Source organism: Enterobacter sp. K510 (assembly GCF_055804875.1).
This window is the reverse complement of sequence record NZ_JBNRLQ010000015.1, coordinates 1-57,671: the sequence shown is the minus strand read 5'-3', so window position 1 is coordinate 57,671 and position 57,671 is coordinate 1. Positions and strand designations below refer to the sequence as shown.

The 57,671-nt window shown below is 56.9% G+C and carries 51 protein-coding genes (1 of these 51 running past the window's edge); 25 read left to right on the top strand and 26 right to left on the bottom strand.

Translation table 11 applies throughout. The features are described from left to right. Both deoR and ybjG read right to left on the bottom strand, forming a co-directional pair. Positions 1 to 569, bottom strand: partial view of a DNA-binding transcriptional repressor DeoR gene (gene deoR / locus ACQUTD_RS20550; protein ID WP_473277334.1) — the 5' portion only. Its footprint begins 199 nt before the window's first position; 569 of the gene's 768 nt are visible here — the first part of the coding sequence; its start codon is at positions 567 to 569; its stop codon lies beyond the left edge, outside the window. Between the two features lie 66 nt (positions 570 to 635). Then, positions 636 to 1,229: an undecaprenyl-diphosphate phosphatase gene (gene ybjG / locus ACQUTD_RS20545; protein ID WP_072567974.1), complete on the bottom strand. Its 594-nt coding sequence runs from the start codon at positions 1,227 to 1,229 to the stop codon at positions 636 to 638. A gap of 304 nt (positions 1,230 to 1,533) precedes the next feature. Between ybjG and ACQUTD_RS20540 the strand changes: the two genes are divergently transcribed. Continuing rightward, positions 1,534 to 2,763: an MdfA family multidrug efflux MFS transporter gene (locus ACQUTD_RS20540; RefSeq protein WP_473277333.1), complete on the top strand. Its 1,230-nt coding sequence runs from the start codon at positions 1,534 to 1,536 to the stop codon at positions 2,761 to 2,763. 87 nt (positions 2,764 to 2,850) lie between these two features. On the opposite strand, the gene ACQUTD_RS20535 is transcribed toward ACQUTD_RS20540, so the two are convergent. From ACQUTD_RS20535 to ACQUTD_RS20520, 4 genes are all read right to left on the bottom strand, one after another. Further along, positions 2,851 to 4,059 (bottom strand): MFS transporter, encoded by a 1,209-nt coding sequence (locus ACQUTD_RS20535; RefSeq protein ID WP_072567976.1) that lies wholly within the window; start codon positions 4,057 to 4,059, stop codon positions 2,851 to 2,853. Between the two features lie 70 nt (positions 4,060 to 4,129). After that, the gene (locus ACQUTD_RS20530) at positions 4,130 to 4,918 is read right to left on the bottom strand and encodes a DUF1264 domain-containing protein (RefSeq protein ID WP_473277332.1); all 789 of its coding nucleotides are present in this window, start codon (positions 4,916 to 4,918) and stop codon (positions 4,130 to 4,132) included. Between the two features lie 103 nt (positions 4,919 to 5,021). Continuing rightward, positions 5,022 to 5,762 carry a DUF6216 family protein gene (locus tag ACQUTD_RS20525; protein WP_473277331.1) on the bottom strand — a complete coding sequence of 247 codons (741 nt, stop codon included), beginning with the start codon at positions 5,760 to 5,762 and terminating at the stop codon, positions 5,022 to 5,024. 243 nt (positions 5,763 to 6,005) lie between these two features. Further along, on the bottom strand, positions 6,006 to 7,691 hold the full coding sequence (locus ACQUTD_RS20520) for an aspartate:alanine antiporter (RefSeq protein ID WP_318363524.1): 1,686 nt from the start codon (positions 7,689 to 7,691) through the stop codon (positions 6,006 to 6,008). A gap of 283 nt (positions 7,692 to 7,974) precedes the next feature. On the opposite strand from ACQUTD_RS20520, the gene ACQUTD_RS20515 reads away from it, so the two are divergent. After that, on the top strand, positions 7,975 to 8,346 hold the full coding sequence (locus ACQUTD_RS20515; RefSeq protein WP_473277330.1) for an inner membrane protein YbjM: 372 nt from the start codon (positions 7,975 to 7,977) through the stop codon (positions 8,344 to 8,346). Between the two features lie 19 nt (positions 8,347 to 8,365). Here the strand turns inward: ACQUTD_RS20515 and ACQUTD_RS20510 are convergent, their stop codons facing one another. Continuing rightward, positions 8,366 to 8,629, bottom strand: a complete 264-nt coding sequence (locus ACQUTD_RS20510; protein WP_072567982.1) for a GrxA family glutaredoxin — start codon at positions 8,627 to 8,629, stop codon at positions 8,366 to 8,368. Between the two features lie 172 nt (positions 8,630 to 8,801). Here ACQUTD_RS20510 and nfsA point away from each other — a divergent pair, with 172 nt between their 5' ends. The 9 genes from nfsA (at position 8,802) to rlmC (ending at position 17,329) form a co-directional block, all read left to right on the top strand. Further along, on the top strand, positions 8,802 to 9,524 hold the full coding sequence (gene nfsA, locus ACQUTD_RS20505) for an oxygen-insensitive NADPH nitroreductase (RefSeq protein WP_473277329.1): 723 nt from the start codon (positions 8,802 to 8,804) through the stop codon (positions 9,522 to 9,524). Between the two features lie 72 nt (positions 9,525 to 9,596). Next, positions 9,597 to 10,499: a 30S ribosomal protein S6--L-glutamate ligase gene (gene rimK, locus ACQUTD_RS20500; protein ID WP_072567984.1), complete on the top strand. Its 903-nt coding sequence runs from the start codon at positions 9,597 to 9,599 to the stop codon at positions 10,497 to 10,499. A gap of 86 nt (positions 10,500 to 10,585) precedes the next feature. Then, positions 10,586 to 11,065 carry a YbjN domain-containing protein gene (locus ACQUTD_RS20495; protein WP_072567985.1) on the top strand — a complete coding sequence of 160 codons (480 nt, stop codon included), beginning with the start codon at positions 10,586 to 10,588 and terminating at the stop codon, positions 11,063 to 11,065. A gap of 347 nt (positions 11,066 to 11,412) precedes the next feature. Then, the gene (potF, locus tag ACQUTD_RS20490; protein WP_072567986.1) at positions 11,413 to 12,525 is read left to right on the top strand and encodes a spermidine/putrescine ABC transporter substrate-binding protein PotF; all 1,113 of its coding nucleotides are present in this window, start codon (positions 11,413 to 11,415) and stop codon (positions 12,523 to 12,525) included. A 149-nt stretch (positions 12,526 to 12,674) separates the two neighbouring features. Further along, positions 12,675 to 13,808, top strand: a complete 1,134-nt coding sequence (gene potG / locus ACQUTD_RS20485) for a putrescine ABC transporter ATP-binding subunit PotG (RefSeq protein ID WP_099458754.1) — start codon at positions 12,675 to 12,677, stop codon at positions 13,806 to 13,808. A gap of 9 nt (positions 13,809 to 13,817) precedes the next feature. Continuing rightward, complete coding sequence (gene potH, locus ACQUTD_RS20480; protein ID WP_072567988.1) at positions 13,818 to 14,771, top strand: putrescine ABC transporter permease PotH; 954 nt, start codon at positions 13,818 to 13,820, stop codon at positions 14,769 to 14,771. Further along, on the top strand, positions 14,768 to 15,613 hold the full coding sequence (gene potI / locus ACQUTD_RS20475) for a putrescine ABC transporter permease PotI (protein WP_072567989.1): 846 nt from the start codon (positions 14,768 to 14,770) through the stop codon (positions 15,611 to 15,613). Before potH ends, potI begins: the two co-directional genes overlap by 4 nt. Positions 15,614 to 15,694: 81 nt before the next feature. Continuing rightward, complete coding sequence (locus ACQUTD_RS20470; protein ID WP_072569426.1) at positions 15,695 to 16,159, top strand: YbjO family protein; 465 nt, start codon at positions 15,695 to 15,697, stop codon at positions 16,157 to 16,159. Between the two features lie 42 nt (positions 16,160 to 16,201). After that, entirely contained in the window at positions 16,202 to 17,329 is a 1,128-nt protein-coding gene (gene rlmC, locus ACQUTD_RS20465) for a 23S rRNA (uracil(747)-C(5))-methyltransferase RlmC (protein ID WP_473277328.1), read from the top strand. An 88-nt stretch (positions 17,330 to 17,417) separates the two neighbouring features. Here the strand turns inward: rlmC and artJ are convergent, their stop codons facing one another. The 6 genes from artJ to ACQUTD_RS20435 all read right to left on the bottom strand — a co-directional run bounded on the left by artJ (position 17,418) and on the right by ACQUTD_RS20435 (position 21,907). Continuing rightward, complete coding sequence (gene artJ / locus ACQUTD_RS20460; RefSeq protein WP_072567991.1) at positions 17,418 to 18,149, bottom strand: arginine ABC transporter substrate-binding protein ArtJ; 732 nt, start codon at positions 18,147 to 18,149, stop codon at positions 17,418 to 17,420. 150 nt (positions 18,150 to 18,299) lie between these two features. Next, on the bottom strand, positions 18,300 to 18,968 hold the full coding sequence (gene artM, locus ACQUTD_RS20455) for an arginine ABC transporter permease ArtM (protein ID WP_318374155.1): 669 nt from the start codon (positions 18,966 to 18,968) through the stop codon (positions 18,300 to 18,302). Next, a complete protein-coding gene (gene artQ, locus ACQUTD_RS20450; protein ID WP_072567993.1) occupies positions 18,968 to 19,684 on the bottom strand; it encodes an arginine ABC transporter permease ArtQ in 717 nt (238 codons plus the stop codon). Before artQ ends, artM begins: the two co-directional genes overlap by 1 nt. A gap of 6 nt (positions 19,685 to 19,690) precedes the next feature. Next, positions 19,691 to 20,422 (bottom strand): arginine ABC transporter substrate-binding protein ArtI, encoded by a 732-nt coding sequence (artI, locus tag ACQUTD_RS20445; RefSeq protein ID WP_318375740.1) that lies wholly within the window; start codon positions 20,420 to 20,422, stop codon positions 19,691 to 19,693. A 19-nt stretch (positions 20,423 to 20,441) separates the two neighbouring features. Continuing rightward, complete coding sequence (gene artP / locus ACQUTD_RS20440) at positions 20,442 to 21,170, bottom strand: arginine ABC transporter ATP-binding protein ArtP (protein WP_072567995.1); 729 nt, start codon at positions 21,168 to 21,170, stop codon at positions 20,442 to 20,444. 221 nt (positions 21,171 to 21,391) lie between these two features. Beyond that, entirely contained in the window at positions 21,392 to 21,907 is a 516-nt protein-coding gene (locus ACQUTD_RS20435) for a lipoprotein (RefSeq protein WP_072567996.1), read from the bottom strand. Between the two features lie 94 nt (positions 21,908 to 22,001). On the opposite strand from ACQUTD_RS20435, the gene ACQUTD_RS20430 reads away from it, so the two are divergent. Beyond that, on the top strand, positions 22,002 to 22,322 hold the full coding sequence (locus tag ACQUTD_RS20430) for a heavy metal-binding domain-containing protein (RefSeq protein WP_072567997.1): 321 nt from the start codon (positions 22,002 to 22,004) through the stop codon (positions 22,320 to 22,322). Continuing rightward, complete coding sequence (locus tag ACQUTD_RS20425; protein WP_473277327.1) at positions 22,322 to 23,152, top strand: N-acetylmuramoyl-L-alanine amidase; 831 nt, start codon at positions 22,322 to 22,324, stop codon at positions 23,150 to 23,152. Before ACQUTD_RS20430 ends, ACQUTD_RS20425 begins: the two co-directional genes overlap by 1 nt. Before the next feature lie 7 nt (positions 23,153 to 23,159). Here ACQUTD_RS20425 and ACQUTD_RS20420 read toward each other — a convergent pair whose 3' ends face one another. From ACQUTD_RS20420 to poxB, 3 genes are all read right to left on the bottom strand, one after another. Then, a complete protein-coding gene (locus ACQUTD_RS20420; protein WP_473277326.1) occupies positions 23,160 to 24,173 on the bottom strand; it encodes an SDR family NAD(P)-dependent oxidoreductase in 1,014 nt (337 codons plus the stop codon). A 146-nt stretch (positions 24,174 to 24,319) separates the two neighbouring features. Then, on the bottom strand, positions 24,320 to 25,321 hold the full coding sequence (ltaE, locus tag ACQUTD_RS20415) for a low-specificity L-threonine aldolase (RefSeq protein ID WP_318363517.1): 1,002 nt from the start codon (positions 25,319 to 25,321) through the stop codon (positions 24,320 to 24,322). A 38-nt stretch (positions 25,322 to 25,359) separates the two neighbouring features. Beyond that, positions 25,360 to 27,078: a ubiquinone-dependent pyruvate dehydrogenase gene (gene poxB / locus ACQUTD_RS20410; RefSeq protein ID WP_473277325.1), complete on the bottom strand. Its 1,719-nt coding sequence runs from the start codon at positions 27,076 to 27,078 to the stop codon at positions 25,360 to 25,362. A 152-nt stretch (positions 27,079 to 27,230) separates the two neighbouring features. Here poxB and ACQUTD_RS20405 point away from each other — a divergent pair, with 152 nt between their 5' ends. Next, positions 27,231 to 27,665, top strand: coding sequence for a DoxX family protein (locus ACQUTD_RS20405; RefSeq protein ID WP_318363515.1), 435 nt, complete (start codon positions 27,231 to 27,233; stop codon positions 27,663 to 27,665). Positions 27,666 to 27,710: 45 nt separating this feature from the next. Here the strand turns inward: ACQUTD_RS20405 and hcr are convergent, their stop codons facing one another. The 3 genes from hcr to ACQUTD_RS20390 all read right to left on the bottom strand — a co-directional run bounded on the left by hcr (position 27,711) and on the right by ACQUTD_RS20390 (position 31,386). Then, positions 27,711 to 28,679, bottom strand: a complete 969-nt coding sequence (gene hcr, locus ACQUTD_RS20400; protein ID WP_072568002.1) for an NADH oxidoreductase — start codon at positions 28,677 to 28,679, stop codon at positions 27,711 to 27,713. Between the two features lie 10 nt (positions 28,680 to 28,689). Next, positions 28,690 to 30,342 (bottom strand): hydroxylamine reductase, encoded by a 1,653-nt coding sequence (gene hcp / locus ACQUTD_RS20395; protein WP_318374162.1) that lies wholly within the window; start codon positions 30,340 to 30,342, stop codon positions 28,690 to 28,692. 144 nt (positions 30,343 to 30,486) lie between these two features. Beyond that, positions 30,487 to 31,386: a LysO family transporter gene (locus ACQUTD_RS20390; RefSeq protein ID WP_072568004.1), complete on the bottom strand. Its 900-nt coding sequence runs from the start codon at positions 31,384 to 31,386 to the stop codon at positions 30,487 to 30,489. 202 nt (positions 31,387 to 31,588) lie between these two features. On the opposite strand from ACQUTD_RS20390, the gene ACQUTD_RS20385 reads away from it, so the two are divergent. Beyond that, positions 31,589 to 33,247 (top strand): DUF2813 domain-containing protein, encoded by a 1,659-nt coding sequence (locus ACQUTD_RS20385; RefSeq protein WP_473277324.1) that lies wholly within the window; start codon positions 31,589 to 31,591, stop codon positions 33,245 to 33,247. Here ACQUTD_RS20385 and ACQUTD_RS20380 read toward each other — a convergent pair. Beyond that, a complete protein-coding gene (locus ACQUTD_RS20380; RefSeq protein ID WP_473277323.1) occupies positions 33,244 to 34,197 on the bottom strand; it encodes a DUF535 family protein in 954 nt (317 codons plus the stop codon). The two genes, ACQUTD_RS20385 and ACQUTD_RS20380, sit on opposite strands and share 4 nt — an antisense overlap. 158 nt (positions 34,198 to 34,355) lie before the next feature. Here ACQUTD_RS20380 and macA point away from each other — a divergent pair, with 158 nt between their 5' ends. After that, positions 34,356 to 35,471 carry a macrolide transporter subunit MacA gene (gene macA, locus ACQUTD_RS20375; RefSeq protein WP_318363509.1) on the top strand — a complete coding sequence of 372 codons (1,116 nt, stop codon included), beginning with the start codon at positions 34,356 to 34,358 and terminating at the stop codon, positions 35,469 to 35,471. After that, positions 35,468 to 37,414 (top strand): macrolide ABC transporter ATP-binding protein/permease MacB, encoded by a 1,947-nt coding sequence (gene macB / locus ACQUTD_RS20370; RefSeq protein ID WP_318374167.1) that lies wholly within the window; start codon positions 35,468 to 35,470, stop codon positions 37,412 to 37,414. Before macA ends, macB begins: the two co-directional genes overlap by 4 nt. Before the next feature lie 65 nt (positions 37,415 to 37,479). Here macB and cspD read toward each other — a convergent pair whose 3' ends face one another. Then, on the bottom strand, positions 37,480 to 37,719 hold the full coding sequence (gene cspD, locus ACQUTD_RS20365; RefSeq protein WP_072568009.1) for a cold shock-like protein CspD: 240 nt from the start codon (positions 37,717 to 37,719) through the stop codon (positions 37,480 to 37,482). 327 nt (positions 37,720 to 38,046) lie between these two features. Here cspD and clpS point away from each other — a divergent pair, with 327 nt between their 5' ends. Together clpS and clpA are read left to right on the top strand one after the other, a co-directional pair. Beyond that, positions 38,047 to 38,367 (top strand): ATP-dependent Clp protease adapter ClpS, encoded by a 321-nt coding sequence (gene clpS, locus ACQUTD_RS20360; RefSeq protein WP_072568010.1) that lies wholly within the window; start codon positions 38,047 to 38,049, stop codon positions 38,365 to 38,367. 29 nt (positions 38,368 to 38,396) lie between these two features. Continuing rightward, a complete protein-coding gene (clpA, locus tag ACQUTD_RS20355) occupies positions 38,397 to 40,673 on the top strand; it encodes an ATP-dependent Clp protease ATP-binding subunit ClpA (protein ID WP_072568011.1) in 2,277 nt (758 codons plus the stop codon). Positions 40,674 to 40,810: 137 nt separating this feature from the next. Here clpA and infA read toward each other — a convergent pair whose 3' ends face one another. The 5 genes from infA to trxB all read right to left on the bottom strand — a co-directional run bounded on the left by infA (position 40,811) and on the right by trxB (position 46,638). Then, a complete protein-coding gene (gene infA / locus ACQUTD_RS20350; RefSeq protein ID WP_002211347.1) occupies positions 40,811 to 41,029 on the bottom strand; it encodes a translation initiation factor IF-1 in 219 nt (72 codons plus the stop codon). Between the two features lie 285 nt (positions 41,030 to 41,314). Continuing rightward, positions 41,315 to 42,019 (bottom strand): leucyl/phenylalanyl-tRNA--protein transferase, encoded by a 705-nt coding sequence (aat, locus tag ACQUTD_RS20345; RefSeq protein ID WP_473277322.1) that lies wholly within the window; start codon positions 42,017 to 42,019, stop codon positions 41,315 to 41,317. A 40-nt stretch (positions 42,020 to 42,059) separates the two neighbouring features. Further along, complete coding sequence (cydC, locus tag ACQUTD_RS20340; protein WP_473277321.1) at positions 42,060 to 43,781, bottom strand: heme ABC transporter ATP-binding protein/permease CydC; 1,722 nt, start codon at positions 43,779 to 43,781, stop codon at positions 42,060 to 42,062. Further along, on the bottom strand, positions 43,782 to 45,548 hold the full coding sequence (gene cydD / locus ACQUTD_RS20335; RefSeq protein WP_473277320.1) for a heme ABC transporter permease/ATP-binding protein CydD: 1,767 nt from the start codon (positions 45,546 to 45,548) through the stop codon (positions 43,782 to 43,784). Positions 45,549 to 45,669: 121 nt separating this feature from the next. Next, positions 45,670 to 46,638 (bottom strand): thioredoxin-disulfide reductase, encoded by a 969-nt coding sequence (gene trxB, locus ACQUTD_RS20330; protein ID WP_199775921.1) that lies wholly within the window; start codon positions 46,636 to 46,638, stop codon positions 45,670 to 45,672. 539 nt (positions 46,639 to 47,177) lie between these two features. Here trxB and lrp point away from each other — a divergent pair. The 6 genes from lrp to dmsA all read left to right on the top strand — a co-directional run. Beyond that, entirely contained in the window at positions 47,178 to 47,672 is a 495-nt protein-coding gene (gene lrp, locus ACQUTD_RS20325) for a leucine-responsive transcriptional regulator Lrp (RefSeq protein ID WP_000228469.1), read from the top strand. Positions 47,673 to 47,792: 120 nt separating this feature from the next. Continuing rightward, positions 47,793 to 51,557 carry a DNA translocase FtsK gene (gene ftsK / locus ACQUTD_RS20320; protein WP_473277319.1) on the top strand — a complete coding sequence of 1,255 codons (3,765 nt, stop codon included), beginning with the start codon at positions 47,793 to 47,795 and terminating at the stop codon, positions 51,555 to 51,557. A gap of 130 nt (positions 51,558 to 51,687) precedes the next feature. Next, positions 51,688 to 52,299: an outer membrane lipoprotein periplasmic chaperone LolA gene (lolA, locus tag ACQUTD_RS20315; RefSeq protein WP_072568017.1), complete on the top strand. Its 612-nt coding sequence runs from the start codon at positions 51,688 to 51,690 to the stop codon at positions 52,297 to 52,299. 8 nt (positions 52,300 to 52,307) lie between these two features. Next, positions 52,308 to 53,651, top strand: a complete 1,344-nt coding sequence (gene rarA, locus ACQUTD_RS20310; protein ID WP_072568018.1) for a replication-associated recombination protein RarA — start codon at positions 52,308 to 52,310, stop codon at positions 53,649 to 53,651. Positions 53,652 to 53,743: 92 nt separating this feature from the next. Then, the gene (gene serS / locus ACQUTD_RS20305; RefSeq protein ID WP_473277318.1) at positions 53,744 to 55,036 is read left to right on the top strand and encodes a serine--tRNA ligase; all 1,293 of its coding nucleotides are present in this window, start codon (positions 53,744 to 53,746) and stop codon (positions 55,034 to 55,036) included. A gap of 199 nt (positions 55,037 to 55,235) precedes the next feature. Beyond that, positions 55,236 to 57,671: dimethylsulfoxide reductase subunit A (gene dmsA / locus ACQUTD_RS20300; protein WP_473277317.1), on the top strand; the 2,436-nt coding region annotated here is incomplete at its 3' end.

Below are 57,671 nucleotides of genomic sequence, written 5' to 3'. Positions count from 1 at the left end.
AACTCTTCCAGATTGAAACAGGTCGCTCCCTGGACCGGGTGCACCCCCGCCGCTGAATAAAATGCCAGATCCGGGCACAGGTTATTCAGCGTCTCGTTAAAGTTCAGCGGTTTAAAAATTGCATTGCTGGCGTGGAACTCGCCGCCGCAGAGGATCGCCCGACACAAGGGCTTTTCCTGCAACGCCATAAAAGTATTCAGCGAGTAGCAAATAGCGGTAAAGGGCAGATCCTGAGGAATGGCGTCAATGATCCAGGGTGTGGTGGTACCGCAGTCAAAAAATACCAGCTGATGCGCCTGCACCAGCTTAGCGGCATATTGCGCGGCCAGACGCTTTTCATCCACCAGACGGGTTTTCTGATCGCTTAACAGATAGTGGCTGGCGGTACGCGGCTCCAGCACGATATAACCGCCCAGCAGGACCACAGGCGCATTGCGGGCGCCGAGATCGCGACGAATGGTCATTTCTGAAACGCCTAATAACGCCGCCGCCTCTTTCAGGTGCAGCTTGTCGGTACGCTTCAGCGCCTGTAACAACAGGCCTAAACGCTCGTCACGTTTCGTTTCCATAAATCCCCTGGCATGATGAAAACCCCGCTCGCTGCGGGGTGCTCAATCTTACCTGTGCCGGCAGGCTTAGTCACGCACCCAGCCTTTGCGGATCGGCAGAGCAAAACAGACGCGGTAAGCCCGTTGCAGGGCGGCGTATAACGACTCGCCGAACGCCTGCCACAGCATCTGCGCCGTCAGACAGCCGCTGATGCCCACCAGCAAACCGCCCAGCATATCCAGCGGCCAGTGCACGCCGAGATAGACGCGCGACCAGGCGATCAGCAGCGCCACGCCCATCATCGCCACGCCGGACCAGATGCGGTGCCAGAACAAAAACGCCAGCGCAAAGGTAAAGGCGACGGTGCCGTGATCGCTCGGATAGGAATCATCCGGCGCGTGATGCAGGAAGTTATAGCCCACGCCCTCGACAAACGGACGATCGTGGGGGAAAACGTGCCCCATTACCCAGGACACCACAAGACTGACGACGATCGCCAGCGCCATTTTAACCACTAACTGCCGCTGGGCAGGCCCCCACAGCCAAAGCACCACGGCCAGCAGCGGCACGATGTGGATCAGATCGCGGGCAATGAGAATGGCAGCCTGGATCAGCCAGGCGGGGGAGTCCGGCGTCGCATTCATCCAGGCGAACAGGGTATAATTCAGATCTTCCAGCATCGTATTGTCACTCTTTTGCCGCAGGCTACCTGTAGTGGCGCGTTGAAAAAGGGATCACCTTAGGATCACCGCCTTCGCCGGTAAACCAGTTTTGTCTTAGTCGTCCGGCGCTTGTGAGCAACCGGAATGAACACTCTGCGATAAGAGCATGACGGAGCCCGCTTAAACCGTGGCAAAATAGCCAACAGGAAAACGGCGGTTAAGACCGTAAAATGTGCGAAACTTTGTGCAGGTCGCAAAATTCGCTGTTACAGGGACGGCGCATTCATTACACTTTGCGCGATTTTTCAGGATAAAAAATTTCATGCCAAACCATGCTTTACCTGGCCGCCGTTTAGGACGCCAGGCGTTGTTGTTTCCGCTCTGTCTGGTCCTGTACGAATTCTCAACTTATATCGCGAACGACATGATCCAGCCGGGCATGCTGGCGGTGGTTGAGCAGTACAACGCCGGCATTGAGTGGGTGCCGACCTCCATGACCGCTTATCTGGCGGGGGGGATGTTTTTACAGTGGCTGCTGGGGCCGCTGTCGGATCGTATTGGCCGCCGCCCGGTGATGTTAACCGGCGTGGTGTGGTTTATCGTCACCTGTCTGGCAACCCTGCTGGCCCAGGACATTGAACAGTTCACTATCCTGCGCTTTTTACAGGGTGTGAGCCTGTGCTTTATCGGTGCCGTGGGCTATGCCGCCATTCAGGAATCCTTTGACGAGGCGACCTGTATCAAGATCACCGCGCTGATGGCGAACGTGGCGCTGATTGCGCCGTTGCTTGGCCCGCTGGTGGGCGCCGCCTGGGTGCATGCCGCGCCCTGGGAGGGGATGTTTGTGCTGTTCGCGGTGCTGGCGGCTATTGCCTTTTTCGGTCTGCATCGCGCCATGCCGGAAACCGCCACGCGGCTGGGGGAGCCGTTATCCCTTAACGCCCTGGGGCGGGATTATAAAGCGGTAATGAAAAATGGCCGCTTCGTGGCGGGCGCGCTGGCGACGGGTTTCGTCAGCCTGCCGCTGCTGGCGTGGATCGCCCAGTCGCCGATCATCATTATCAGCGCCGAAGGCATGTCGAGCTACGAGTACGGCCTGTTGCAGGTGCCGATTTTTGGCGCGCTGATTATTGGTAACCTGGTGCTGGCGCGTCTCACCTCGCGCCGTACCGTGCGCTCGCTGATTATCATGGGCGGCGGGCCGATTGTGGGTGGTCTGCTGCTGGCGGCGGTGGCAACCGTGGCGTCATCCCATGCTTATTTGTGGATGACCGCCGGGCTGAGTATTTATGCCTTTGGTATTGGCCTTGCTAACGCCGGACTGGTGCGCCTGACGCTGTTCGCCAGCGACATGAGTAAAGGCACGGTGTCTGCCGCCATGGGCATGCTACAAATGGCGATTTTCACCGTCGGCATTGAGGTCAGCAAACACGCATTTCTGGCAGGAGGCAACGGTCTGTTCAGCCTGTTTAATCTGGCGAACGGTGTGCTGTGGCTGGCGCTGATGGTGGTGTTCCTGAAGGATAAATCCGTCGGTAACGCGTTGTCATAATCGACAAAACCACAGGCCCGGCAGGTCTGTATGGATGGTCATGAAACCCGTAGGCCCGGCAAGCTTGCGCCGCCGGGCACATCAGAACTAATTCTCGCAGGGCTGATTTTGTGGCTCAGGTTTCGCCACCGCGCGGGCCACCAGCGCGGCAATGATCACCAGCCCCAGCACCACCATCATCGCGCTGCGCAGACCGTAGTGCTCGCCGAGGAAACCAAGCAGCGGCGGTCCCACCAGAAATGCCAGATAGCCGGTGGTGGCGACCACGCTGACGCGCGTCGGCGCATCCGGGCCGGTATCGCTGGCGGCGGAAATGGTCAGCGGAAAGCCGAGCGATGCCCCCAGTCCCCACAAAATCACCGACACCCCCGCCACCCAGGCGCTGTCCACAAAGATGATCAGCGCAATGCCCAGCGCCCCCATCAGCGCACTGGCTCGCACCACCGCGACGCGGCTGTAGCGGTCGATAAACCAGCCGCCGGTAAAGCGTCCCACGGTCATACCCAGCGTAAAGCCGGTGTAAATGAGCGAGCCGGAGGTCGGGCTGAACCCGTGCCCGTCCACCATCAGCAGCGGCAGCCAGTCATTGGCGGAACCCTCCGCAAAGGCCATCGCCAGCACCACCACGCCGATCAGCATCAGCTGGACATCGCGATAAAAAGGCACGCCTTTCCCGCCCTGACCGTTCTCCTCAGCGGAGCCCTTGCCGGTGCCGTCCGGTATGGCGGTGATGGCGATAATAATCGGCATAATGGTGGCCAGCGCCGCCAGCAGAATGTGCAGATTAGCGCTCACGCCGAGCGCCGTCAGCCCCATGCCGACGCCTGCGCCCGCCAGGGTACCGAGGCTGTAGAAGCCGTGCATCATCGGCAGCACGGTTTTATCCAGCGCCTGCTCCACTGCCGCGCCTTCGACGTTAATCGCCACTTCGGCAGAGCCGAGGCTCGCGCCAAATACTGCCAGCCCGCAGGCGAACAGCAGCGGCGAGGCGAACCACAGCGCCACGCTCAGGATAATCATACCGACCACGCTGAAGGACATGGCGGTGCGGATAACGCTGCGGGTGCCGAAGCGCTTAACCAGCCAGCCGGAGGAGAGGACGCCGCTCATCGAGCCGACGGACAAACCGAACAGCACCACGCCCATCCCGGCTGTAGAAACAGACAGGGTGTCGCGTATCGCGGGAGTACGTGTCGCCCATGAAGCCATTAACAGGCCGGGTATAAAGAAAAACATAAATAACGCCCAGGTACGGCGTTGCAGTGCCTTGCGGGGCGAGTGCGTCAGTGCGTTCATGCAAAATCTCCGTTGTGAAGCAAAAGTGTACGGCATTCTGCAAAAGAGGGTAAACCCGCAATGTTAATTATTATTGAACAGTTGCCGGGCGTTTTTCCGCAGGCGCAAAACGGGTTTTACCGTGCGCATGCTCGCCGCCGCCCTGTCCACGCTTAAGCTGTATCACCTCGCCGCGCTGCCAGGCATCGGCGCCGGGCGCGACCGGGTGCGCATCCAGATCGCGGCGCGATTCGCGGATTTCTTTGGTATCCACGTCAAAAAGCCGATCGCGTTCGGCAAGCAGGGCGGGATCAAGCTGGCCGTCAGCGGTAAAGCCCATCATTAGCGCCGGAATGCCCAGCGGCAGGGTTTTGTCGCGATCGGTGTGCCAGGTGTGCCAGGTTTTACCGTAGGTATTAACGATTTTGCCCATCAGCGCTTTTTCCGCAGGCGCAGGCAAGCCAGGGCCAATCAGGCTGCCCGACATCACTTCATGACGGTGGCTGTGCCAGAGTTTTTTCTCTTCAGGCGGAAGGGTATTGAACAGCCGCTCGCTGATAATGTATTCCACGCCCATCAGTTTGGCGTCGCGGGTATTACCGTCGTAAATCACGGCCTGCATCACGTCTTCGTTCAATACGGTGACGTAATGGTGCGCTTCCATCTGCCCATTCTGATCGCCGTTATAAAAATGGAAGCCGTCGAGATAAGTATTGATGGCATCAATCGGCGGCCTGGACTGCATCACGCTGGCACCGGATTCCAGCAGCTGCAATTTACCAGAGGTTTCAGCACCCGGCGCGGTGACTTTTGAGGGTGAACTGCTGCTGCCGCAGCCGGAAAGAATAAGGGCAGTAAGGAGGTACAGGGGGAATTTCATCTCAGCTCCGTAAAAGTGTTAAGGGTCTAATAACCTTAGACGGTAATGGGATTTACGGGAGCAGCGTGATGAAGAACATGACGTCATTAGCGTGTCTTTATCATTACATAAGATAGCTTTCAGCTTTTTTGTGTTGTTCGATAATATGTTGCCGAACTATTTTTCGGTAATACAGTGTCAATATCGCGCTGATCGCCAGCCAAAATAAACCGGTTTCGAATGTGCTTAGCGCGCCATAGAGGACGGTTTTACTCTTCTCAAAATTGGCAATTTCTTGCGAAATGTACCGGGTATGTTCCTTTCTCCTGAACATGTCGCAAATGAATCCCGCCAGATCCCCGGACAGTCTGCTTTTTTGCGCCAGGGTGCCGGCCGGGGTTTTATCACATTGCTCAGTCGTTACGACTAAGGAGTGGCGGGAAAATAGCGATGCCGATTTTGCGCTGTCATGGGTTAAATAAAAAAATTCATTGGTGGGCTTATACACCAGCAATGTCCAGTCCTGCGGTGTTAGCAGGGTTTTAATGTGCATAGCGGAGAGATATGACGCCGAACCCGCGCCAAAGATGATAAGCAGAAAACCAAAGAATAGATCGGTTCGGGTATTTTTCGGGATCGTTTTTAAGGGGAGGCTGACATAAAAAAGCCGAAGCGGCCATGCCGGAATACCTGCCTGCGAAAGAAATTCCGATTTGCCTTTAATGGGAGCCGTAAGAAACTTTCTTATAAGAAGGAATGCAGCGTAAATACCACCAATTAAGCTGAAGATGCCGGTAAGTGTACCCACCGGAGAGGTCATAAATTCGTTAGTGATAATATCTGCGACAGAATCAAAACTCTTCATAGTGCCTCCTTGCCTGGTAATGAAGGTGTCCGGAAGAGGGGGGACGCGCCTGAGGTTCAGGTTACCTTGTCACAAATTTCAGGCAATAAAAAACCCATCAACCTTGAACCAAAGATGGCGGGGTTGATGGGCTCCACAAAATGGGGACATCAAAGAAAAGCAGTGGCAATAGTTATGACTGGCGCTTTGCGGAAAAGTTCTCGCGAAAGCATAAATAATTTGCCACTCCGGTCAGGTTGAGACTTATCCTAGCCCCGGCCAGATAATGATGATCAGCGTACCGGCAAGGGTCAGCAGCACGTTGGCGATGGCGTAGGTCCCGGCGTAGCCCAGCGCGGGGATGTTACTGCGCGCGGTGTCGCTGATGATTTCCATCGCCGGGGCGCAGGTGCGTGCGCCCATAATGGCGCCGAACAGCAGGGCGCGGTTCATGCGCAGCACATAAGCGCCAAACAGGAAACAGATCACCACCGGCACCAGGCTGACCAGCAAACCTGCCGCCAGCATCTGGCCGCCGACAGCGCCAAGCCCGTGACCGATGCCGCTCCCCGCGCTCAGCCCGACGCCAGCCATAAATACCATCAGGCCGAACTCTTTCACCATATTCAGCGCGCCCTGGGGGATGTAACCAAAAGTCGGATGGTTAGCACGCAGGAAGCCGAGCATGATCCCGGCGAACAGCAGACCGGCGGCGTTCCCGATGCCGAAGCTGAAATTGCTGAACTGGAAGGTGATCATGCCGATCATCAGCCCGACGATAAAGAAGGCGCAGAAGGCCAGCAGATCCGTGACCTGGCTGTGAATGGAGATAAAGCCGATACGGTCGGCGATAGTTTTCACCCGTCGCGCGTCGCCGCTCACCTGCAATACATCGCCTTTGTTAAGCAGAATGTTGTCGTCAATGGGCATCTCAATCTGGCTGCGGATCACGCGGTTAAGGAAACAGCCGTGATCGGTCAGCTTTAACTGCGCCAGGCGGCGACCCACAACGTTGTGGTTTTTCACCACGATCTCTTCGGTGACGATGCGCATGTCCAGCAGGTCGCGGTCAAACACCTCTTTACCATTACGGAAGCTCGGATCGAGACGCGCATGGGCATCCGGGTAGCCGACCAGCGCGATCTCATCGCCCATCTGCAATACCGCATCGCCATCCGGCGCGGCCAGGATGCCATTGCGGCGGATGCGCTCGATGTAGCAGCCCGTCTGGCGATAAATGCCCAGCTCGCGCAGGTTTTTACCATCGGCCCAGGCCACCAGCTCCGGCCCCACGCGATAGGCGCGGATCACCGGCAGATAGACTTTGCGGCTGGCGTCGGTATCCAGGCCGCGCTCGCGGGCGATTTGCTGGGCGCTGGTCTGTAAATCCTGATGTTGCAGTTTAGGCAGATAACGCGCGCCGACAATCAGGCTGACCAGGCCAATCAGGTAGGTTAAGGCATAGCCGAGGCTTAAATGATCGAGCGCGGTGGAAAGCTGCCCGCTGTCCATTCCCGAGTGGCGCAGCGTGTCGCCAGCGCCCACCAGCACCGGCGTCGAGGTCATGGATCCGGCGAGCATCCCGGCCGTCAGACCAATATCCCAGCCGAATAATTTACCCAGACCAAGAGCGATAAGCAGCGCGCTGCCGACCATCACCAGCGCCAGCATCAGATAGTTTTTGCCGTCGCGGAAGAAAATTGAAAAAAAGTTGGGTCCTGCTTCCACACCGACACAAAAAATAAACAGCATAAAGCCTAAATTGAGCGCGTCGGTGTTAATCGCAAAATGCTGCTGGCCCAGTAATAAAGAAACGACTAAAACGCCAATGGAATTACCCAGTTGAATGGAGCCGAGGCGCAATTTTCCGAGGCAAAGCCCGAGAGCCAGTACCACGAATAATAACAGTATGTAATTCCCATTTAACAAATCTGCGACGTTTATATTCACGGAGTCTAACTTCTTGTTTACTTGTAAGCTGTTGAAAGAAATAATAAATTGCGCTAATGTTTTGCTTAAGGCCAGACATTAATTAAAACAAATTCACTGACCAAAAATAGCCTGCAAACATAATCAGGCCGTAGTTTAGTCGTATTAAGAAACCACGGCTAGTCAGAATCGTGCATGTAAGTGGGTGGGTAATTTGGCAAGGATTGCTGCAAAGCTTTATCTGACCGGGCGTTCCCGCAGGAACGCACGAGGCGCTTGATAGAGGCAGTGTCAGGAGGATTGTTTGAAATCTAAACGTGGTTGGGCAAGCGCGTTTTGCTGCTTTCTGCTGTTTATTGTGGTGTGTCTGTCACTGGCGCTGAAGATGAAAGGGGCGTTTCGCGCGTCTGGTCATCCGGAGCTGGGCCTGTTGTTTTTTGTTATTCCCGGTGCCGTCGCAAGCTTTGTATCCCGTAAGCGTCAGGTGCTGTTGCCGCTGATGGGGGCGATGCTGGCCGCGCCGCTGTGCTTTGTGCTGATGCGCATGGTTATCGCGCAGGAGCGTGAATTCTGGCAGGAGCTGGCGTGGTTATTCAGTGCGGTTTTCTGGTGCGCGCTGGGGGCGCTGTGCTATCTGTTTGTCAGTAGCATTATGTGTAAAAAGGGGCGGAGTTAACGCCCCTTTTTTATTACTGTTAAGCGAACAGGCCAAGATTGGCTCTGGCGTACGCTTCAAAATCAGTGCAGCCGCCAATGTGTTTCTGATCGAGGAAAATCTGCGGCACGGTTTCTACCGGCTTACCGACGGTTTTTTCCAGATCGGCTTTAGTAATGCCTTCCGCGTGAATATCCACGTAGCGATAGTTAAAATCATCGCGCTCAGCGGTTAACTTCTCTGCCAGTTCTTTAGCGCGTACACAATACGGGCATCCCGGGCGACCAAAAATTACAGCGAACATACACTCTCCTTAATGTTTGAGGCCTGACGGCGAATGAAGCCATCATGACGACTATGGTCAGGCAGGGAAAGCAGGTTTTACCTGTTGGTCTGATACCGTAAGGCTATGTTTCGCCAAAAGCTGTCAGATAATTTCATCTATAATCTCACCCCTTTTTACCCGGAGAGACACAATGACCCCGACTATTGACCTGCTGCTTGCCCATCGTTCCATTCGTCATTTTACCGGTGAGCCCATTACCCAGGCGCAGCGCGATGCCATCATTGCTACTGCACAGGCGGCGTCCAGCTCCAGCTTTTTACAGTGTTCTTCCATTATTCGCGTAACCGATCCGGCGCTGCGTGAAAAGTTTGTCACCCTGACCGGCGGACAGCAGCATGTGGCGCAGGCGGCGGAGTTCTGGGTGTTCTGCGCGGATTTCAATCGCCACCTGCAGATCTGCCCGGACGCGCAGTTAGGCCTGGCGGAACAGCTGCTGCTTGGCGTGGTGGATACCGCGCTGATGGGACAGAACGCCATGACGGCGGCGGAATCCCTGGGTCTTGGCGGCGTTTACATCGGCGGTATCCGTAACAGCATTGTGGAGGTCACGGAATTACTGGCGCTGCCGAAACATGTGCTGCCGCTGTTCGGCCTGTGCCTTGGCTGGCCTGCGGATAACCCGGACGTGAAGCCGCGCCTGCCTGCGGCCATGGTGGTGCATGAGAATCGCTACCAGCCGGTGGATGACGCTTTACTTGCGGCCTATGACGATGAACTGGCGGAGTATTATCTGACCCGCGGCAGCAATAATCGCCGCGATACCTGGAGCGATCATATTCGCCGCACCATCATTAAAGAAAACCGCCCCTTTATTCTCGATTATTTGCATCAGCAGGGCTGGGCAACGCGATAAATCACGTTCATCCTGCGCGCGCCTGCGTGTATTATACGCAGGCTTTTCCAGGTCTTGTCAGAGAGGTGCAGGGTGAAAATTGCCATATTGTCCCGGGATGGAACGCTCTGGTCGTGCAAACGCCTGCGCGAAGCCGCGATTCGCCGCGGTCATCTCGTCGAGATCCTCGATCCGCTGTCCTGTTATATGAATATCAGTCCGGCGGCGTCGTCCATTCATTATAAAGGCCGTCAGCTGCCCTTTTTTGACGCCGTGATCCCGCGCATTGGCTCGGCCATCACCTTTTACGGCACCGCCGCCCTGCGCCAGTTTGAAATCCTTGGCAGCTTTCCGCTGAATGAATCCGTAGCCATCACCCGCGCCCGGGACAAGCTGCGCTCGCTGCAACTGCTGGCGCGCCAGGGCATTGACCTGCCGGTGACCGGTATCGCCCACTCGCCGGATGACACCAGCGATCTGATCGACATGGTGGGCGGCGCGCCGCTGGTGGTGAAGCTGGTGGAAGGGACGCAGGGGATCGGCGTGGTGCTGGCGGAAACGCGGCAGGCGGCGGAAAGCGTCATCGACGCCTTTCGCGGGCTGAACGCGCATATCCTGGTGCAGGAGTATATTGAGGAAGCGAAGGGAACAGATATTCGCTGCCTGGTGGTGGGCGATGAAGTGGTGGCGGCTATTGAACGGCGGGCCAAGCCGGGGGATTTCCGCTCTAACCTGCATCGCGGCGGCGCGGCGACGGTGGCGAACATTACGCTGCGCGAGCGGGAAATTGCCATTCTGGCGGCGAAAACCCTCGGCCTCGACGTGGCGGGCGTGGATATTCTGCGGGCGAACCGTGGGCCGCTGGTAATGGAGGTTAACGCCTCGCCGGGGCTGGAAGGCATTGAAAAAACCACCGGCGTGGATATCGCCGACCGCATGATCGCCTGGATCGAGCGCCAGGCCACGCCGGATTTCTGTCTGAAAACCGGCGGCTGAGCGGTTTATCGACTTCGGCAATGGTATGAATCGGCATTTTTGCGTAAGCTAATGGCCGCATAATTTTTTAAGAGGTAGCACATTCTATGGATTCACTCGTCGTTCCCGGTCTGGACACTTTACGTCAGTGGCTTGACGAGCTGGGCATCAGTTTTTATGAGTGTGATACCTGCCAGGCATTGCATCTGCCGCATATGCAGAATTTCGACGGTATTTACGATGCCAAAGTCGATCTGGTTGACGACATTATTCTCTTCTCGGCGATGGCGGAAGTGAAGCCCTCGGCGCTGCTGCCGCTGGCGTCAGATCTGTCGGCCATTAACGCCAGTTCACTGACGGTGAAAGCCTTCCTGGATATACAGGATGATAATCTGCCAAAGCTGGTGGTTTGCCAGTCTTTATTCGCCGCGCCTGGCATTACTTTTAAACAGTTCTCCTGGTTTATGCGCCAGAGCGAAGAACAGATTTCCATGGTGATCCTTGAGGCCAGCGCGCATCAGATGCTGTTTACCAGCGAAGAAGAGGATCCGAACGCCGACGCCGCGCCGCACAATTTTCTTCACTAAGCGCCCCTGATTTAAACGCAGTCGCTGCCATGGCGGCTGCATAATTCCTCGTTTTATTCTGCTTTTAACTATTCTTTAAAGAATATTTCACCCCACTTAAGGCCGTTTCGGCTTATCACATAGACTGATCTTGCATAAAAAATTAGTAAAAGGCGTTTTTTAATCTGACCTATAGCCTCGAACCCTGGCTACAGTTATTCTTGCGGGGCTTCAATAGCATGCAGCGTCTGCCGGGTAATTCAAATTATCCGTTGCAGCGGTGAGTGACAAACTATGCACGATTCTTGCATAGCGTAAAGGCGACGATTTAGTTCGAATGTTAACGAACTTTCCAGAAGGAATGAGATATGACCACCCTGAATAAAAAATGGCTGTCCGGTCTGGTTGCGGGTGCACTGATGGCGGTCACTGCCGGCACCTTCGCCGCTGAACAAAAAACGCTGCATGTCTATAACTGGTCTGACTATATTGCGCCGGACACGGTAGCGAATTTCGAAAAAGAGACGGGCATTAAAGTCGTCTACGACGTATTCGATTCCAACGAAGTGCTGGAAGGCAAATTAATGGCCGGCAGCACCGGTTTTGACCTGGTGGTGCCGTCCGCCAGCTTCCTTGAGCGTCAGCTGACCGCTGGCGTGTTCCAGCCCCTCGACAAGAGCAAACTGCCGAACTGGAAGAACATGGATCCGGAAGTGCTGAAGCTGGTGGCGAAGCACGATCCGGAAAACAAATATGCGATGCCGTACCTGTGGGCGACCACCGGCATCGGTTTTAACGTCGATAAAGTGAAAGCGGCGCTGGGCAAAGACGTGCCGATCGACAGCTGGGATCTGGTGATGAAGCCGGAGAACCTGGAAAAACTCAAAAGCTGCGGCGTGGCTTTCCTGGATGCCCCGGAAGAGATTTTTGCCACCGTGCTGAACTATCTCGGCAAAGATCCGAACAGCTCGACTGCCTCTGACTACAGCGGGGCGGCCACCGATCTGCTGCTGAAACTGCGTCCGAATATCCGTTACTTCCACTCGTCCCAGTATATTAATGATCTGGCGAATGGCGACATCTGCGTGGCCATCGGCTGGGCAGGGGATGTCTGGCAGGCCGCTAACCGCGCGAAAGAAGCGAAAAACGGCGTGAACGTCTCTTACATCATTCCGAAAGAGGGCGCGCTGGCGTTCTTCGACGTCTTTGCGATGCCGACGGATGCGAAAAACAAAGACGAAGCGTATCAGTTCCTCAACTATCTGATGCGTCCGGATGTGATTGCTCACGTCAGCGATCACGTGTTCTATGCCAACGGCAACAAAGCCTCTACGCCGCTGGTGAGCGCGGAAGTGCGTGACAACCCGGCGATCTATCCGCCAGCAGACGTGTTCGCCAAGCTTTACACCCTGAAAGTGCAGGATCCGAAAATCGACCGCGTCAGAACCCGTGCGTGGACCAAAGTGAAAAGCGGTAAATAACGTCATTTGAAATAGTTGCCCGGTGGCGCTTCGCTTACCGGGCCTACAAATTCGCAGGACCGTAGGCCGGGCAAGCAAAGCGCCGCCCGGCGATACGCACCATGCCGGTGCGTTTGCACTCATATTTGTTCTATGCCGGAGAGCACCCCGTGAATGAGGCTACCCCCCGCCCACAGGCGAAGTCCCGCAAGGCGTTAACGCCGCTGCTGGAGATCCGAAATCTGACCAAATCCTTTGATGGTCAGCACGCTGTCGATGATGTCAGCCTCACTATTTATAAAGGCGAGATTTTTGCTCTGCTGGGCGCGTCCGGCTGCGGTAAATCCACGCTGCTGCGTATGCTGGCCGGTTTTGAGCAGCCCACCACCGGGCAGATTATGCTCGACGGCGTCGATCTCGCCCATGTGCCGCCTTACCTGCGCCCGATCAATATGATGTTCCAGTCCTATGCGCTCTTTCCGCATATGACGGTGGAGCAGAATATCGCCTTTGGCCTGAAGCAGGACAAGCTGCCGAAAGCGGAAATCGCCAGCCGCGTCGCCGAAATGCTCAGCCTGGTGCACATGTCGGAGTTTGCGAAGCGTAAACCGCATCAGCTTTCCGGCGGTCAGCGTCAGCGTGTGGCGCTGGCGCGCAGCCTGGCGAAACGCCCGAAGCTGCTGCTGCTTGATGAGCCGATGGGCGCGCTGGATAAAAAACTGCGCGACCGTATGCAGCTGGAAGTGGTGGATATCTTGGAGCGCGTCGGCGTCACCTGCGTGATGGTCACCCACGACCAGGAAGAAGCCATGACCATGGCCGGACGTATCGCCATCATGAACCGCGGTAAGTTCGTGCAAATCGGCGAGCCGGAAGAGATTTACGAGCATCCGACCACTCGCTACAGCGCCGAATTTATCGGTTCCGTGAATGTCTTCGAAGGGCTGCTGAAAGAACGTCAGGAAGACGGCCTGGTGATCGACTCGCCGGGGCTGGTGCATCCGCTGAAGGTCGATCCCGACGCCTCAGTGGTGGACAACGTGCCGGTCTACGTGGCGCTGCGCCCGGAAAAAATCATGCTCTGCGAAGATCCCCCTGCCGATGGCTACAACTTCGCGTTAGGGGAAGTGGTGCACATTGCCTATCTTGGCGATCTGTCGATTTATCACGTGCGCCTGCACAGCGGGCAGATGATCAGCGCGCAGTTACAGAACGCGCACCGCTACCGCAAAGGCTTACCGACATGGGGCGATGAAGTACGCCTGTGCTGGGATGCCGACAGTTGTGTGGTACTGACGGTTTAAGGAGCGGCGATGAGTATACCTGAAGCACCGGCTCGTGCTGGCAAGCCGGGCGGTTTTACGCTGTGGCTGGCGCGGATGCAGATGAGGCACGGGCGCAAGCTGGTGATTGCCCTGCCATACATCTGGCTGTGCCTGCTGTTTCTGCTGCCGTTTTTGATCGTATTCAAAATCAGCCTTGCGGAAATGGCGCGCGCGATCCCGCCTTATACCGATCTGATGGCATGGGAAGACGGGCAGCTCAGCCTGACGCTGAACATTAATAACTTCCTGCAGCTGACCGACGATCCGCTCTATTTTGAAGCCTATCTGCAGTCGTTACAGGTGGCGGCGGTTTCCACGCTCTGCTGTCTGGCGATTGGTTATCCGCTGGCGTGGGCGGTGGCGCACAGCAAACCCTCGACGCGTAATATCCTGCTGCTGCTGGTGATTTTGCCGTCCTGGACCTCGTTCCTGATCCGCGTTTACGCCTGGATGGGGATCCTGAAAAACAACGGCGTGCTGAATAACTTCCTGCTGTGGCTCGGGGTTATCGATCAGCCGCTGACCATTCTGCACACTAATCTCGCGGTCTATATCGGTATCGTGTATGCCTATCTGCCGTTTATGGTGCTGCCGATTTACACCGCCTTAACGCGCATTGATTACTCGCTGGTGGAAGCCTCGCTCGATCTCGGCGCGCGTCCGCTGAAAACCTTTTTCAGCGTCATTGTGCCGCTGACCAAAGGCGGGATTATCGCCGGATCCATGCTGGTGTTTATTCCGGCGGTGGGCGAGTTTGTCATCCCGGAACTGCTGGGCGGCCCGGACAGCATTATGATTGGCCGCGTACTGTGGCAGGAGTTCTTCAATAACCGCGACTGGCCGGTGGCCTCGGCGGTGGCGATCATCATGCTGTTGCTGCTGATTGTGCCGATCATGTGGTTCCACAAGTATCAGAGTAAAGGCACGGGAGACCACGCATGAACAACTTACCGGTAGTGCGCTCGCCGTGGCGTATTTTGATCCTCGTGCTAAGCTTCACCTTCCTGTACGCGCCTATGCTGATGCTGGTGGTTTACTCGTTCAACAGCTCAAAACTGGTGACGGTATGGGCAGGGTGGTCGACCCGCTGGTACGGCGAGCTGTTCCGTGATGACGCCATGATGAGCGCCGTAGGATTAAGCCTGACGATTGCCGCCTGCGCGGCGACCATGGCGGTGTTCCTCGGCACTATCGCGGCGGTGGTGATGGTGCGTTTCGGGCGTTTTCGCGGCTCGAACGGCTTTGCCTTTATGATCACCGCGCCGCTGGTGATGCCCGATGTCATCACTGGTCTGTCGCTGCTGCTGCTGTTTGTGGCGCTGGCCCATGCCATCGGCTGGCCTGCGGATCGCGGGATGCTGACCATCTGGCTGGCGCACGTCACCTTCTGCACGGCTTATGTGGCGGTGGTGATCTCCGCGCGATTACGGGAGCTGGACAAGTCCATCGAAGAAGCGGCGATGGATCTGGGCGCAACGCCGCTGAAAGTGTTCTTTATCATTACGCTGCCGATGATCATGCCGGCGATTATTTCTGGCTGGCTGCTGGCCTTTACGCTCTCCCTGGACGATCTGGTGATCGCCAGCTTTGTCTCCGGGCCGGGCGCGACCACCTTACCGATGCTGGTGTTCTCCAGCGTGCGTATGGGGGTCAATCCGGAAATCAACGCCCTGGCGTCGATCATCCTTGGCGTGGTGGGAATTGTTGGTTTTATCGCCTGGTATATTATGGCGCGGGCAGAAAAGCAGCGAGTGCGTGACATCCAGCGTGCAAGACGCGGCTGATGGCACTAAAATCTCGTTAAGAACGCAATGCCGCGCCTGTCGCGGCATTTTTTTCGCAGGGAAGATAACGCATTGGATTTAATGAGCAAAAGACCAGGGATGCATGCCCGGCTCAACGTCCCGGCGCTGGTACAGGTGGCGGCTATCGCCATCATCACCACGCGCTGCGTTGACCTGATCATGCTCTTCGACCTGCTGGGCGTGCGCGGCGTGGTGGACTTTGTCCGTCGCAGCGCGCAGACCTGGGATCTGACGCTGATTTTTCTCGGCAGTCTGGTGCTGCTGTTTGTCGAATTTTACTGTGCGTTTTCCATGGGCAAAGGGCGTAACTGGGCGCGCTGGCTCTATCTCTGCTCGCAGATCGTGGCGACCGGCTATCTGTGGGCAGCATCCCTCGGCTATGGCTATCCGGAACTGTTCAGCATTGCCGGCGAATCGAAGCGCGAGATCCTGCACTCGCTGTTTATGCAAAAACTGCCGGATCTGCTGATCCTTTTTCTGCTGTTTGTGCCCTCGCCAAGCCGACGCTTTTTCCATCTGCGTTAACGGTGGTACAATCCCCGCCCCGCAAATTTTAAGGTTTTCATCATGCAGTGCGCACTCTATGACGCCGGGCGTTGCCGATCCTGTCAGTGGATCGAACAGCCCGTCGCCCGACAACTCGACGCCAAAATGGACGACCTCCGCACATTGCTGGAAGGTATGCCCGTAGCCGGGTGGTGCGCACCGGTAAGCGGCCCGGAGCAGGGCTTTCGTAATAAAGCGAAAATGGTGGTCAGCGGCAGCGTGGAAAAACCGCTGCTCGGTATGCTGCACCGTGACGGCACGCCGGAAGATCTTACCGGCTGCCCGCTCTATCCGGCCTCGTTTTACCCGGTCTTTGCGGCGTTAAAGCCTTTTATCGCCCGCGCGGGCCTCACGCCCTACAACGTGGCGCGTAAACGCGGCGAACTCAAATATCTGTTACTCACCGAAAGCCAGCAGGACGGCGGCATGATGCTGCGTTTTGTGCTGCGCTCCGATGCCAAACTGGCCCAGCTGCGCGCAGCACTGCCGGAATTGCAGGCGCAGCTGCCGCAGCTGAAAGTCATCACCGCGAATATTCAGCCGGTGCATATGGCGATCATGGAAGGGGAGCAGGAGATTTATCTCACCAGGCAACAGGCGCTGGCCGAAAACTTTAACGGCGTGCCGCTGTGGATCCGCCCGCAGAGCTTTTTCCAGACCAACCCGCAGGTGGCGGCAAGCCTTTACGCTACGGCCCGGGACTGGGTGCGGGCGCTGCCGGTGACGCATATGTGGGATCTGTTTTGCGGCGTCGGCGGTTTTGGCCTGCACTGCGCCACGCCGGAAATGAAGCTAACGGGTATCGAGATCGCCCCGGAAGCCATTGCCTGCGCCAGGGAGTCAGCCCGGGCGCTGGGGCTGCAAAATTTACAGTTTCAGGCGCTGGATTCGACGCGTTTCGCCACCGCGCAGGGGGAAGTGCCGGAACTGGTGCTGGTCAATCCGCCGCGCCGCGGTATCGGCAACGCGCTCTGTGATTACCTGAGCCGTATGGCCCCGCAATTTATTATCTATTCCAGCTGTAATGCGCAGACGATGGCGAAGGATTTGCGCGAACTGCCGGGTTACCGCATCGAGCGTGTGCAGCTGTTTGATATGTTCCCGCATACCGCGCATTGCGAAGTGTTGACGTTATTGGTGCGTGATTAATGCCGGGTGGCGCTGGCGCTTACCCGGCCTACTTAATGATGTTTTCCCTGGCCCGGCAAGCGACGCGCCGCCGGGCGGAAAGGGCATCTTACTGCGGGAACCACTGGTCGCTGATTTTCTGATAAGTGCCATCGGTTTTAATGGCTTTCAGGGCGGCGTTCAGTTTTTCCAGCAGGGCTTTATTATCCGGGCGCACGGCAATACCGAGGCCGGTGCCGAAATACTGCGGATCGGTCACTTTTGGTGTGGCGGTGCCCAGCTGCGGGTTGGTTTTCAGCCACTCGTTCACCACGGCGGTATCGCCAAACACGCCGTCGATACGACCATTTTTCAGATCGATAATCGCGTTCTGATAGCTGTCATAGGCCACGGTTTTTACTTCCGGATGCTGATCCTGGAGGTATTTCTGGTGCGTGGTGCCGTTTTCCATACCGATGCGTTTACCTTTCAGCTCTTCAAAAGATTTAAACGCGCCTTTTTTGGCAATCACCACCGCTGAGTTGGCGTAGTACGGCTCGGTAAAGGCCACCTGCTTGCTGCGATCCGGGGTAATGTCCATGCCGGAAATCACCGCGTCATATTTTTTAAACTTCAGCGCCGGGATCAGGCTGTCAAAGGCGTGGTTAGTGAAGGTGCACTCTGCCTGCATCTGTTTGCACAGCGCTTTCGCCAGATCGATATCAAAACCGACAATCTGATTGCTGGCATCCAGGGATTCAAACGGCGGATAAGTGGCGGAAACGCCGAAGCTGATTTTGTCGGCGGCGCTGGCACCGGCTGCGAAGGTGGCAAGAATAGCGGCCAGAACTAACTTTTTCATGGTGGAACTCCTGTCTGTCAGTCTTATTGTTTTTACCGTGTCTGCGGCATGGATTAACAATGCCAGTTAATGAATTTATATGCAATATATATGATTAATTATATTTATTGAGATGTAAAAAAGGCGGGTTGCCCCGCCTGTTTTTAGTGCTTAATTACGTCGTTCAAAGGCCAGCGCCCGACGCTCGATAAGACGCATCATCAGCGTCAGTAAGCCGTTCACTATCAGATAGATAAGTCCGGCTGCGCCAAACACCATCACATCATACGTCCGGCCATACAGCAGCTGTCCGTGGCCCATGACTTCCATCAGCGTGATGGTATAGGCCAGCGACGTGCTTTTGAATACTAATACCACTTCGTTAGAGTAGGACGAGAGCGCGCGTTTGAAAGCGTACGGCAGCAGAATCGCCAGAGTATCTTTTTTACTCATCCCCAGGGCTGAGCAGGACTGCCACTGGCCGTCGGGAATGGCGCGGATCGCCCCGTAAAACAGCTGCGTGGTATAGGCGGCGCTGTTCAGCGACAGAGCCAACAGCGCGCACAGCCAGGGTTCAGAGAGCAGATGCCACAGTACCGGATATTCCTGTAACGTCGGGAACTGTCCCGGACCGTAGTAAATCAGGAAGATCTGCACCAGCAACGGCGTACCGGTGAACAGCGTGATGTAACCACGCACAATCCACACCAGCACCGGCGTTTTCAGCGTCAGCACAATGGTAAACAGCAGCGCCAGCACCAGCGCCACCAGAATGGACGCCACGGTGAGCGTCAGGCTGGTGTGCAGCCCTTTCATCAGTTCAGGTAAATACTCAAGCATCAGTCTGCTCTCCGCTCAAAACGTGTCGCGCGCAGGTCAATGCGTTTGAGGATGTACTGACTGAGCAGGGTAATGACCAGGTAAATGGCCGCCGCCACGATATACCAGGTAAAAGGCTCCTGAGTACGGGTGGCGATACTGCGGGTCTGCAACATCAAATCGTTCACGCTGATCAAGGATACCAGCGCCGTGTCTTTCAGCAGCACCAGCCACTGATTGCCCAGCCCCGGCAGCGCATGACGCCACATCTGCGGCATCACCAGACGGAAAAAAATCGCGCTTTTCGACAGGCCCAGCGCCTGGCCGGATTCCCATTGCCCCAGCGGAACGGCTTTCAGCGCCCCGCGCAGCGTCTGGGAGGCGTAGGCCGCGTAGAGCAGCGACAGCGCAATGACGCCGCACAGGAACGGGCTGACATCAAAGTTTTCAATCTGCATTTGCAGCGGAATTTGCACCACGCCCAGATTGAGCGTGAAGCCGTCAGATAACATTAACAGCAGCTGTGAAGAGCCAAAATAGACAAACAGCACCACCAGAATTTCCGGCAGGCCGCGCAAAATAGTGACCAGCGCCGATCCCGCCCATGCGACAGGACGCCATTTGACGGATTCCCATACCGCAAACAGCATCGCCAGCGCGAGGCCAATGATCAGCGCACAAACGGCAAGGCCGACGGTCATCCCGGCGGCGCTTGCTAAAGGGAACATGTCATTCATCAAGGATTACTTCTGGAACCATTTGTTATAGATGTTCTCGTAGGTGCCATCTTTCTTCACTTTATCCAGCGCAGCGTTGAATTTCTGCTGAAGTTCAGTGTTGCCCTGACGAACAGCAATGCCGAGGCCGGTGCCGAAGTAATCTTTATCGGTCACTTTGTCACCCACGGCGGCCAGTTTGTCACTGGCTTTCAGCCACTCGGTCACCACCGCGGTGTCACCGAATACCGCATCAATACGGCCATTCTGCAGATCCAGCTTCGCGTTCTGGTAGCTGTCGTAAGGCACGGTGGTGATTTCCGGGTGCTTATCGGTGATGAATTTCTGGTGCGTGGTACCGTTCTGCACGCCGACTTTTTTGCCTTTCAGCGCGTCAATGCTGGCGAATTTGTCTTTCTGACCAATGAACAGCGCGGAGTTGTCGTAGTAAGCGTTGGTGAACAGCACCTGCTTTTCACGCTCCGGCGTGATGTCCATACCGGCCATCACCGCGTCGAAACGACGGAATTTCAGGCTCGGGATCAGGCTGTCAAAAGCCTGGTTGGTGAAGGTACAGGTCGCATCGATCTCTTTGCACAGCGCGTTGGCCAGATCGACATCAAAGCCGACAATCTTGTTACTGGCATCCGTGGATTCAAACGGAGGGTAGCTTGCTTCGGTGGCGAAACGAATAGTCTGGGCAGCACCGGCGGAGAGGCTGACGCTGGCGAGCAGGGCGGCAATCAGTACTTTTTTCATTGTCATAGTCCCGAAAAGATCAGTGAGATAAGTAGTGTTTAAAAGCATCGGTCTGCGGCGCGGCAAAGCGGCTGGCATCCCCTTGCTCGATAATATGACCATTTTCCATGTACACCACGCGACTGGCGGTCTTGCGCGCCACTTCCACTTCGTGGGTCACGATCACCTGGGTGATATTGGTTTCCGCCAGTTCGCGAATGATACTCACGATCTGCGCGGTGATTTCCGGGTCGAGCGCGGCGGTAGGCTCATCAAACAACAGCACCTGCGGCTCCATCATCAGCGCACGGGCAATGGCCACGCGCTGCTGCTGACCGCCGGAGAGGTGCAGCGGGAAACGATCGCTGTAGGGTTTGAGACGCAAACGCTCAAGCAGCTTTTCAGCGCGCGCCAGCGCCTGATCTTTGCTCAGACCCAGCACGCGGCAGGGGGCTTCGATCAGGTTTTGCAGCACGGTCAGGTGCGGCCATAAATTGTATTGCTGGAACACCATGCCGACGTTCTGCCGCAGACTGCGGATCGCTTTGTCAGACGGGGCCTTTGAGAAATCGAACTGATTGCCGGCAATAGTGAGCGTGCCGGAGCGCGGCATCTCCAGCAGATTGAGTACGCGCAGCAGGGAGCTTTTGCCTGCACCGCTTGGGCCAAGCAGCACCAGCGTTTCGCCCTCAGGGCAATCCAGGTTGATATCGAACAGCGCCTGATGTGCGCCGTAGAAACAGTTAATGCCGTTTAATTGAATACTCATCGAGGCAATCTAATAGCTATTGAGGCCGCAAATAGTAACGTTGACAGAATAGTTATGCAATATTTCTGCGTGAAAAGGTAAATATAAAGCGCATCCAGTAATAAAGTTAGCACAAAACCCTGGACGTGGTGTGATGCAGGTAGAAATGTCGGCATTCACCGCGGAATGCCAGACATTTTACGGGGGTTAACAGATTTAACCCGTTAATGATGCATAATTTATCAGCGATGCTCGACAGACTGACGCAGCGATCCGGCAGGCGCGTGAGCGTTGCCGCCCAGATAACGCACATCATCAACCGCCCAGCACTGACCTTCACGGATCATCAGCACTTCGTCCTGCCACGTCTGGCTGCCCTGGGTGAGGGTGACGCGCAGCGGAATATTGCGGGCATCGGTGTTAGGGATGGTTGAGGCGCTGCTGACGCTGGCGGTTTCCGGCTGGGTGGTGCGGCTGGAGAACGGATCGCTGCGCAGGAAGGCGGTGTTTTTGGTATCACGGCTGGCGTCGGCCAGCAGCTTCGCCAGATCGTCGCTCAGGTACGGACGCAGCGCGGTAGCATCAGTGCTGCGGTTCTGAATACGAAAATCGTAGAACTTTTGTGCCACACTGTCAGGACCGCCTTCGACACAGGGGCCGCTGCGTGTGCCAATATCCTTGAACGCGGGGGTTACCGTTGTACAGGCGCTCAACGCCAGCGCGCAGGGTACAATGACGGATAAAAATGAGTAGCGCATAATGATTTCCTTATTAACCTACTGTCTGTTCAATGATAGCGTATCGGTTTGATTATGCGCGCGTTAGGCACTGAACGTTAAAAGGAGAAGCACCATGCAATTTTCAACCACCCCAACGCTTGAAGGCCAGCCGATTGTAAAATATTGCGGCGTGGTCACCGGGGAGGCGATCCTGGGCGCGAATATCTTCCGCGATTTTTTCGCCGGGATCCGCGATATTGTCGGCGGACGCTCAGGCGCCTATGAAAAAGAGCTGCGTAAAGCGCGGGAAATCGCCTTTCGCGAGCTGGAAGAACAGGCGAAAGCGCTGGGAGCAGACGCGGTAGTCGGTATCGATATCGACTACGAAACCGTCGGTAAGGACAGCAGTATGCTGATGGTGAGCATCAGCGGTACGGCAGTGAAAACCCGCTGATGAAAAGCTGGTTTGGGCTGATTGCGCTGGCGCTGCTGCTGACCGGCTGCGCCAGCGAAAAGGGCGTGGTGGATAAAGCTGGCTATCAGCTGGATACGCGCCACCAGGCGCAGGCGGCCTATCCACGTATTAAGGTGCTGGTGATCCACTACACCGCCGACGATTTTGACGCCTCTCTGGCGACGCTGACCGACAAACATGTCAGTTCGCACTACCTGATCCCGGCGCGGCCGCCGCTGCATCAGGGCAAGCCGCGGATCTGGCAGCTGGTGCCCGAGCAGGATCTGGCCTGGCATGCGGGCGTCAGCTTCTGGCGCGGCGCAACGCGCATTAACGACACCTCCATCGGCATTGAACTGGAAAACCGTGGCTGGCAAAAGTTTGCCGGCGCTAAGCGCTTTACACCGTTCGAGCCGCAGCAAATTGCCGCGCTGGTGCCGCTGGCGAAAAACATCATCGATAGTTACAACATACTTCCGCAGAACGTCGTGGCACACTCGGACATCGCGCCACAACGTAAGGACGACCCAGGTCCGTTATTCCCGTGGCAGGCGCTGGCGCAGCAGGGGATTGGCGCATGGCCGGACGATGACCGCGTGGCCTTCTACTTAAACGGGCGCGATCCCGCCGCCCCCGTCGATCAGGCGCAGCTGCTGGATCTGCTGGCACGTTATGGCTATGAGGTGAAACCGGAGATGACGCCCGCGCAGAAAAAGCGGGTGATAGTGGCGTTCCAGATGCATTTCCGCCCGGCGCGCTGGGACGGCGTGGCGGATGCGCAGAGCCTGGCGATTGCCGAAGCGCTGCTGGAAAAATACGGGCAGGGCTGACCAGACCTCAGCGGTGTAATTTACCGTGATCTTTCAGCCACAGCGCCGTGCGGCGAATGCCTTCATCAAGGGTGACCTGCGGCTGGTAGCCCAGTTCCGTCTGCGCACGTGACGTATCCAGCGTGAAGTCAAAGTTCAGCTTGGCGACGCCATAATGCGTCAGCGCAGGCTCTTTGGCTTTTTTATCGCCGAAGCGCTCCAGGCTGCGGGCGATCATATCCAGCATCGGCCAGGGCACGGAGCGGATGCGGCAATCAATATCCAGCTCATCAATTAACGTCTGCACGATTTTACGCAGCTTCACCGGTTCGCCGTTGGTGATGTTGTACGCCCGGCCCGACGGCAGCGCATCGCACACCTCCTGGCTGGCCAGCCACATCGCATGTACAGCGTTCTCAAAGTAGGTCATATCGACGAGTGCATCACCGCCGCGCGGTAACAGCACGCTGCGGTAGTGATGCATCATCTGGGCGAGACGCGGAATAAACACTTTATCATGCGGCCCGAACAGGCTCTGCGGGCGCAGCACGGTGAAGCGGGTGTTGGGGTTCGCCTGTGCCAGCATATGCACCACGTCCTCCGCTGCCGCTTTACTGCGGGCGAATTCGTTGGCGTAGCGCAACGGACGGAAATCTTCCTGAATGTTCCGGTGATGGTGATAATCAAAATAGACGGACGGCGAGGAGACGTGGATAAAATTACGCACGCCCCAGGCCACCGCCCACTCACCCAGACGACGGGTAGCGCGCACGTTAGCCAGATCGAAGGCTTCCTGGGTGCCCCAGGGCGAGGTAAAGCTGGAGCAATGCCACAGCGTATCCACGCCTGCCAGCATCACTTTTGCCTGGGAAGAGACCAGCTCCGTCAGATCGGCCTGTACAAATTCAGCGCCCATTTTTTGCAGCAGCTTGCCCATCGCTTCATTGCGACCCGTAGCCCTGACGCTGACGCCTTTTTGTCGCAGAAACTCGACCGCGTTTCGGCCTAAACCGCTGGTTGCGCCCGTGACCAGAACCTTCATAGCAATCCACTGTGTTGAAAAGAATTTCGTGCGCATTCTTCCGTGAAAAACGGCTGGTTGCAATGGGAAAGGTGAAAGATTACCGCTTCCATTCAGACTTTCTCTCTATTTTGTTCTGTCGGGCGCGTGATGTGGCCTTCCGCGCCTTAACGTTGTAAAAAGGCCTGCCAGTGCGCCACCAGTTCCGTCAGCTGTTCGCGGCTGACGTCAAGGTGCGTCACCAGACGCGTCACCGGCGAGGCGTTCAGCAGCACGCCGCGCGCCTGCATAAATTCGCCCAGTGCCGCGGCATCTTCTTCGCCCACGCGCACAAACAGCATATTGGTTTCCTGACGGCTGACGTCCGCCCCGATATCACGCAACTGCGCTGCCAGCCAGGCGGCGTTGTCGTGATCCTCTTTCAGACGCTGGACGTTATTTTTCAGCGCGTACAGACCGGCTGCCGCCAGAAATCCCGCCTGGCGCATCCCGCCGCCGGTCATTTTCCGCCAGCGCAGCGCGCGTTTGATGTAGTCGTGGTTGCCCACCAGCAGCGAGCCGACAGGCGCGCCCAGGCCTTTCGACAGGCAAATGGTGAAGGAGTCGCAATATTGCGTGATCTCTTTAAGTTCGCAGCCGTATTCCACCACGGCGTTAAAGATACGCGCGCCGTCCACGTGCAGCGCCAGGCCTTTCTCACGGGTAAATTCCCACGCCTGCTGTAAATAGTCGCGCGGCAGCACTTTGCCGTTATGGGTGTTTTCCAGGCTCAGTAAGCGGGTGCGGGCGAAGTGAATATCGTCGGCTTTGATTTTGGCCGCCACTTTATCCAGCGGCAGGGTGCCGTCCGGGCTGGCGTCGATGGGCTGTGGCTGAATACTGCCCAGCACCGCCGCGCCGCCCGCTTCATACAGGTAGTTATGCGCGCCCTGACCGACAATATACTCCTCGCCGCGCTCGCAGTGGCTTAACAGCGCCACCAGATTCGCCTGGGTGCCGGTGGGTAAAAACAGCGCGGCTTCCTTGCCGCTGAGTTCCGCCGCGTAACGCTGAAGTTCGTTCACGGTCGGATCATCTCCGTACACGTCATCCCCGACCGGGGCGGCCATCATATAGCGACGCATATTGCGCCCCGGGCGGGTGACGGTATCACTGCGTAAGTCGATCACGGCATTTCCTTATTTTGACTCAGAATTGTCCCTCTGTTTTACCTGAGCCAGTTGGTTTTCGCCAGTTCCATCACCTCATCGCCGCGTCCGTTGATGATTGCGCGCAGCATATACAGGCTGAAGCCTTTGGCCTGCTCCATTTTGATCTGCGGCGGCATCGCCAGTTCTTCTTTGGCGACCACCACATCGATCAGAACCGGGCCGTCAATGGCGAAGGCACGCTGCAGGGCGTCGTCCACTTCGGAGGATTTCTCGACGCGAATACCGGTGATACCGCAGGCTTCGGCGATACGCGCGAAGTTGGTATCCTGTAAATCGGTGCCGTCAGTCAGATAGCCCCCGGCTTTCATCTCCATCGCCACAAAGCCCAGCACGCTGTTGTTAAAGACGATGATTTTCACCGGCAGCTTCATCTGTACCACGGAAAGGAAATCCCCCATCAGCATACTGAAGCCGCCGTCGCCACACATTGCCACCACCTGGCGGTCCGGCGCGGTGGCTTTTGCGCCCAGCGCCTGCGGCATGGCGTTCGCCATTGAGCCGTGGTTAAAAGAGCCGAGCAGACGGCGTTTGCCGTTCATCTTCAGATAACGCGCCGCCCAGACGGTGGGCGTGCCGACGTCGCAGGTGAAAATCGCATCGTCATCGGCGTAATGGCTGATCTGCTGCGCCAGGTATTGCGGATGCACGGCTTTTTCGCTTGGCTTCGCCAGATCGTCGAGGCCTTTACGCGCATCACGGTAATCTTCCAGCGCTTTATCAAGGAAGCGGCGGTCGGTTTTCTCCTCCAGCAACGGCAGCAGGGCGGTGAGGGTGGCGTTGATGTCGCCGATCAGCGCCATATCCACTTTGCTGTGCGCGCCAATGCTCGCGGGGTTGATATCGATCTGGATGATTTTGGCGTCGGTCGGGTAAAACGCGCGGTACGGGAACTGGGTGCCGAGCAGGATCAGCGTATCGGCATTCATCATCGCGTGATAGCCGGAGGAGAAACCGATCAGCCCTGTCATGCCAACGTCATACGGGTTGTCGTACTCCACGTGCTCTTTGCCGCGCAGGGCGTGGATAATCGGCGCTTTCAGTTTAGCGGCAAACTCGATCAGCGGCTGGTGCGCCCCGGCACAACCGCTGCCGCACATCAGCGCGATATTGCTGGAGTAGCGCAACAGCTGCGCCAGTTTTTTCAGCTCCTCATGCGTCGGCGTGATCACCGGCTGCGGCGCGTGATACCAGTGGGCGCTGGCGGTTTCAGGCGCGGCCTGAAGCGCGACGTCGCCTGGCAGTACCACCACCGACACGCCGCGGTTGAGAATGGCTTTGCGCATGGCGATGGCCAGTACCTGCGGGATCTGCTCGGGGCTGGAAACCAGCTCGCAATAGTGGCTGCACTCACGGAACAACTCTTGCGGGTGGGTCTCCTGGAAATAGCCGCTGCCGATTTCGCTGGACGGGATATGGGCGGCAATCGCCAGCACCGGCACGCGGTTGCGGTGACAGTCAAACAGGCCGTTGATCAGATGCAGGTTACCCGGTCCGCAGGATCCGGCGCAGACGGCCAGTTCACCGGTGAGCTGCGCCTCGGCACCGGCGGCAAAGGCGGCGACCTCTTCATGGCGGGTCGGCATCCATTCAATGGTGCCCATACGGTTGAGGCTATCGCTTAGGCCATTCAGGGAATCGCCGGTGACGCCCCAGATGCGTTTTACGCCTGCCTGTTCGAGTGTTTTGGCGACAAATGCCGCGACGGTCTGTTTCATAATCTCTGGTGTCCTTGTTAAAAAGTCTCGTTAACAAGCGTAGATGAAAATGGCCGTCACACTTTTATCAGCCCTACAGCTAACAGGGGTTTATTTCCGCCGGCATTCGGAATAATCTGCAAACCACATAATGAAAACAGGAATCATTTCAAATGGTTAAATCAATGTTAAATGCGGTTAACAGAATGTTTGCGCATGAAGATGCGGGTAAGTTTTTACTGCGTCTGACGGTGGGCGGGCTGATGTTATTCCATGGACTGCACAAGCTTTTTGACGGGATTGACGGCATCAGCGGCATGCTGGTGGCAAAAGGGTTGCCGGGTTTTATCGCCTACGGCGTGCTATTGGGGGAAGTGTTGTGTCCGCTGCTGGTGATCCTGGGCGTGCTGACGCGTCCGGCGGCGCTGGGCATTGCGTTTACGATGGTGGTGGCATGGTTGATGGTCGGCATTAATAAAACCGGCGCGCTGGATGTGACCGGCGCCTGGGCGATTGAAAGCCTGGTCTATTTCTTTGTGGCGTCGATTGCGGTAGCGTTGTTGGGCGCGGGACGGTATTCCGTTGCGCCCTCGGCAGAATGGCGATAACAGGGTAGGCCGGGTAAGGCGTAAGCCGCCACCCGGCGCTATTTATTACGCCAACACTAAATCACTCTGCGGATGGCAGGAGCAGGCCAGCACATAGCCCTCTGCCACCTCCGCATCGCTCAGCGTCATGCTGCTGGTTACGCTGTAATCCCCGGAAAGCACCCGCGTTTTACAGCTGCCGCACACGCCCGCACGACAGGCGGCATTAACCGGCACCTTATTGCTTTCCATCGCTTCCAGTAACGTGCTGCCAACCGGCGCATAAAAATCCCGCGCCGGTTGCAGTTTGCTGATTTTCAGCCCGCCCGTTGCTGCGGCGGCGGCCGGGACAAAGAATTGCTCTTTAAAGAAGCGGGTTACGCCCAGCGCTTTCACCTCTTTTTCCACCAGATCCATATAAGGCGCGGGGCCGCAGGTCATGACGGTACGCGAGGCCAGATCCGGCACGGATTTCAGCAACTCCGTGGTCAGGCGTCCGGAGACAAAACCGTGAGTGGCATTGTTTTCCGCCACCAGCGTCACCGGATAACGACGCCACTCATCGGCAAAAATGACATCTTCCGGCGAGCGGACGTTGAAAATCACCTGCACATCGGCGTCAGGGCGATACTTCGCCAGCCAGCGGCGCATTGACATAATCGGCGTCACGCCACAGCCCGCCGCCAGCAACAACAGCCGATCGTTAGGTTCGTTATCACAGGTGAATTCCCCCTGCGCATCGGAAAGCCACAGATAGTCGCCGCGCTTCACGTCGCGGGTCAGCCACTCCGAGCCTGCGCCGCCGTCCAGACGACGGATGGTCAGCGTGATGTATTCGCTGACCCCAGGCGTTGAGGAGAGCGTATAGGCGCGCAGCGTATCGGCGGAATTCCGAATGCTGACCAGCGCATACTGGCCCGCACGGTACGGGTAGTAGTCATGGCATAACAGCGACAGCGTCCACACATCTGGCGTTTCCTGTGTGATGTGGTGAACCTGCATACGCCATGGGCATTGGGCTACGGGCATCGTCATAACGTCCTCCTTACGCGCTCAGCAGTTGCTGAATGTCCTGTTCCACGGTGGTCACGGAACGCAGACCAAATTTCTCATTCAGTACCGCCAGCAGATCCGGCGTCAGGAAGCCTGGCGCGGTCGGGCCGGTAACAATATTGGTGACGCCGAGCGACAGCAGCGTCAGCAGAATAACAATCGCTTTTTGTTCAAACCAGGAGAGCACCAGCGACAGCGGCAGGTCGTTCACGCCGCAGCCCAGTTTTTCCGCCAGGGTGACCGCCAGAATAATCGCCGAATAAGCATCATTACACTGACCGGCATCCACCAGACGCGGCAGCCCTTCGATGTTGCCGAAGTCCAGCTTGTTAAAGCGGTATTTCCCGCAGGCGAGGGTGAGGATCAGGCAGTCATCCGGCACGCTGGTGGCAAAATCGGTAAAGTAGTTACGCTCGCCGCGCGCTCCGTCGCAGCCGCCGACGAGGAAGATGTGACGCAGTTTTTCACGGCTTACCAGATCGATCAGCGTATCTGCCGCGCCGAGCAGCGTCTGACGACCAAAGCCCACGGTGATCAGATGTTCAATTTCGCTGAACGGGAAGCCCGCCATCTGCTGAGCCTGAGCGATCACCGGCGCGAAATTGTCACCTTCCAGGTGGCTTACGCCCGGCCAGCCGACGATGCTGCGCGTCCAGATACGATCGTCATACGCGCCGACCGTCGGGTCGATAATGCAGTTCGAGGTCATCACGATGGGGCCGGGGAAGCGGGCGAATTCCACCTGCTGGTTCTGCCAGCCGCTGCCGTAGTTACCCACCAGATGTTTAAATTTGCGCAGTTCCGGGTAGCCGTGGGCCGGCAGCATTTCGCCGTGGGTATAAACGTTCACGCCGGTGCCTTCGGTCTGTTGCAGCAGGTTATAGAGATCTTTCAGATCATGACCGGAGATCAAAATACATTTACCGGCGGTGGCTTTGACGTTCACCTGGGTCGGGGTCGGATGGCCGTAGGTTTCAGTTTCACCGGCGTCGAGAATGCTCATCACTTTGAAGTTCATCTGGCCGATTTCCATCGAACATTCCAGCAGCGCATTCATATCCGCAGGCCAGGTGCCAAGCCACGCCATGATTTTGTGATACTGGGCGTAGATGGCGTTATCGTACTGGCCCAGCACGTGAGCGTGTTCCATATAGGCCGCCGCCCCTTTCAGGCCGTACAGGCACAGCAGGCGCAGGCCGAGAATATTGTCGCCGATATCGGCTTTGTCTTTGTTCGGCGTGAAGGCTTCTGCCTGACGCTGCAACTCGCCCAGATCGTCGCTCACCAGTTGCAGATCCGCCAGCGGATGATCCACGCTGGCCGCCGGATCGATGCTCTGGCACAGCGCTTTCAGGGCTTCACGTTTCGCAATGGCTTCACGGGCGTAGCCAACGATGCGCGGCGAATCGAAGTTTACGTTAGTTAAGGTGGAGAAGAAGGCGCGTGGCGCAAAGTTGTCGATCTCATGGTCGATGAGATCATAGTCACGGGCTTTTACCGCCCAGGCGGATAACCCCTGCAGCGCCGCAATCAGCAGATCCTGGAGATCAGAAGTTTCTGCGGTTTTACCGCACATACCCTGCGCGTAAGAACAGCCGTTGCCAGCCGGAGTACGGATAGTTTGCTCACATTGCACACAAAACATGATCACACCTGTATAAGTTATATTTGAAATGCATGTTTAAGCTTATGCCGCTGACGCAGGGGTTTAAAGTGATTTGTATGACTACTTGCAGGGAGATTGATTTAACGCAATTTCAGGCGGTAACGAACTACCGCCGGAGGGGTATCAGGCGGAGAAAAAGGCCATTAACAGCGGTACCAGCAGACTTAACACAAAACCGTGCACAATGGCGGCGGGAACCATCTCCAGCCCCCCGCTGCGTTGCAGTACCGGCAGCGTGAAGTCCATGGAGGTGGCGCCGCATAATCCCAGCGCGGTAGAACGGCTACGGCGCACCAGCGCCGGGATCAGCATAATGGCGATCAGTTCACGGCCCAGATCGTTAAAGAAGGCGGCGCTGCCAATGACCGGGCCAAAGGATTCGGTCAGCAGGATGCCGGAGAGGGAATACCAGCCAAAACCGGACGCCATAGCTAAACCGGTTTTCAGCGGCAGATCAAGGATCAGCGCGTTAATTATGCCGCCCGCCAGCGAGCTTAACAGTACCACCACGGCGACAATCATTCCGCGGCGGTTCAGCACGATCTGCTTTAAGGTCATGCCGTTATTACGCAGCTGAATGCCAATCAGGAACAGGAGGAAAATCAGCGTATATTCGCTGGCTTCGGTGGCGTGCTGCAGGAATGTCAGCCCGCTGAGCCCAATTATAAAACCGAGCACCACCACGCCGCACAGCTTAAGGGATTCCAGCGCCATGGCCACCCGCGACGGTAATTTTTCCTGCTGGTGCTGATGATGCCAGGGCAGGGCGCGTTCAAGCCATAACAGGGCGGCAATATTACACAGCATAATAATGACGATGCTGACCGCGGAATAATGCAGTATGGCCAGCAGATTGGTCGCCAAATTATCGAGAAAGGCCAGGCTTATCCCCATAAAAAAAAGAATGACGTACACGATCCAGCTTAATAAGCGGTTAATCAGCTTAAGGGCGGCGGTATGGTGCAGGGGAATGAGATAACCCACGATAAGCGGGATAAGTATGATGAGTAGTCCTGATAACATGAACAGCCTGGATCCTTTGCTTAAAAATGAAATAGCGCCGTAACACACTACTCAATCCGCTTAAGTGAGTAAAGAAGCAGAAATAAAGAAAAATTATGCAGATGTGATGTCCGTATATTCTCTCAGGTCTTGATATATTTTACTTTTTTCCGGCCCGCTATACTGTTGTACTCAATGGAGCGCCATTATTGCCGGAGGAGTTATGCTGCTGGAACGCGTGGACATTGCCGGATTTCGCGGTATTAACCGATTATCTCTGCTGCTGGAAGAAAATAATGTTCTGATCGGCGAAAACGCGTGGGGTAAATCCAGCCTGCTGGATGCGCTGACGCTGTTATTATCCCCTGAATCCACGCTTTATCATTTCACGCGCGATGATTTCTGGTTTCCGCCGGGCGATGTTATGGGGCGCGAACACCATTTGCATATCATTCTGACCTTTCGCGAAACCGAGCCGGGGCACCGCCATGCCCGACGTTACCGGCCGCTGACTGATTGCTGGGTGGCCGGAGACGATGGCTATCACCGGATATTTTACCGGCTGGAGGGCGAGCTGGGAGAAGACGGCAGCGTGATGACCCTGCGCGGTTTTCTGGATGCCGGAGGGCAACTGCTGCCGCTGACAAACATCAATGAACAGGCGCGGCATCTGGTGCGTCTGATGCCGGTATTGCGCCTGCGGGATGCCCGTTTTATGCGCCGCATTCGCAACGGTACGGTGCCGGAAGCGCCGGATGTGGACGTCACCGCCCGGCAGCTTGATTTCCTGGCCCGCGAGCTGGTGTCGCGTCCGCAAAACCTCAGCGACGGGCAGATACGTCACGGGCTGACGGCGATGGTACAGCTGCTGGAGCACTATTTTGCCGAACAGGGCACCACCGAGGCGCGGCATCGTCTGCTGCGCCGCCACGCTCACGATGAGCAGCGCAGCTGGCGCTATCTCGATATTATCAACCGGATGATCGACAAACCTGGCGGTCGCAGCCACAGGGTCATTTTGCTGGGGCTGTTTTCCACCCTGTTACAGGCGAAAGGCACAATACGGCTCGATAAAGACGCGAGGCCGCTGTTGCTGATTGAAGATCCGGAAACCCGCCTGCACCCAATCATGCTGTCGGTGGCCTGGCAGTTGCTGAACCTGCTGCCGTTGCAGCGCATCACCACCACTAACTCCGGCGAGCTGCTGTCGCTGACGCCGGTGGAGCATGTCTGTCGGCTGGTACGCGGCTCCTCCCGCATCGCCGCCTGGCGACTGGGACCGGGCGGCATGAACGCCGAAGACAGCCGCCGCATCGCGTTTCATATCCGCGCTAACCGGCCTTCGTCGCTGTTTGCCCGCTGCTGGCTGCTGGTGGAAGGGGAAACGGAAACCTGGGTGATCAGCGAACTGGCGCGCCAGTGCGGTCATCATTTTGACGCCGAAGGGATCAAAGTGATCGAGTTCGCCCAGTCCGGCCTGAAACCGCTGGTCAAATTCGCCCGTCGCATGGGGATTGAATGGCATGTGCTGGTGGATGGCGACGAGGCCGGGAAAAAATACGCCGCCACCGCCCGCAGTATGCTGGACGGCAATCGCGATCATGAACGCGATCACCTGACGGCCTTACCGGCGATGGACATGGAACATTTTATGTATCGCGAAGGCTTCGCCGACGTTTATCACCGGGTGGCGCAGCTGCCGGAAAACGTGCCAATGAATATGCGGCGGGTGATCATCAAAGCCATTCACCGCTCATCGAAACCGGATCTGGCGATAGAAGTGGCGATGGAAGCGGGGCGACGCGGTGTGGATGCCGTGCCGCTGCTGCTGCGCAAGATGTTTTCCCGCGTGCTGTGGCTGGCACGCGGGCGGGCAGATTAGCCCATCGCGCGCTGCACCTGCGTCAGCAGGCTGTCGAGCAGTTCATAACGGCGGCGATACTCCGCGCGTTTTTTGCTGGCGATCTCCTCCATGGGCTTGCGCGGCATCGCCAGCGGCATCTGATAATCGCCCCTGGCCGTCGGCTCGCCGCCCAGTGACAGCCAGAAGCCGTCGTAATCGGCGTGCAGTTTGTCCTGCTTTTTCTGGCGGTAGCGCCAGTTGCGATAAATATGCGTATGGTTACTGACCGCGAGGATCTGCTCCACCCCCAGCTTTTCACCCATTGCCATGGCCGCTTCCACCAGCAGGCGTTTCGGGAACAGACCGTGGCAGGCTTTGGTGGCGCTCTGGATCAGCTGATGATCGACATGGGCTTTCGCGCCCTGTAAGCCGCCGATATAGAGCGTGTTTTTGCCCTCCACCGGGCAGAGGGTAAAAGTCAGCTCCGCCAGCACCGTCTGTTCAGCATCGCAAAACACCAGCGTCGCTTCGCCTTCTTTGTCCAGCATCGCATCCGCGCGCAGACGCAGGCTGTAGGGCTGATCGTTTTTGCCGTTAAGGGTCGCCAGCGCCACACCGTGACGGGAAAGGTAGCCATTGAGCACGCTGGCAGGCAGTTGCTGCATCAGGCTCTGGTAATGCCAGCGCAGGGCGTCAATCGCCGTCTGCCGGGAGGTGTTCACCGACAGCCAGGGGCGATGCAGACGGCACGGCAGGCCCGGCTGCGCGTTAAGAAGTTGCAGCAGGCACGGCTGTCTGACCAGAATGGACATCCACTTTGCGGTAGCGAAGGGCGTCGCCAGCGAGCGAAGCATAAACTTCCGGCGGTAGGCCGGGTTTTGCCAGGCCAGCCCGGGCATCAGCATTCCGCTGGCTAAATGGCGGAAAAGCTGCCAGCCTGTTTCAGGTTGCGGCAATGCGGAGTGTGGAGTGGCAACGAATGTAGACATGATAAACCTGCGCGTAATAACCAGGCATTCATTTCAGCAAGGACACTCTCAACGCCACCTCAATGGGTTTGCGGGATAAAATAAAGGTGGGGTTTCGTTGACCCTCCGTTTAGGTAGAATTCATCATTACTGAAGTCAGCTCAATTACTGGAATTTATATGAAGCTAAAGGGAAAACGCAGGAAGGTCATATTGTTGCTGACCGTGCTGGCGCTGATTGCCGGATTCTGGCTGTGGCGGCAGCTCAATGCGCCGCTGCCGCAGTACCAGACGCTGATCGTCCGGCCGGGTGATTTGCAGCAAAGCGTGCTGGCCACCGGCAAACTGGATGCGCTGCGCAAAGTTGACGTGGGTGCGCAGGTGAGCGGTCAGTTGAAAACGCTGTCGGTGAATATTGGCGATAAAGTGAAGAAAGATCAGCTGCTGGGCGTTATCGATCCGGAGCAGGCGCAGAACCAGATCAAAGAGGTGGAAGCCACATTAATGGAGCTGCGCGCGCAGCGCCGCCAGGCGGATGCGGAAAGACGTCTGGCGCAGGTGACGCTGGGCCGTCAGCAGCAACTGGCGAAAACCCAGGCGGTGTCGCGCCAGGATCTGGATACTGCCATCACTGAGCTGGCGGTAAAAGAGGCGCAAATCGGTACCATCGACGCGCAAATTAAACGTAATCAGGCAACGCTGGATACGGCTAAAACGAACCTCGAATACACGCGCATCGTCGCGCCTATGGCCGGGGAAGTGACGCAAATCACTACCCTGCAGGGCCAGACGGTGATCGCCGCGCAACAGGCGCCGAACATTCTGACGCTGGCGGATATGAGCACCATGCTGGTGAAAGCCCAGGTCTCGGAAGCGGACGTCATTCATCTTAAACCCGGCCAGAAAGCCTGGTTTACCGTGCTGGGCGATCCGCTCACCCGCTACGAAGGCGTGCTGAAAGACATTCTGCCCACGCCGGAAAAAGTGAACGACGCGATTTTCTATCATGCCCGTTTTGAAGTGCCGAACCCGAAAGGCGTGCTGCGTCTGGAGATGACCGCGCAGGTGCATATTCAACTCTCCGGCGTGAAAAATGTGCTTACCGTGCCGCTGTCGGCGTTGGGCGATCCGATCGGCGATAACCGTTACAAGGTCACACTGCTGCGTAATGGCGAAACCCGCGAGCGCGAAGTGACTATCGGCGCGCGTAATGACACCGATGTGGAAGTGACCAAAGGCCTGGAAGCGGGCGATGAAGTGGTGACGGGCACTACAACGCCCGGAGTGACGCCATGACGGCGCTGCTCGAACTGCATGACATTCGCCGCAGCTATCCCTCCGGCGAAGGCCAGGTGGAGGTGCTGAAGGGGATCACCCTTAGCATTGAAGCGGGTGAAATGGTGGCGATTGTCGGCGCGTCTGGCTCCGGTAAATCGACGCTGATGAATATTCTGGGCTGCCTGGATAAGCCCTCCAGCGGCACCTATCGCGTGGCGGGCAGCGATGTCGCCCTGCTGGATAAAGACGCGCTGGCCCGCCTGCGCCGCGAGCATTTTGGCTTTATCTTTCAGCGCTACCATCTGCTGTCGCACCTGACGGCGGCGCAGAACGTCGAAGTGCCCGCGGTCTACGCCGGTACCGAGCGTAAAGCGCGTTTACAGCGGGCGCATGAATTACTGCAACGGTTGGGGCTGGGGGAGCGGGAAAGTTATCAGCCGTCCCAGCTCTCCGGCGGCCAGCAGCAGCGCGTCAGTATTGCCCGCGCGCTGATGAACGGCGGCCAGGTGATCCTCGCCGATGAGCCTACCGGGGCGCTGGACTCGCGTTCGGGCGAAGAAGTAATGGCGATCCTGCATCAGCTGCGCGACAACGGTCACACGGTGATCATCGTCACCCACGATCCGCTGGTGGCGGCGCAGGCCGAACGCATCATTGAGATCCGCGACGGGGAAATCATCAGTAATCCGCCGCCGCGATCCCGCGCTGCCGCCAGCGCGGATCGCCATGTGAATACCCGGCCGGAAAGCGGCTGGCGACAGTTCAGCAGCGGATTTCGCGAAGCGCTGACTATGGCCTGGCGGGCGATGGCCGCCAACAAAATGCGTACTCTGCTGACGATGCTGGGGATCATTATCGGCATCGCCTCGGTGGTTTCCATTGTGGTGGTGGGCGATGCGGCAAAACAGCTGGTGCTGGCGGATATACGCGCCATCGGCACCAATACCATTGATGTCTATCCCGGCAAAGATTTTGGCGATGACGATCCGCAGTATCAGCAGTCGCTGAAATATGACGATCTGGTGGCCATTCAGAAGCAGCCGTGGGTCAGCTCCGCCACGCCTGCGGTATCGCAAAGCCTGCGTTTACGTTACGGCGGCATTGACGTCGCCTCCAGCGCCAACGGCGTCAGCGGGCAGTATTTTAACGTCTACGGCATGACCTTCAGCGAAGGGGCGACTTTTAACGACGAACAGCTGAAAGGGCGCGCGCAGGTGGTGGTACTGGACGCCAATACCCGGCGGCAGCTTTTCCCCAATAAAGCGAAAGTGGTGGGTGAGGTGATCCTTGTCGGCAATATGCCCGCGACGGTAATCGGCGTGGCGGAAGAGAAGCAGTCGATGTTCGGCAGCAGCAAAATTTTGCGCGTCTGGTTGCCCTACACCACCATGTCCGGGCGCATTATGGGGCAGTCTTGGCTCAACTCGATCACCGTGCGGGTGAAAGAGGGCTACAGCAGCGAACAGGCGGATCAGCAGCTGACGCGACTGCTCTCCCTGCGCCACGGTAAAAAAGATTTCTTCACCTGGAATATGGACGGCATCTTGAAAACGGCGGAAAAGACCACACGTACATTACAGCTGTTTCTGACGCTGGTGGCGGTGATCTCGCTGTTGGTCGGTGGTATTGGCGTGATGAATATCATGCTGGTGTCGGTGACGGAGCGTACGCGTGAGATCGGCATCAGGATGGCGGTCGGCGCGCGGGCCAGCGACGTGCTGTCACAGTTTCTTATTGAAGCGGTGCTGGTGTGTCTGGTGGGCGGGGCGCTTGGCGTGAGTTTATCCATGCTGATTGCCTTTACGCTGCAAATTTTCCTGCCCGGCTGGGAAATTGGTTTTTCACCGGTGGCGCTGTTGACGGCGTTTATTTGTTCAACCTTCACCGGCGTGCTCTTTGGCTGGCTGCCCGCACGTAATGCGGCGCGGCTGGATCCGGTGGATGCGCTGGCGCGTGAGTAAATAAAAATGCCAGCCCGCGGGCTGGCATTTTACTGGCAGGCTGTACACAATGAAACGAAGCAGGACTACGCGACGGCCTCGGCAATCGCAACGGCTTCCGTTTCAAGGGGGACAATGAGGCTGGCATGATTGCCTTTCGGTCCCTGATGTACATCAAACCGGACCATCTGCCCGGCTTTGAGCGTTCTGTAACCATCCATCTGGATGGTGGAATAATGAGCGAAAATGTCTTCGCCGCCGCCTTCAGGGCAGATAAAGCCGAACCCTTTGGCGTTGTTGAACCACTTAACAGTACCCGTTTCCATGCTTCGACATCCTTCGTAAATCTTATTTAAGTAAGATGGAATGAACCGGTGGCAGAGAGGGCAGTTGTTCAAAACGTCGCCAACTCCCGACCTGTACAATTTAGATATTTCGGGCTTTGGGTCAAGCGTTAGGGTGTGCAGCGAAGCATGATTGAGTCAAAATTTTGAAGCAGTTAACGCAATTGCGGTAGTTTGTGACAGCCATCGCGGATGGCAATGATAGATGATAGTTATCTCACTTATGATGTAGATTCAAAATGCATCTAGACTCAAGTTACTGACAGTGTGCACGCTGTTGGCAACTTCAACCGAAGATGAATACGAGCGATGGGCAAGACCAATACCTGGCTGGATTTCGACCAGCTGGCGGCAGATAAACAGCGCGAAGCGCTAAAACCGCCATCCATGTATAAAGTAATGTTAATGAACGATGATTACACGCCGATGGAATTTGTTATTGACGTGCTACAAAAGTTCTTTTCTTATGATGTAGAACGCGCAACGCAATTGATGCTCACCGTTCACTATCACGGGAAAGCTATCTGTGGTGTGTTTACCGCCGAAGTTGCGGAGACCAAGGTGGCGATGGTGAATGAGTATGCCCGGGAGAACGAACATCCATTGTTGTGTACGTTAGAAAAAGCCTGATCAAGGCAAACTATTGAGGGGGGTGCCCAATGCTCAACCAGGAACTGGAACTCAGTTTAAACATGGCTTTCGCCAGAGCGCGCGAGCACCGACATGAGTTTATGACCGTAGAGCACTTGTTACTGGCGTTGCTCAGTAACCCATCAGCTCGCGAAGCACTCGAAGCGTGCTCCGTGGACCTGGTCGCGCTGCGTCAGGAACTTGAAGCCTTCATCGAACAAACCACACCCGTGCTGCCGCTCAGCGAAGAGGAGCGGGATACCCAACCTACGCTCAGCTTCCAGCGTGTGTTGCAGCGCGCGGTCTTCCACGTTCAGTCATCCGGCCGCAATGAAGTGACCGGTGCGAACGTGCTTGTCGCCATTTTCAGCGAACAAGAGTCGCAGGCAGCCTATCTGCTGCGCAAACATGAAGTTAGCCGTCTTGATATCGTGAATTTCATTTCACATGGTACGCGTAAAGATGAGCCAGGCCAGTCGTCCGAACCCGGCAACCAACCTAATACTGAAGAGCAGGCAGGCGGGGAGGAACGTATGGAAAACTTCACCACCAATCTTAATCAGCTTGCTCGTGTCGGCGGAATTGACCCGCTGATCGGCCGCGATAAGGAGCTGGAGCGCACCATTCAGGTTCTGTGCCGTCGTCGCAAAAACAACCCGCTGCTGGTGGGTGAGTCCGGCGTGGGGAAAACCGCCATTGCTGAAGGCCTCGCCTGGCGTATTGTGCAGGGCGACGTGCCGGAAATCATGGCCGACTGTACAGTTTATTCGCTGGATATTGGTTCGCTGCTGGCGGGCACTAAATACCGCGGCGATTTCGAAAAACGCTTTAAGGCGCTGTTAAAGCAGCTGGAGCAGGATACCAACAGTATTCTGTTCATCGACGAAATCCACACCATTATCGGTGCGGGCGCTGCGTCGGGTGGTCAGGTGGATGCCGCTAACCTTATCAAACCGCTGCTCTCCAGCGGTAAGATCCGCGTGATGGGCTCCACCACGTATCAGGAGTTCAGCAACATCTTCGAGAAAGATCGTGCGCTGGCGCGTCGTTTCCAGAAAATCGACGTCACCGAGCCGTCTGTAGAAGAAACCGTGCAGATCCTGAACGGGCTGAAGCCGAAGTACGAAGCGCACCACGACGTGCGTTACACCGCGAAAGCGGTACGTGCGGCGGTGGAGCTGGCGGTGAAATATATCAATGACCGTCACCTGCCGGATAAAGCGATTGATGTGATCGACGAAGCGGGCGCGCGTGCGCGTCTGATGCCGGTCAGCAAACGTAAAAAAACCGTCAACGTGGCGGACATCGAATCCGTGGTGGCCCGCATCGCACGTATTCCTGAGAAAAGCGTCTCGCAGAGCGATCGCGATACGCTGAAAAACCTCGGCGACCGCCTGAAAATGCTGGTCTTCGGGCAGGATAATGCGATTGAGGCGTTAACCGAAGCGATTAAGATGAGCCGTGCCGGTCTTGGTCAGGATCATAAACCTGTTGGCTCTTTCCTGTTCGCCGGGCCGACCGGGGTCGGGAAAACCGAGGTGACGGTGCAGCTGTCGAAAGCGCTGGGCATTGAGCTGCTGCGTTTTGATATGTCCGAGTATATGGAACGCCATACGGTCAGTCGTCTGATCGGCGCGCCTCCGGGATACGTCGGCTTCGATCAGGGCGGACTGTTAACGGATGCGGTGATCAAGCATCCGCATGCGGTACTGCTGCTGGACGAGATCGAGAAAGCGCACCCGGATGTCTTTAACCTGCTGTTGCAGGTGATGGACAACGGCACGCTGACCGATAATAACGGGCGTAAAGCGGACTTCCGTAACGTGGTGCTGGTGATGACCACCAACGCCGGGGTACGTGAAACCGAGCGTAAATCCATTGGCCTGATCCACCAGGATAACAGCACCGATGCGATGGGCGAGATTAAGAAGATCTTTACGCCGGAATTCCGTAACCGTCTCGACAATATTATCTGGTTCGATCACCTCTCCACCGAGGTTATCCATCAGGTGGTCGACAAATTTATCGTCGAACTCCAGGTGCAGCTGGATCAGAAAGGCGTATCGCTGGAAGTCAGTCAGGAAGCGCGCGACTGGCTGGCAGAGAAAGGCTATGACCGTGCCATGGGTGCGCGTCCGATGGGACGTATCATTCAGGATAACCTGAAAAAACCGCTCGCCAACGAACTGCTGTTTGGTTCGCTGGTGGACGGCGGCCAGGTGACAGTGGCGCTGGATAAAGAGAAAAATGAACTGACCTACGGTTTTCAGAGTGCCCAGAAGCACAAAGCCGAAGCCGCGCATTAATCTCTTTTAAATAAAACAAAACCGGGTGAAAACCCGGTTTTTTTATGGCTGTACTTTTTCGCGGCAAATAAAAAAGGCCGGGATTGCCCGACCTTTAGTCTTTCTATACGCCAGTGAAGGCGTAGCAGCGATTGCTATTAGCGACTACGGAAGACAATGCGGCCTTTGCTCAGGTCGTACGGGGTCAGCTCAACAGTCACTTTGTCGCCCGTCAGAATGCGGATATAGTTTTTACGCATTTTACCGGAGATATGCGCAGTTACCACGTGACCGTTTTCCAGCTCAACGCGGAACATGGTATTAGGTAACGTATCCAGTACGGTACCCTGCATTTCAATATTGTCTTCTTTGGCCATCTAGTCCTCGGGGGTATCACTACCAAAATTTTTTTGAACCGGCAAGATAATGCCGAAATTCATCAGTTAAGTAAAGATTTGCGCGGATAATTGCGCAGCAAAGTAACCTTGGCGTATTGCCCACATTATAAACCGACGCGTAAAAGCGCGAACGTAAAGGGGAGCGACAAGATAAACGAAGGGCGTTACCTGATTCGAGCTAGTCCCAAACGGTGGCGGGGCAACAGGCAGAAGCTACTCTGCGCGTCCATTATAACACTCTGACAAGAAATGTGCCGAAAACATTCACCGCGCGGGCGTAAATAACGTCCGCGGCACCCAAAAATGTGGCGGCATCTTTTGCAGACGCATCGCATTCAGGTGTTGCAGATATTCCCGCCGCGGAATATCTGTCGCGCCGAGAGAGGCGGTATGTTCATTTAATACCTGGCAGTCGATCAACTGGCCGCCCTGACGCAGGAAATCCTCGCACAATACCAGCAGCGCCGTTTTCGAGGCGTTCACCCGGCGGCTGAACATTGACTCGCCGCAAAACAACGCGCCCTGCGACACGCCGTACATGCCGCCAACCAGCTCATCCCCTTCCCAGACTTCGATGGAATGGGCGTAGCCCAGCTCATGCAGACGATGATACGCCAGCACCACATCCGGCGTGATCCAGGTACCTTCATCACGATCATGGGCGCAGCCTGCGATCACCCGTCCAAAATCATGATTGAGGGTGACGCGGTAAGGGGAACGCTTGTGAAAGCGGGCCATGCTGCGGCTGAGGTGAAACTGTTCCGGCCACAGGACGGCGCGTGGATCCGGCGACCACCACAGGATAGGGTCGCCCGGAGAAAACCAGGGAAAGATGCCGCGCTGATAAGCCATCAGCAGGCGGGCAGGGCTGAGATCGCCGCCCAGCGCCAGCAGCCCGTTAGGTTCACGCAACGCCCCTTCGGGCGAGGGAAAAGCAACAGAATGACGAGATAACTGAACCAGGCGCATGACCACAACGCTCCACAACGCAACAAGGAATGATTCAAATTTACAGCCGTTGCTTAAACCGGTAGTAGCGACCCTGTTTTGCCATTAACGCTGCGTGATTACCTTGCTCAATTATTTCACCGTTGTCCATCACTATTATTTGATCGCATTGCGACAAACCACGCAAACGGTGGGTAACCATCAGCACCGTTTTGCCTTTCGTCACTTCAGCAAGCAAATCAAGGATTTGACTTTCAGTGGTGGCGTCCAGCCCTTCGGTCGGTTCGTCCAGTAAAAACAGCGGCGCATCATGCAGCAAAGCACGGGCGATCGCCAGACGGCGCAGTTCGCCGCCGGAGAGCTGCCTGCCGCCTTCGCCCAGCCAGCTGTTCAGCCCGCCGTCATCAAGCAACTTTTCCAGCCCGACCTGAGTCAGCACTGTCGCCAGCGCCTCATCGGAAGCGGCAGGGGAGGCTAACAGCAGGTTATCACGCAGGGTGGCGCTGAACAGATGCACCCGTTGCGGCACCACGCTGATGGTGGCGCGCAGGGCGGCTTCGCTGAGACTTGTCAGCGGCTGACCGTTCAGCAGGATCTCGCCCTGCTGCGGATCCCATGCCCGCGTCAGCAGTTGCAGCAGCGTAGATTTACCGCAGCCGGTGCGTCCCAGAATGGCCACGCGCTGCCCGGCGGTCACTTCCAGCGATACGCCTTTGAGCGCTGGCTGTACCTGTTGCGGATAGGTGAAGGACACGGCGTCAAGCCGCAGATAGACCTGCGCAGGCAGGGCCGTTTCCCCGGCAGAGAAAGTCACTTCCGGCGGGCAATCAGTGATCTCGGTGATACGACGCGCAGAGGCGATCACCTGGCCTAAATGCTGGAACGCGCCTGTCACTGGCGCCAGCGCTTCGAAGGCGGCCAGCGCGCAGAAAACAAAGAGCGCAATCAGCGGACCGGGCTGGGTATTGCCGCCCACGCCGCCCGCCGCCAGCCACAGCATGGCAATCACCGCAAAGCCGCTAATCAGCAGCATCAGCGCCTGGGCAAGCGCGGTCAGCTCTGACTGACGACGCTGGGCGTCATGCCAGCTTAATTCGGTATTCTCCATCTGCTCACGGTAACGCTGGCTGGCGCCAAAAATGGTCAGCTCAGCCTGGCCCTGCAGCCAGCTGGTCAGGTGCTGGCGATACTGACCGCGCAGCGCGGTCAGTTTTTCACCGGTGGATTTACCCAGCCGGTAAAACAGCGGCGGCAGCAGGAGTAAGGTCAGCAGCATAATGCCGCCGAGCGTCAGCGCCAGCGTGACATCCAGCACGCCAAGACCCAGCGTCACCACAAGGATGACGACCAGCGCGCCGACCAGCGGCGAAATCACCCGCAGATAGAGATGATCCAGCGTATCCACATCCGCCACCACGCGGTTTAGCAGATCGCCCTGACGGAAACGCGCCAGCCCGGCAGGAGAAAGCGGCAGCAGCTTGCTGAAGGTGGAAACGCGCAGATGAGAAAGAACGCGGAAGGTGGCATCGTGGCTGACCAGCCGCTCAAAATAGCGGCCAGCGGTGCGCGTAATGGCCGCGCCACGCACCCCGGCGGCGGGAAGCATATAGTTAAAACTGTAAATACCCGCCACGCCAACCACCGCCGAGGCGGAGAGGAACCAGCCGGAGAGGGTCAGCAGACCGATACTGGCCAGCAGCGTCACAATGGCGAGCACCACGCCCAGCGTCAGCAGCCATTTATGGCGTTTATATAATGCGAGATAGGGAAGGAGCGCGCGCATTTAAATTTCCTCCTGACGATGGGCGAGCAGGGCGGCGAAAGGCCCGCCTGCGGCGGCGAGAGCGACATAATCGCCTTGTTCAACCAGCCTGCCGTTTTGCATCACCCAGATACTGTCCCAGTCCGTCAGTCCTTCCAGCTGGTGGGTCACCATCAGGGTGGTCTGACGCAGCGAGGCGGTATTCAGCGCCTGCATGACACGTTGTTCGCTGTGCGCATCCAGACTGGCGGACGGCTCATCCAGCAGCATCAGCTGGCTGGCATTCAGCAGCGCACGCGCAACGGCCACGCGCTGGGCCTGCCCGACGGACAGACGCGCCGCCTGATCGCCCACTGGCGTATCAATCCCCTGCGGCAACTGCGGCAGAAATTCGCTCACCCAGGCGGCGTCCAGCACGGCTTTAAGCTCTGCTTCGCTGGCATCCGGACGGGCCAGCAGCACGTTATCGCGCAGCGTGGTCGCCGGAAGCTGTGGATTCTGCCCGACCCAGCTTAGCTGCCTGCGCCACGCCAGCGGATCGAGATCGCGCAGCTCGACGCCGTTGATTTGCAGCGATCCTTCATAGCTGAGAAAACCGGAGAGGGCGTTAATCAACGAGCTTTTCCCGGAACCGCTTTGCCCGACCAGCACCACGCGCTGCCCGGCAGGAAGGGTAAAATCGAGCGGCCCGGCAAGGATCGCGCCTTCCGGTGATTTAATCACCGCGCCGCGGGCCACCACGCTGACCGGCTCATCGGTATTCAGCGTGCGTTCGCCGCGTTCCGGCCATGCCAGCGGCGTTTCGAGGAAGGTTTTCAGGCTGTCAGCCGCGCCAACGGCCTGCGCTTTCGCATGATAGAAGGTGCCCAGATCGCGCAGGGGCTGGAAGAACTCCGGCGCGAGGATCAGCGTCAGGAAGCCCGCAAACAGCGTGACGCCTGCGCCATAATGACCAAAATTCAGCTCGCCCAGATAAGAGAAGCCGAAATAAACCGCGACCAGCGCAATAGAAAGGGAGGTAAAGAATTCCAGCACGCCGGAAGATAAAAACGCCATGCGCAGCACTTCCATCGTGCGGCTGCGGAAATCCTGGGATGCCTGGCGAATATTTTCGGTTTCCGCTTCACCCCGGCCAAAAATGCGCAGCGTTTCCATACCGCGCAGGCGATCCAGAAAATGCCCGCTTAACCTTGCCAGCGCTTTAAAATTGCGGCGATTAGCATCTGCGGCGCCCATGCCGACCATCGCCATAAACATCGGGATCAAGGGCGCGGTGCCGAGCAGGATCAGCGCAGCGGCCCAGTTGGTCGGGAAAATCGTCAGCACAATCAGCAGCGGCACGCTGGCAGCCAGCGCCATCTGCGGCAAATAGCGCGCATAGTAATCATGCATGTCGTCGATCTGCTCAAGAATGAGCGTCGCCCAGCTGCCCGCCGGTTTTCCCTGGATCCACGCCGGGCCTGCCTGTTGCAGACGGTCCAGCACCAGACGGCGGATCTCGTAGCGGATGTGCAGACCGGCATGGAAGCCGACGCGTTCGCGCAGCCACACCACCCAGGCGCGGAGAATAAACACCAGCACCAGCAGCACAAAGGGCAGCAGCAGCGCCTCGCGGGGAATATTATCCATAATCATATGATTAAGGATGGTGGCCAGCAGCCAGGCCTGAGCCACGATCAATATGCCGCTGACAAGCCCCAGAATGCGGGAGGTCATCAGCCAGCGACGGGAAATTACGCTTTGCTGTTTGAGCCAGCGGGTTAGTTCTTGTTGACGGGTTTTATTCATTGCGCGCTTAGCAGGTAAAGTGACCATAAATTTATGCACGGCAATGTTACAACGGCGAAAAAATAAAGGCGACTGATAGTCGCCTTCTTTACTTTGTCTTTAAGTGCCTTACTCGCTGAAATTATTTACTGTTTTCAGCCAGACCGTCGAGATAACGTTCAGCATCCAGCGCGGCCATACAACCGGTTCCGGCAGAGGTGATCGCCTGACGGTAGATATGATCCATCACATCGCCCGCCGCAAACACGCCCGGAATGCTGGTCTGGGTCGCGTTGCCGTGGATCCCCGACTGCACTTTGATGTAGCCGTTTTCCAGCTCCAGCTGACCGTCAAAAATAGCGGTGTTCGGGCTGTGGCCAATGGCGACGAACAAACCGGCAACTTCTAAAGATTCTACGTTATCGCTGTTCTGCGTATCGCGCAGGCGCAGGCCGCTTACGCCCATCTGGTCGCCGGTCACTTCTTCCAGCGTACGGTGGGTGTGCAGCACAATATTGCCGCTCGCCACTTTATCCATCAGACGTTTGATCAGAATTTTTTCCGCGCGGAAGGTGTCGCGGCGGTGGATCAGGTGCACTTCCGAGGCAATGTTCGCCAGATAAAGCGCTTCTTCAACCGCCGTATTGCCGCCGCCAATCACCGCTACTTTCTGATTGCGGTAGAAAAATCCGTCGCAGGTGGCGCAGGCGGACACGCCGCGTCCTTTGTAAGCTTCTTCTGACGGCAGGCCGAGATAGCGGGCGGAGGCGCCGGTTGCGATGATCAGCGCATCACAAGTGTACTCGCCGCTGTCGCCGGTCAGACGGAACGGACGGTTTTGCAGATCCACTTTACTGATGTGATCGAAAAGAATTTCCGTTTCGAATTTCGCAGCGTGTTCATGCATACGCTCCATCAACAGCGGTCCGGTCAAATCATGCGGATCGCCAGGCCAGTTTTCCACTTCAGTGGTGGTCGTGAGCTGGCCGCCTTTTTCCATACCGGTGATCAGTACCGGGTGCAGGTTAGCGCGTGCAGCATAGACCGCAGCGGTGTAACCAGCGGGGCCTGAACCAAGGATAAGCAGCTTACTGTGTTTAGCCGTGCCCATGAGATCCTCATTATAGTTAGCGGACAATGCGCAGGATTGTAGGGAATTTACGGGCGTAAAAAAAGGGTGCAGCGACTATGTTAATGATTTGTGTAGCCGATGGATCCACCCCGGCGGGGAGATCCATAATAAATTCTACTGAAATTTGGCCTGTTATAAGGCGATAAAATGAGGTTTGCCAGGAGGTGTTGATGAATATCTGGCATGTTGTACTAAAAAAAGATGTTTTGCTTTGACAATCCCCTGCGCATTTGCGAAAACATTCGAGGAAGAAAAAAAGCAGTGTTTCGCGCATGACGCAAATTCATGCATGCAAATGCCATTTTACCGGGTTATTGAAATCGACGCACGGCGTGGACAGACGCCATGCGCGATATTAATAGCTGCCGCTGGCAACGGTCTTCTCAATACAGACCCCTGGAATATGTAGCGCAACTAACAATAACCAGCGATGCATAAACCGACGGGCAAAGACTCTCAACAGTGAAGTGCACAGGGTCAAGGCAGGAGTAGGGAAGGAATACAGAGAGACAATAATAATGGTAGATAGCAAGAAGCGCCCTGGGAAAGATCTCGACCGTATCGATCGTAACATTCTTAACGAGCTGCAAAAGGATGGGCGTATTTCCAACGTCGAGCTTTCAAAGCGAGTAGGACTTTCTCCAACGCCGTGCCTTGAGCGCGTGCGCCGGCTTGAAAGACAGGGTTTTATTCAGGGCTACACAGCACTGTTAAACCCGCACTATCTGGATGCATCACTTCTGGTTTTTGTTGAGATTACTCTGAATCGTGGCGCGCCGGATGTGTTTGAGCAGTTCAATGCTGCAGTACAAAAACTTGAAGAAATTCAAGAGTGTCATTTAGTATCCGGTGATTTCGACTACCTGTTGAAAACACGCGTGCCGGATATGTCGGCCTATCGCAAACTGTTAGGGGAAACCCTGCTGCGTCTGCCGGGCGTGAACGACACCCGTACCTATGTTGTTATGGAAGAAGTTAAACAAAGCAATCGTCTGGTTATTAAGACGCGCTAACACGGAACAGGTGCAAAATCGGTGTAGTTTGATTACACTCCTGTTAATCCATACAGCAACAGTGCCGGGGCAACCTGGCGCTGTTCTCCGTTTTAGCATCAAGGACCTGGAGAGCCTTACTTGAGCCAGGAATATACTGAAGACAAAGAAGTCACACTGACCAGATTAAGCAGCGGGCGTCGTCTACTCGAAGCACTGCTGATTCTGGTTGCCCTGTTTGCTGTCTGGTTGATGGCGGCGCTACTCAGCTTTAACCCTTCCGATCCCAGCTGGTCACAGACCGCATGGCATGAACCTATCCATAATCTGGGTGGCGTGCCGGGCGCATGGCTGGCCGATACCCTGTTCTTTATCTTTGGGGTGATGGCTTACACCATTCCGGTGATTATTGTCGGTGCCTGCTGGTTTACCTGGCGTCATCGCGCGACGGAAGATTACATTGATTACTTCGCCGTCTCGCTGCGTCTGATCGGCGTGCTGGCGCTGGTGCTCACCTCCTGCGGCCTTGCGGCCATCAATGCCGACGATATCTGGTACTTTGCCTCCGGCGGCGTGATCGGCAGCCTGTTAAGTACAGCCATGATGCCGCTGCTGCACAGCAGTGGCGGAACCCTCGCGCTGCTCTTTATCTGGGGGGCGGGGCTTACGCTCTTTACCGGCTGGTCCTGGGTCAGCATCGCGGAAAAGATTGGCAGCGTTATCCTTAATATCCTGACCTTCGCCAGTAACCGCACCCGTCGCGACGACACCTGGGTCGATGAAGACGACTACGAAGACGACGAGTACGAAGAAGACGCCCCCGTACAGCGTGAATCACGCCGGGCGCGGATCATGCGCGGCGCGCTTGCGCGCCGTAAACGCGTCGCCGAAAAATTTGCTAATCCATTGGGTCGTAAAACCGACGAGGCGCTGTTCTCCGGTCGCCGGATGGACGATGAAGAAGAGATTCAGTACAGCGCCCGCGGCGTGGCCGCGGATGCCGATGACGTGCTGTTCTCCAGCACTAAAGCGACAGGCGCGCCGCAGTGGGATGAATACGATCCGCTGCTGAGCGGGCATAGCGTCAGCGAACCCCTTGCGGCAGCAGCCGTGGCGACCACGGCGGCGCAGGCATGGAGCGCTCCGGTAGAACCTGTCATGCAGGCACCGGCTCAGCCAGTGGCCGAGCCGCCTTATGTGGCGCCACCTGTCCAGCAGCCTCCTGTGGCGCAGTATGCGGCGCCGGAAGAGCCGTCATACTATCAGCCGCCTCAGCCGCCAGTGCATGAACATGAAAATTACGCGGCACAGGCACCGGTCTACCCCGAGCCAGAAACCTATGCCGCGGTCACGCCGGAACCGGAGCTGCACGTTCAGCAGCAGTGGCAGCAGCCGGAACCGCCGGCAGTGGAGCCGGAGCCTGCGCCTCAACCGGAAGAAATTAAACATACCCGTCCGCCGCTTTACTATTTCGAAGAAGTAGAAGAGAAGCGCGCCCGTGAGCGGGAGCAGCTAGCCGCATGGTATCAGCCGATACCTGAACCAGCCCAGCCGGAACCTGCGCCAAAATCTGCCCCGGCACCGGCTGCGCCAGTCATTGAGCCTGCACCCGTTGCACCGGCCGCCGCGCTTAAAGAAGCCTCAACCGCCGCTGCTAGGGGCGCTGCCGCCGCCGGGCCGGTATTCAGCCTTGCCGGTAGCGGCGCGCCACGTCCGCAGGTGAAAGAGGGCATTGGTCCGCAGTTGCCGCGCCCGAATCGGGTACGGGTGCCGACGCGTCGTGAACTGGCGTCCTATGGTATTAAACTGCCGTCCCAGCGGATGGCGGAAGAGCGCGCCCGTGAAATGGATTACGCTTCTGAGGATGAAGCGGACGCCATGCAGCAGGACGAACTGGCCCGTCAGTTTGCCTCCACGCAGCAAAGTCGCTATGGCGATGAGTACCAGCACGATCAGACCAGCGCTGAAATAAATGAAGACGAGGTTGCGGAAGCGGAACTGGCGCGCCAGTTTGCTGCCGCTCAGCAACAGCGTTATTCGGGTGAGCAGCCCGCCGGGGCAACGCCGTTCTCTCCGGCTGATTTTGACTTCTCTCCGATGAAGGCGCTGGTGGATGACGGCCCGACTGAACCGCTGTTCACACCTGGCGTAATGCCAGAAGCGCAGCCTGCCGCGCCTGCGCCGCAACCCTATCAGCAACCTGCTGCGCCGCAGTACCAGCAACCTCAGCAGCAGCCCGTCGCGCCGCCGCAGTACCAGCAGCCTCAGCAACAGCCTGTTGCGACGCCGCAGTATCAGCAGCCTCAGCAACAGCCTGTTGCGACGCCGCAGTATCAGCAGCCCCGGCAGCCTGCTCCGCAGGACAGCCTGATCCATCCGTTACTGATGCGTAACGGGGACAGCCGTCCGGTGCCGAAACCGACTACCAGCCTGCCGTCGCTGGATCTGCTGACGCCGCCGCCGAGCGAGACGGAGCCGGTTGATACCTTTGCGCTGGAGCAGATGGCCCGCCTCGTTGAAGCGCGCCTGAATGATTTCCGCATCAAAGCCGATGTGGTGAACTATTCGCCAGGTCCTGTGATCACCCGCTTTGAGCTGAATCTTGCGCCTGGGGTGAAAGCCGCGCGTATCTCCAATCTCTCCCGCGATCTGGCGCGTTCCCTCTCCACCGTGGCCGTGCGCGTGGTGGAAGTGATCCCCGGCAAGCCTTATGTGGGTCTGGAGTTACCGAATAAAAAACGTCAGACCGTTTACCTGCGTGAAGTGCTGGACTGCGATAAATTCCGCGACAACGCCTCGCCGTTGACGGTGGTGCTGGGTAAAGACATTTCCGGCGAGCCGGTGATTGCCGACCTGGCGAAAATGCCGCACCTGCTGGTTGCCGGTACCACCGGCTCCGGTAAGTCGGTGGGGGTCAACGCCATGATCCTCAGCATGCTCTATAAAGCACAGCCGGAAGACGTCAAATTCATCATGATCGATCCGAAGATGCTGGAGCTGTCGGTATATGAAGGCATTCCGCATCTGCTGACCGAAGTGGTCACGGACATGAAGGACGCCGCCAACGCGCTGCGCTGGAGCGTCAATGAGATGGAAAAACGCTACAAGCTGATGTCGGCGCTGGGCGTGCGTAACCTTGCCGGCTATAACGAGAAGATCGCCGAGGCCGCGCGTATGGGTCGTCCGATCCCGGATCCGTACTGGAAACCGGGCGACAGCATGGACGCCACTCATCCGGTGCTGGAAAAACTGCCGTATATCGTCGTGCTGGTGGATGAATTCGCCGACCTGATGATGACCGTGGGTAAAAAAGTGGAAGAGCTGATCGCCCGTCTGGCGCAAAAAGCGCGTGCGGCAGGTATTCACCTTGTACTGGCCACCCAGCGTCCGTCCGTGGATGTGATCACCGGCCTGATTAAGGCCAACATTCCGACGCGTATCGCCTTTACCGTTTCCAGTAAAATCGACTCCCGTACTATTCTGGATCAGGCGGGTGCGGAATCTCTGTTAGGCATGGGTGACATGCTCTACTCCGGGCCGAATTCCTCCTCAGCGCCTGTGCGTGTGCACGGCGCCTTTGTGCGCGATGAAGAAGTGCACGCCGTCGTGCAGGACTGGAAAGCGCGCGGACGACCAAAATACATTGAAGGCATCACCTCCGATGCGGAAAGCGAAGGCGGCGGCGGTGGTTTCGATGGCGGTGAAGAGCTGGATCCGCTGTTCGATCAGGCGGTGAACTTTGTCACCGAAAAACGCAAAGCGTCGATTTCCGGGGTACAGCGTCAGTTCCGTATCGGCTATAACCGCGCGGCACGTATTATTGAGCAAATGGAAGCGCAGGGCATCGTCAGCGAGCAGGGCCATAACGGTAACCGCGAAGTGCTGGCGCCGCCGCCGTTCGATTAACCTTCTGATTGCAAAGTTGGGTAAACGAACGAAAAATCAGTCTTTTCCTCTGTCGCCGCCGTTCCGTCAGGCCTACAGTGAGTGACAGAAGAGTCTCCCGGATGGGGAGTGACGTACTTAAGGAATAACAATGAAAAAAATTGCCATTACCTGTGCATTACTGACTTCATTCGCGGCCAGCAGCGTCTGGGCTGACGCCGCGGGCGATCTGAAAAGCCGTCTGGACAAAGTCAGCAGCTTCCACGCCAGCTTCACCCAGAAAGTGACCGATGGCAGTGGGGCGGCAGTGCAGGAAGGACAGGGGGATTTATGGGTAAAACGCCCGAACCTGTTTAACTGGCACATGACGCAGCCGGATGAAAGCATCCTGGTATCAGACGGTAAAACATTGTGGTTCTACAACCCGTTTGTTGAGCAGGCGACGGCCACTAATCTCAGCTCAGCCACCGGCAATACGCCTTTCATGCTGATTGCCCGTAACCAGGCAAGCGACTGGCAGCAGTACAACATTAAACAGAATGGTGACGACTTTGTGCTGGTGCCGAAAGGCAACAACGGCAACCTGAAACAGTTCACCATTAACGTCAGCCAGAACGGCACCATCAATCAGTTCAGCGCAGTGGAGCAGGACGATCAGCGCAGCAGCTATCAACTGAAATCCCAGCAGAACGGGGCCGTCGATCCGTCGAAGTTCACCTTTACCCCGCCGCAGGGCGTGACGGTGGATGACCAACGTAAGTAGAGGCATGAGTGGGAAATCTGACGCTCGATTTTTCCGATAATACGTTCCAACCTCTGGCCGCCCGTATGCGGCCAGAAAATTTAGCGCAGTATATCGGTCAGCAGCATCTGCTGGCGGCCGGTAAACCCTTACCGCGCGCGATTGAAGCCGGGCATCTGCACTCCATGATCCTGTGGGGCCCGCCGGGTACCGGTAAGACGACGCTGGCGGAAGTGATAGGCCGCTATGCGGACGCCGACGTTGAGCGTATCTCTGCCGTCACCTCCGGCGTAAAAGAAATTCGTGAAGCGATCGAGCGGGCGCGACAGAGCCGTAATGCCGGACGTCGCACTATCCTGTTTGTTGACGAAGTGCACCGTTTCAATAAAAGCCAGCAGGACGCCTTTCTGCCGCATATTGAAGACGGCACTATCACCTTTATCGGCGCCACCACTGAAAATCCCTCCTTCGAACTTAACTCAGCACTGCTTTCCCGTGCGCGCGTTTATCTGCTCAAATCCCTGACCGTTGAAGACATCGAAGAAGTCCTAAACCAGGCGATGACGGATAAAGAGCGGGGTTATGGCGGGCAAAATATCGTGTTGCCGGACGAAACCCGTAAAGCGATTGCTGAACTGGTTAACGGCGATGCCCGCCGGGCGCTCAACACGCTGGAAATGATGGCGGACATGGCCGAAGCGGATGACAGCGGCAAGCGTGTCTTAAAAGAGGCGCTGCTTACGGAAATTGCCGGTGAGCGCAGCGCGCGCTTTGATAACAAGGGCGACCGTTTTTACGATCTGATTTCCGCGCTGCACAAGTCGGTGCGCGGCAGCGCGCCGGATGCGGCGCTGTACTGGTATGCCCGTATCATCACCGCTGGCGGCGATCCCCTTTACGTTGCGCGCCGCTGCCTGGCTATTGCATCTGAAGATGTGGGCAACGCCGATCCGCGGGCCATGCAGGTGGCGCTCTCTGCCTGGGACTGCTTTACCCGCGTCGGGCCTGCCGAAGGCGAACGCGCTATCGCGCAGGCCATTGTTTATCTGGCCTGCGCGCCAAAAAGTAATGCCGTCTATACCGCCTTTAAAGCGGCAATGGCGGATGCGCGCGAGCGTCCTGATTACGACGTGCCCGACCACCTGCGCAATGCGCCGACCAAACTGATGAAAGAGTTAGGCTACGGTCAGCAGTATCGTTATGCCCATGATGAAGCCAATGCCTACGCGGCAGGCGAGGTCTATTTCCCGCCGGAAATAGCACAAACGCGCTATTATCACCCGACAAACAGAGGTCTTGAAGGCAAGATTGGCGAAAAGCTCGCCTGGCTGGCTGAACAGGATCATAAAAGCCCCACAAAACGCTATCGCTAACTGTGGCGTTGCGGTAAGGTTATCGATGATTCTGGTGGTTGCAGGCTGTGACCACTTTCTCTCATTTTCAATTCGATAAGCACAGGATAAGCATGCTCGATCCCAATCTGCTGCGTACCGAGCCAGACGCAGTCGCTGAAAAACTGGCACGCCGGGGCTTTAAGCTGGATGTTGATAAACTGCGCGCTCTTGAAGAGCGTCGTAAAGTTCTGCAGGTCAATACGGAAAATCTGCAGGCGGAGCGTAACTCGCGATCGAAATCCATTGGCCAGGCGAAAGCGCGCGGGGAAGATATCGAGCCATTACGCCTGGAAGTGAACAAGCTGGGTGAAGAACTGGATGCGGCGAAAGCCGAACTGGAAACCCTGCTGGCAGAAATCCGTGATATTGCGCTGGCGATCCCGAACATCCCTCACGATGACGCGCCTGTTGGCCGCGACGAGAATGATAACGTCGAAGTCAGCCGCTGGGGCACCCCGCGTACTTTCGATTTCGAAGTACGGGATCACGTGACGCTGGGCGAAATGCACAGCGGGCTGGATTTTGCTGCTGCGGTTAAACTGACCGGTTCACGCTTTGTGGTTATGAAAGGCCAGATCGCGCGTATGCACCGTGCGCTCGCCCAGTTCATGCTGGATCTGCATACCGAACAGCACGGTTACAGCGAAAACTATGTGCCTTACCTGGTGAACCATGACACCCTGTACGGTACCGGGCAGCTGCCGAAATTTGCCGGCGATCTGTTCCATACCCGTCCGCTGGACGAGGAAGCCGACAGCAGCAACTATGCGCTGATCCCGACTGCCGAAGTGCCGCTGACTAACCTGGTACGTGATGAGATCATCGATGAAGACGCGCTGCCGATCAAAATGACCGCGCATACGCCGTGCTTCCGCTCTGAAGCCGGATCTTACGGTCGCGATACCCGCGGTCTGATCCGCATGCACCAGTTCGATAAAGTCGAGATGGTGCAGATCGTTCGTCCGGAAGACTCCATGGACGCGCTGGAAGAGATGACTGGCCACGCGGAAAAAGTGTTGCAGCTGTTAGGTCTGCCATATCGGAAGATCATCCTCTGTACCGGCGATATGGGCTTTGGCGCCTGCAAAACCTACGATCTTGAAGTGTGGATCCCGGCGCAGAACACCTATCGTGAGATCTCCTCCTGCTCCAACATTGGCGATTTCCAGGCACGTCGTATGCAGGCACGCTGCCGCAGCAAAACCGACAAGAAAACCCGTCTGGTGCACACCCTGAACGGTTCGGGTCTGGCGGTTGGTCGTACGCTGGTGGCGGTGCTGGAAAACTACCAGCAGGCTGATGGTCGCATCGAAGTGCCTGAAGTGTTGCGTCCGTATATGAACGGCCTCGAGTACATCGGCTGATCACCGCGTCACCCATCACATTTAAAGCGCCTGCGGGCGCTTTTTTATTGCCTCATTGATACCGAACAATAACCCCTTTTGTTAAAAGGGTAATACTCACTTTGTATTAGCGCAGCATAAAAAACTTAAAAAATGTTATTTCGCTATAGAGAAAACTATATAGCGAGTGTTTTTTCGTGAGCAAGCAAAGTGAGTTTTTATGAAAATATCTGTTCCGGAGGCGTTACTCACCGCCGGGGTGAGTCGTCGCAGCCTGATGAAAACCTCAGCCATAGGCGGCCTCGCTGCCGCCAGCAGCGCCCTGACTTTACCCTTTTCCCGCATCGCCCGCGCCGCCGAGGCCATTGCGCCAGGCTCATCCACTGAAAAAGTTGTCTGGAGCGCCTGCACCGTGAACTGCGGCAGCCGCTGCCCGTTACGCATGCATGTGGTGGACGGCAAAATTAAGTATGTCGAAACCGATAACACAGGCGATGACAACTATGACGGACTGCATCAGGTGCGCGCCTGTCTTCGCGGGCGTTCCATGCGTCGCCGCGTTTACAATCCCGATCGCCTGAAACAACCGATGAAACGCGTGGGTAAACGCGGGGAAGGGAAGTTTGTTCCCATCAGCTGGGATGAAGCCTTTGACACTATCGCGGGCACTATGCAGCGGCTGATTAAAGAGTACGGCAATGAATCTATCTACCTGAATTACGGCACCGGCACGCTCGGCGGTACCATGACCCGCTCCTGGCCGCCGGGTAAAACGCTGATCGCCCGCCTGATGAACTGCTGCGGCGGCTATCTGAATCACTATGGCGACTATTCCACGGCGCAGATCGCTGCCGGACTGGATTACACCTATGGCGGATGGGCCGACGGCAACAGCCCGTCCGACATCGAAAACAGCCAGCTGGTGGTGTTGTTCGGCAATAACCCATGCGAAACGCGCATGAGCGGCGGCGGGGTGACCTACTACGTTGAGCAGGCGCGGGAAAAATCGAAGGCGCGCATGATTATTATCGATCCGCGCTATACCGATACCGGCGCAGGGCGCGAAGACGAATGGATCCCTATCCGCCCCGGTACCGATGCGGCGCTGGTGTCGGCGCTGGCATGGGTGATGATCGACGAAGATCTCGTGGATAAGCCTTTCCTCGATAAATACTGCGTGGGCTACGACGAAACCACATTGCCGGCAGGGGCACCGGCCAACGGGCATTATAAAGCCTACATCCAGGGCCACGGCAGCGATGGAATCGCCAAAACGCCTGAATGGGCGGCGGCCATTACCGGTATTCCGGCGGCCCGTATCGTCAAGCTGGCGCGGGAAATCGCTATGGCAAAACCGGCGTTTATCTCCCAGGGCTGGGGACCGCAGCGTCATTCGAACGGCGAGCTGGTCTCCCGCGCCATTGCCATGTTGCCATTGCTGACCGGCAATGTGGGCATCAACGGCGGCAACAGCGGCGCGCGCGAAGGCGCTTATGCGATGCCGTTTGAGCGCATGCCAACGCTGGAAAACCCGGTGCAGACCAGCATTTCCATGTTTATGTGGACAGACGCCATTGAGCGCGGCCCGGAAATGACCGCCACCCGCGACGGCGTGCGCGGCAAAGATAAGCTGGATGTGCCGATCAAGATGATCTGGAACTATGCAGGTAACTGCCTGATCAACCAGCATTCAGAAATCAATCGCACCCATGACATCTTACAGGATGATAAAAAATGCGAGCTGATTGTGGTGGTGGACTGCCACATGACCGCATCGGCGAAGTATGCCGATATTATCCTGCCGGACTGCACCGCGTCAGAACAGATGGATTTCGCGCTGGACGCCTCCTGCGGCAACATGGATTACGTGATCTTCGCCGACCAGGCCATCGCTCCGCTGTTTGAGTGCAAAACCATTTATGAGATGACGACGGAACTGGCGAAACGCATGGGCGTTGAAGCGCAGTTTACCGAAGGTCGTACTCAGGAAGGCTGGCTGCGCCATCTTTATGAGCAGTCCCGTGCGGCGATCCCGGCGTTGCCCTCCTTTGAAGAGTTCCGGGCGCAGGGCATTTTTAAACAGCGCGATCCCGACGGGCACCATGTGGCCTATCAGGCGTTCCGTCAGGATCCGCAGGCGAACCCGCTGACCACGCCGTCGGGCAAAATCGAGATTTACTCCACGCAGCTCGCGGAGATTGCCGCCAGCTGGGAGCTGGCGGATGGTGATGTGATCCATCCGCTGCCGATCTACAGCCCGGGCTTCGAGCATCACGAGGATCCACAGCGCGAAAAATGGCCGTTGCAGCTCACCGGCTTCCATTATAAAGCCCGCACCCATTCCACTTATGGCAACGTCGATGTACTGAAGGCCGCGTGTCGTCAGGAGATGTGGATCAATCCGCTCGACGCGAAACAGCGTGGCATCTCCAGCGGCGACAAGGTGCGTATTTTCAATGGCCGCGGTCAAGTGCATATCGAGGCGAAAGTCACGCCGCGCATTCTTCCCGGCGTTGTGGCGTTAGGGGAGGGCGCCTGGTACGACCCGGACGCGAAAGGCATCGATCAGGGCGGCTGTATCAACGTGCTGACCACGCAGCGCCCGTCGCCCCTGGCGAAAGGTAACCCGTCGCACAGCAACCTTGTCCAGGTCGAA

What these genes read in the sequence shown, in the direction of transcription:
- ybjG (WP_072567974.1), bottom strand. Translation starts at nt 1,229, where the DNA reads ATGCTGGAAGATCTGAATTATACCCTGTTCGCCTGGATGAATGCGACG.
- ACQUTD_RS20540 (WP_473277333.1), top strand. Translation starts at nt 1,534, where the DNA reads ATGCCAAACCATGCTTTACCTGGCCGCCGTTTAGGACGCCAGGCGTTG.
- ACQUTD_RS20535 (WP_072567976.1), bottom strand. Translation starts at nt 4,059, where the DNA reads ATGAACGCACTGACGCACTCGCCCCGCAAGGCACTGCAACGCCGTACC.
- ACQUTD_RS20530 (WP_473277332.1), bottom strand. Translation starts at nt 4,918, where the DNA reads ATGAAATTCCCCCTGTACCTCCTTACTGCCCTTATTCTTTCCGGCTGC.
- ACQUTD_RS20525 (WP_473277331.1), bottom strand. Translation starts at nt 5,762, where the DNA reads ATGAAGAGTTTTGATTCTGTCGCAGATATTATCACTAACGAATTTATG.
- ACQUTD_RS20510 (WP_072567982.1), bottom strand. Translation starts at nt 8,629, where the DNA reads ATGTTCGCTGTAATTTTTGGTCGCCCGGGATGCCCGTATTGTGTACGC.
- nfsA (WP_473277329.1), top strand. Translation starts at nt 8,802, where the DNA reads ATGACCCCGACTATTGACCTGCTGCTTGCCCATCGTTCCATTCGTCAT.
- ACQUTD_RS20495 (WP_072567985.1), top strand. Translation starts at nt 10,586, where the DNA reads ATGGATTCACTCGTCGTTCCCGGTCTGGACACTTTACGTCAGTGGCTT.
- potF (WP_072567986.1), top strand. Translation starts at nt 11,413, where the DNA reads ATGACCACCCTGAATAAAAAATGGCTGTCCGGTCTGGTTGCGGGTGCA.
- potH (WP_072567988.1), top strand. Translation starts at nt 13,818, where the DNA reads ATGAGTATACCTGAAGCACCGGCTCGTGCTGGCAAGCCGGGCGGTTTT.
- potI (WP_072567989.1), top strand. Translation starts at nt 14,768, where the DNA reads ATGAACAACTTACCGGTAGTGCGCTCGCCGTGGCGTATTTTGATCCTC.
- ACQUTD_RS20470 (WP_072569426.1), top strand. Translation starts at nt 15,695, where the DNA reads ATGAGCAAAAGACCAGGGATGCATGCCCGGCTCAACGTCCCGGCGCTG.
- rlmC (WP_473277328.1), top strand. Translation starts at nt 16,202, where the DNA reads ATGCAGTGCGCACTCTATGACGCCGGGCGTTGCCGATCCTGTCAGTGG.
- artJ (WP_072567991.1), bottom strand. Translation starts at nt 18,149, where the DNA reads ATGAAAAAGTTAGTTCTGGCCGCTATTCTTGCCACCTTCGCAGCCGGT.
- artM (WP_318374155.1), bottom strand. Translation starts at nt 18,968, where the DNA reads ATGCTTGAGTATTTACCTGAACTGATGAAAGGGCTGCACACCAGCCTG.
- artQ (WP_072567993.1), bottom strand. Translation starts at nt 19,684, where the DNA reads ATGAATGACATGTTCCCTTTAGCAAGCGCCGCCGGGATGACCGTCGGC.
- artI (WP_318375740.1), bottom strand. Translation starts at nt 20,422, where the DNA reads ATGAAAAAAGTACTGATTGCCGCCCTGCTCGCCAGCGTCAGCCTCTCC.
- artP (WP_072567995.1), bottom strand. Translation starts at nt 21,170, where the DNA reads ATGAGTATTCAATTAAACGGCATTAACTGTTTCTACGGCGCACATCAG.
- ACQUTD_RS20435 (WP_072567996.1), bottom strand. Translation starts at nt 21,907, where the DNA reads ATGCGCTACTCATTTTTATCCGTCATTGTACCCTGCGCGCTGGCGTTG.
- ACQUTD_RS20430 (WP_072567997.1), top strand. Translation starts at nt 22,002, where the DNA reads ATGCAATTTTCAACCACCCCAACGCTTGAAGGCCAGCCGATTGTAAAA.
- ACQUTD_RS20425 (WP_473277327.1), top strand. Translation starts at nt 22,322, where the DNA reads ATGAAAAGCTGGTTTGGGCTGATTGCGCTGGCGCTGCTGCTGACCGGC.
- ACQUTD_RS20420 (WP_473277326.1), bottom strand. Translation starts at nt 24,173, where the DNA reads ATGAAGGTTCTGGTCACGGGCGCAACCAGCGGTTTAGGCCGAAACGCG.
- poxB (WP_473277325.1), bottom strand. Translation starts at nt 27,078, where the DNA reads ATGAAACAGACCGTCGCGGCATTTGTCGCCAAAACACTCGAACAGGCA.
- ACQUTD_RS20405 (WP_318363515.1), top strand. Translation starts at nt 27,231, where the DNA reads ATGGTTAAATCAATGTTAAATGCGGTTAACAGAATGTTTGCGCATGAA.
- hcr (WP_072568002.1), bottom strand. Translation starts at nt 28,679, where the DNA reads ATGACGATGCCCGTAGCCCAATGCCCATGGCGTATGCAGGTTCACCAC.
- hcp (WP_318374162.1), bottom strand. Translation starts at nt 30,342, where the DNA reads ATGTTTTGTGTGCAATGTGAGCAAACTATCCGTACTCCGGCTGGCAAC.
- ACQUTD_RS20390 (WP_072568004.1), bottom strand. Translation starts at nt 31,386, where the DNA reads ATGTTATCAGGACTACTCATCATACTTATCCCGCTTATCGTGGGTTAT.
- ACQUTD_RS20385 (WP_473277324.1), top strand. Translation starts at nt 31,589, where the DNA reads ATGCTGCTGGAACGCGTGGACATTGCCGGATTTCGCGGTATTAACCGA.
- ACQUTD_RS20380 (WP_473277323.1), bottom strand. Translation starts at nt 34,197, where the DNA reads ATGTCTACATTCGTTGCCACTCCACACTCCGCATTGCCGCAACCTGAA.
- macA (WP_318363509.1), top strand. Translation starts at nt 34,356, where the DNA reads ATGAAGCTAAAGGGAAAACGCAGGAAGGTCATATTGTTGCTGACCGTG.
- macB (WP_318374167.1), top strand. Translation starts at nt 35,468, where the DNA reads ATGACGGCGCTGCTCGAACTGCATGACATTCGCCGCAGCTATCCCTCC.
- cspD (WP_072568009.1), bottom strand. Translation starts at nt 37,719, where the DNA reads ATGGAAACGGGTACTGTTAAGTGGTTCAACAACGCCAAAGGGTTCGGC.
- clpS (WP_072568010.1), top strand. Translation starts at nt 38,047, where the DNA reads ATGGGCAAGACCAATACCTGGCTGGATTTCGACCAGCTGGCGGCAGAT.
- clpA (WP_072568011.1), top strand. Translation starts at nt 38,397, where the DNA reads ATGCTCAACCAGGAACTGGAACTCAGTTTAAACATGGCTTTCGCCAGA.
- infA (WP_002211347.1), bottom strand. Translation starts at nt 41,029, where the DNA reads ATGGCCAAAGAAGACAATATTGAAATGCAGGGTACCGTACTGGATACG.
- aat (WP_473277322.1), bottom strand. Translation starts at nt 42,019, where the DNA reads ATGCGCCTGGTTCAGTTATCTCGTCATTCTGTTGCTTTTCCCTCGCCC.
- cydC (WP_473277321.1), bottom strand. Translation starts at nt 43,781, where the DNA reads ATGCGCGCGCTCCTTCCCTATCTCGCATTATATAAACGCCATAAATGG.
- cydD (WP_473277320.1), bottom strand. Translation starts at nt 45,548, where the DNA reads ATGAATAAAACCCGTCAACAAGAACTAACCCGCTGGCTCAAACAGCAA.
- trxB (WP_199775921.1), bottom strand. Translation starts at nt 46,638, where the DNA reads ATGGGCACGGCTAAACACAGTAAGCTGCTTATCCTTGGTTCAGGCCCC.
- lrp (WP_000228469.1), top strand. Translation starts at nt 47,178, where the DNA reads ATGGTAGATAGCAAGAAGCGCCCTGGGAAAGATCTCGACCGTATCGAT.
- lolA (WP_072568017.1), top strand. Translation starts at nt 51,688, where the DNA reads ATGAAAAAAATTGCCATTACCTGTGCATTACTGACTTCATTCGCGGCC.
- serS (WP_473277318.1), top strand. Translation starts at nt 53,744, where the DNA reads ATGCTCGATCCCAATCTGCTGCGTACCGAGCCAGACGCAGTCGCTGAA.